The sequence below is a fragment of the Citrobacter sp. C1 genome (assembly GCF_014596895.2).
GTDB lineage: Bacteria > Pseudomonadota > Gammaproteobacteria > Enterobacterales > Enterobacteriaceae > Citrobacter > Citrobacter gillenii.
Genome location: NZ_CP115035.1, coordinates 286,573 through 344,243 on the forward strand (window position 1 = coordinate 286,573; position 57,671 = coordinate 344,243).

Annotated in this window: 45 protein-coding genes and 2 pseudogenes (2 of these 47 only partly in view); 27 read left to right on the plus strand and 20 right to left on the minus strand. The window is 54.1% G+C overall.

The features are described 5' to 3' along the window. The 5 genes in view from glgB to glgP are tightly spaced (at most 19 nt apart) and all read left to right on the plus strand, a layout consistent with a single transcriptional unit that may run on beyond the window. Positions 1-2,028: the 3' portion of a 1,4-alpha-glucan branching enzyme gene (gene glgB, locus IB214_RS01385; RefSeq protein WP_117342472.1), read on the plus strand. The gene continues 156 nt to the left of window position 1, outside the view; only the last 2,028 of its 2,184 coding nucleotides appear in the window; its start codon lies off the left edge, out of view; the stop codon is at positions 2,026-2,028. Continuing rightward, complete coding sequence (glgX, locus tag IB214_RS01390) at positions 2,028-4,001, plus strand: glycogen debranching protein GlgX (protein ID WP_117342471.1); 1,974 nt, start codon at positions 2,028-2,030, stop codon at positions 3,999-4,001. Before glgB ends, glgX begins: the two co-directional genes overlap by 1 nt. 17 nt (positions 4,002-4,018) lie before the next feature. Further along, positions 4,019-5,314, plus strand: coding sequence for a glucose-1-phosphate adenylyltransferase (gene glgC, locus IB214_RS01395; RefSeq protein ID WP_115257287.1), 1,296 nt, complete (start codon positions 4,019-4,021; stop codon positions 5,312-5,314). Continuing rightward, entirely contained in the window at positions 5,314-6,747 is a 1,434-nt protein-coding gene (glgA, locus tag IB214_RS01400) for a glycogen synthase GlgA (RefSeq protein WP_115257288.1), read from the plus strand. Before glgC ends, glgA begins: the two co-directional genes overlap by 1 nt. Positions 6,748-6,766: 19 nt before the next feature. Further along, positions 6,767-9,214, plus strand: coding sequence for a glycogen phosphorylase (glgP, locus tag IB214_RS01405; protein WP_115257289.1), 2,448 nt, complete (start codon positions 6,767-6,769; stop codon positions 9,212-9,214). A 182-nt stretch (positions 9,215-9,396) separates the two neighbouring features. Here glgP and glpD read toward each other — a convergent pair whose 3' ends face one another. Continuing rightward, positions 9,397-10,905 (minus strand): glycerol-3-phosphate dehydrogenase, encoded by a 1,509-nt coding sequence (gene glpD, locus IB214_RS01410; protein ID WP_117342470.1) that lies wholly within the window; start codon positions 10,903-10,905, stop codon positions 9,397-9,399. 191 nt (positions 10,906-11,096) lie between these two features. On the opposite strand from glpD, the gene glpE reads away from it, so the two are divergent. From glpE to IB214_RS01425, 3 genes are all read left to right on the plus strand, one after another. Next, the gene (gene glpE / locus IB214_RS01415; protein WP_096759255.1) at positions 11,097-11,423 is read left to right on the plus strand and encodes a thiosulfate sulfurtransferase GlpE; all 327 of its coding nucleotides are present in this window, start codon (positions 11,097-11,099) and stop codon (positions 11,421-11,423) included. A gap of 103 nt (positions 11,424-11,526) precedes the next feature. Beyond that, positions 11,527-12,357 carry a rhomboid family intramembrane serine protease GlpG gene (glpG, locus tag IB214_RS01420; RefSeq protein WP_115257290.1) on the plus strand — a complete coding sequence of 277 codons (831 nt, stop codon included), beginning with the start codon at positions 11,527-11,529 and terminating at the stop codon, positions 12,355-12,357. A 74-nt stretch (positions 12,358-12,431) separates the two neighbouring features. Beyond that, positions 12,432-13,190 carry a DeoR/GlpR family transcriptional regulator gene (locus IB214_RS01425; protein ID WP_096759257.1) on the plus strand — a complete coding sequence of 253 codons (759 nt, stop codon included), beginning with the start codon at positions 12,432-12,434 and terminating at the stop codon, positions 13,188-13,190. A 41-nt stretch (positions 13,191-13,231) separates the two neighbouring features. Here IB214_RS01425 and malT read toward each other — a convergent pair whose 3' ends face one another. Continuing rightward, complete coding sequence (gene malT / locus IB214_RS01430; RefSeq protein WP_115257291.1) at positions 13,232-15,937, minus strand: HTH-type transcriptional regulator MalT; 2,706 nt, start codon at positions 15,935-15,937, stop codon at positions 13,232-13,234. A gap of 630 nt (positions 15,938-16,567) precedes the next feature. On the opposite strand from malT, the gene malP reads away from it, so the two are divergent. Both malP and malQ read left to right on the plus strand, forming a co-directional pair. Beyond that, positions 16,568-18,961, plus strand: coding sequence for a maltodextrin phosphorylase (gene malP / locus IB214_RS01435; protein WP_117342469.1), 2,394 nt, complete (start codon positions 16,568-16,570; stop codon positions 18,959-18,961). A gap of 12 nt (positions 18,962-18,973) precedes the next feature. Then, on the plus strand, positions 18,974-21,061 hold the full coding sequence (gene malQ / locus IB214_RS01440; RefSeq protein ID WP_117342468.1) for a 4-alpha-glucanotransferase: 2,088 nt from the start codon (positions 18,974-18,976) through the stop codon (positions 21,059-21,061). Between the two features lie 32 nt (positions 21,062-21,093). On the opposite strand, the gene gntT is transcribed toward malQ, so the two are convergent. From gntT to gntX, 3 genes are all read right to left on the minus strand, one after another. Continuing rightward, positions 21,094-22,410 (minus strand): gluconate transporter, encoded by a 1,317-nt coding sequence (gene gntT / locus IB214_RS01445; RefSeq protein ID WP_045448464.1) that lies wholly within the window; start codon positions 22,408-22,410, stop codon positions 21,094-21,096. Positions 22,411-22,771: 361 nt separating this feature from the next. Then, positions 22,772-23,347 carry a Fe-S biogenesis protein NfuA gene (nfuA, locus tag IB214_RS01450; RefSeq protein ID WP_096759262.1) on the minus strand — a complete coding sequence of 192 codons (576 nt, stop codon included), beginning with the start codon at positions 23,345-23,347 and terminating at the stop codon, positions 22,772-22,774. Positions 23,348-23,405: 58 nt separating this feature from the next. Further along, positions 23,406-24,089, minus strand: coding sequence for a DNA utilization protein GntX (gene gntX / locus IB214_RS01455; RefSeq protein WP_115257293.1), 684 nt, complete (start codon positions 24,087-24,089; stop codon positions 23,406-23,408). Positions 24,090-24,126: 37 nt separating this feature from the next. On the opposite strand from gntX, the gene bioH reads away from it, so the two are divergent. Beyond that, positions 24,127-24,897 carry a pimeloyl-ACP methyl ester esterase BioH gene (gene bioH / locus IB214_RS01460; RefSeq protein ID WP_117342467.1) on the plus strand — a complete coding sequence of 257 codons (771 nt, stop codon included), beginning with the start codon at positions 24,127-24,129 and terminating at the stop codon, positions 24,895-24,897. Between the two features lie 75 nt (positions 24,898-24,972). Here the strand turns inward: bioH and feoC are convergent, their stop codons facing one another. The 5 genes from feoC to greB all read right to left on the minus strand — a co-directional run bounded on the left by feoC (position 24,973) and on the right by greB (position 31,118). Next, entirely contained in the window at positions 24,973-25,209 is a 237-nt protein-coding gene (gene feoC / locus IB214_RS01465) for a [Fe-S]-dependent transcriptional repressor FeoC (protein WP_096759504.1), read from the minus strand. A gap of 10 nt (positions 25,210-25,219) precedes the next feature. Further along, a complete protein-coding gene (gene feoB / locus IB214_RS01470; RefSeq protein WP_117342466.1) occupies positions 25,220-27,538 on the minus strand; it encodes a Fe(2+) transporter permease subunit FeoB in 2,319 nt (772 codons plus the stop codon). Positions 27,539-27,556: 18 nt separating this feature from the next. After that, positions 27,557-27,784: a ferrous iron transporter A gene (feoA, locus tag IB214_RS01475; protein WP_115257296.1), complete on the minus strand. Its 228-nt coding sequence runs from the start codon at positions 27,782-27,784 to the stop codon at positions 27,557-27,559. Between the two features lie 430 nt (positions 27,785-28,214). Then, positions 28,215-30,548, minus strand: coding sequence for a Tex family protein (locus tag IB214_RS01480; protein ID WP_117342465.1), 2,334 nt, complete (start codon positions 30,546-30,548; stop codon positions 28,215-28,217). Positions 30,549-30,644: 96 nt separating this feature from the next. Next, entirely contained in the window at positions 30,645-31,118 is a 474-nt protein-coding gene (gene greB / locus IB214_RS01485) for a transcription elongation factor GreB (protein WP_003023524.1), read from the minus strand. A gap of 226 nt (positions 31,119-31,344) precedes the next feature. Here greB and ompR point away from each other — a divergent pair, with 226 nt between their 5' ends. Both ompR and envZ read left to right on the plus strand, forming a co-directional pair. Further along, on the plus strand, positions 31,345-32,064 hold the full coding sequence (gene ompR, locus IB214_RS01490; RefSeq protein ID WP_001157751.1) for a two-component system response regulator OmpR: 720 nt from the start codon (positions 31,345-31,347) through the stop codon (positions 32,062-32,064). Next, a complete protein-coding gene (gene envZ, locus IB214_RS01495; protein ID WP_096759268.1) occupies positions 32,061-33,413 on the plus strand; it encodes a two-component system sensor histidine kinase EnvZ in 1,353 nt (450 codons plus the stop codon). The genes ompR and envZ overlap by 4 nt, the downstream gene beginning before the upstream one ends. Positions 33,414-33,468: 55 nt before the next feature. Here envZ and nadS read toward each other — a convergent pair whose 3' ends face one another. The 3 genes from nadS to pckA all read right to left on the minus strand — a co-directional run bounded on the left by nadS (position 33,469) and on the right by pckA (position 35,881). Continuing rightward, positions 33,469-33,765 (minus strand): NadS family protein, encoded by a 297-nt coding sequence (nadS, locus tag IB214_RS01500; RefSeq protein WP_003837894.1) that lies wholly within the window; start codon positions 33,763-33,765, stop codon positions 33,469-33,471. Positions 33,766-33,817: 52 nt separating this feature from the next. Further along, positions 33,818-34,135, minus strand: coding sequence for a type II toxin-antitoxin system RelE/ParE family toxin (locus IB214_RS01505; protein ID WP_117342464.1), 318 nt, complete (start codon positions 34,133-34,135; stop codon positions 33,818-33,820). A gap of 123 nt (positions 34,136-34,258) precedes the next feature. Then, positions 34,259-35,881 carry a phosphoenolpyruvate carboxykinase (ATP) gene (gene pckA / locus IB214_RS01510; protein WP_115257300.1) on the minus strand — a complete coding sequence of 541 codons (1,623 nt, stop codon included), beginning with the start codon at positions 35,879-35,881 and terminating at the stop codon, positions 34,259-34,261. A 378-nt stretch (positions 35,882-36,259) separates the two neighbouring features. Between pckA and IB214_RS01515 the strand changes: the two genes are divergently transcribed. Next, a complete protein-coding gene (locus IB214_RS01515) occupies positions 36,260-37,978 on the plus strand; it encodes a DUF4153 domain-containing protein (RefSeq protein WP_115257301.1) in 1,719 nt (572 codons plus the stop codon). Positions 37,979-38,028: 50 nt separating this feature from the next. On the opposite strand, the gene hslO is transcribed toward IB214_RS01515, so the two are convergent. From hslO to igaA, 4 genes are read right to left on the minus strand one after another with little or no spacing between them, the layout of a single operon-like run. Next, positions 38,029-38,907, minus strand: a complete 879-nt coding sequence (gene hslO, locus IB214_RS01520; protein ID WP_096759272.1) for an Hsp33 family molecular chaperone HslO — start codon at positions 38,905-38,907, stop codon at positions 38,029-38,031. A gap of 24 nt (positions 38,908-38,931) precedes the next feature. After that, positions 38,932-39,333 (minus strand): ribosome-associated heat shock protein Hsp15, encoded by a 402-nt coding sequence (gene hslR, locus IB214_RS01525; protein ID WP_115257302.1) that lies wholly within the window; start codon positions 39,331-39,333, stop codon positions 38,932-38,934. Positions 39,334-39,343: 10 nt separating this feature from the next. Next, positions 39,344-40,012: a GMP/IMP nucleotidase gene (gene yrfG / locus IB214_RS01530; RefSeq protein WP_117342463.1), complete on the minus strand. Its 669-nt coding sequence runs from the start codon at positions 40,010-40,012 to the stop codon at positions 39,344-39,346. A gap of 60 nt (positions 40,013-40,072) precedes the next feature. Continuing rightward, positions 40,073-42,208, minus strand: coding sequence for an intracellular growth attenuator protein IgaA (gene igaA, locus IB214_RS01535; protein ID WP_117342462.1), 2,136 nt, complete (start codon positions 42,206-42,208; stop codon positions 40,073-40,075). A gap of 323 nt (positions 42,209-42,531) precedes the next feature. Between igaA and nudE the strand changes: the two genes are divergently transcribed. After that, entirely contained in the window at positions 42,532-43,092 is a 561-nt protein-coding gene (nudE, locus tag IB214_RS01540) for an ADP compounds hydrolase NudE (RefSeq protein WP_161959015.1), read from the plus strand. Between the two features lie 95 nt (positions 43,093-43,187). On the opposite strand, the gene mrcA is transcribed toward nudE, so the two are convergent. After that, the gene (gene mrcA / locus IB214_RS01545) at positions 43,188-45,740 is read right to left on the minus strand and encodes a peptidoglycan glycosyltransferase/peptidoglycan DD-transpeptidase MrcA (RefSeq protein ID WP_161959014.1); all 2,553 of its coding nucleotides are present in this window, start codon (positions 45,738-45,740) and stop codon (positions 43,188-43,190) included. Between the two features lie 120 nt (positions 45,741-45,860). Here mrcA and IB214_RS01550 point away from each other — a divergent pair, with 120 nt between their 5' ends. The 12 genes and pseudogenes from IB214_RS01550 (at position 45,861) to trpS (ending at position 56,049) form a co-directional block, all read left to right on the plus strand. After that, entirely contained in the window at positions 45,861-46,640 is a 780-nt protein-coding gene (locus tag IB214_RS01550) for a DNA utilization protein HofM (RefSeq protein WP_115257306.1), read from the plus strand. Beyond that, positions 46,640-47,179 (plus strand): PilN domain-containing protein, encoded by a 540-nt coding sequence (locus IB214_RS01555; RefSeq protein WP_117342461.1) that lies wholly within the window; start codon positions 46,640-46,642, stop codon positions 47,177-47,179. The genes IB214_RS01550 and IB214_RS01555 overlap by 1 nt, the downstream gene beginning before the upstream one ends. Then, positions 47,163-47,633 (plus strand): hypothetical protein, encoded by a 471-nt coding sequence (locus IB214_RS01560; RefSeq protein WP_117342460.1) that lies wholly within the window; start codon positions 47,163-47,165, stop codon positions 47,631-47,633. Before IB214_RS01555 ends, IB214_RS01560 begins: the two co-directional genes overlap by 17 nt. 43 nt (positions 47,634-47,676) lie before the next feature. Continuing rightward, positions 47,677-47,958, plus strand: a pseudogene (locus IB214_RS01565) (HofP DNA utilization family protein); the annotation flags it as partial. Continuing rightward, positions 47,939-49,176: pseudogene (hofQ, locus tag IB214_RS01570) on the plus strand (DNA uptake porin HofQ). The pseudogenes IB214_RS01565 and hofQ, both read left to right, overlap by 20 nt. A gap of 403 nt (positions 49,177-49,579) precedes the next feature. Then, positions 49,580-50,101 (plus strand): shikimate kinase AroK, encoded by a 522-nt coding sequence (gene aroK / locus IB214_RS01575; RefSeq protein WP_003023552.1) that lies wholly within the window; start codon positions 49,580-49,582, stop codon positions 50,099-50,101. Between the two features lie 55 nt (positions 50,102-50,156). Then, on the plus strand, positions 50,157-51,245 hold the full coding sequence (gene aroB / locus IB214_RS01580; protein WP_115257310.1) for a 3-dehydroquinate synthase: 1,089 nt from the start codon (positions 50,157-50,159) through the stop codon (positions 51,243-51,245). A 96-nt stretch (positions 51,246-51,341) separates the two neighbouring features. Continuing rightward, on the plus strand, positions 51,342-52,652 hold the full coding sequence (gene damX / locus IB214_RS01585) for a cell division protein DamX (RefSeq protein ID WP_117342458.1): 1,311 nt from the start codon (positions 51,342-51,344) through the stop codon (positions 52,650-52,652). A gap of 117 nt (positions 52,653-52,769) precedes the next feature. Beyond that, entirely contained in the window at positions 52,770-53,606 is an 837-nt protein-coding gene (gene dam / locus IB214_RS01590; protein WP_115257312.1) for an adenine-specific DNA-methyltransferase, read from the plus strand. 17 nt (positions 53,607-53,623) lie between these two features. After that, entirely contained in the window at positions 53,624-54,301 is a 678-nt protein-coding gene (gene rpe / locus IB214_RS01595) for a ribulose-phosphate 3-epimerase (RefSeq protein ID WP_096759286.1), read from the plus strand. Continuing rightward, positions 54,294-55,052, plus strand: a complete 759-nt coding sequence (gene gph / locus IB214_RS01600) for a phosphoglycolate phosphatase (RefSeq protein ID WP_117342457.1) — start codon at positions 54,294-54,296, stop codon at positions 55,050-55,052. The genes rpe and gph overlap by 8 nt, the downstream gene beginning before the upstream one ends. After that, positions 55,045-56,049, plus strand: a complete 1,005-nt coding sequence (gene trpS / locus IB214_RS01605) for a tryptophan--tRNA ligase (RefSeq protein ID WP_096759288.1) — start codon at positions 55,045-55,047, stop codon at positions 56,047-56,049. The genes gph and trpS overlap by 8 nt, the downstream gene beginning before the upstream one ends. Positions 56,050-56,155: 106 nt before the next feature. Here trpS and IB214_RS01610 read toward each other — a convergent pair whose 3' ends face one another. Both IB214_RS01610 and cysG read right to left on the minus strand, forming a co-directional pair. Further along, complete coding sequence (locus IB214_RS01610) at positions 56,156-56,323, minus strand: DUF4223 family protein (RefSeq protein WP_096759289.1); 168 nt, start codon at positions 56,321-56,323, stop codon at positions 56,156-56,158. 240 nt (positions 56,324-56,563) lie between these two features. After that, positions 56,564-57,671 carry the 3' portion of a siroheme synthase CysG gene (gene cysG / locus IB214_RS01615; protein WP_096759290.1) on the minus strand. Its footprint extends 266 nt past the window's final position, so only the last 1,108 of its 1,374 coding nucleotides appear in the window; its start codon lies off the right edge, out of view; it ends in the stop codon at positions 56,564-56,566.

Genomic DNA, 57,671 nt, shown 5'->3' on the forward strand with positions numbered 1-57,671 from the left:
ACCGGACGCAAAGTCGGCAAGCTGGATTGCCTCGACCCTCGCGGTTTTTTCTGTGCTGTAATTCCCCGCCGTAAAAATTTCTTTCGCTATCAGCTGGCTGTTGTCTGGCATGGACAGCAGAATCTGATCGATGACCCTTACCGTTTTGGCCCGCTTATTCAGGATATGGACGCCTGGCTGTTGTCCGAAGGGACGCATCTGCGCCCGTACGAAACGCTGGGCGCACATGCGGATACCATGGACGGCGTGACCGGCACGCGTTTTTCCGTCTGGGCACCGAACGCACGACGCGTTTCGGTAGTAGGGCAGTTCAACTACTGGGACGGTCGCCGCCACCCTATGCGCCTGCGCAAAGAGAGCGGAATCTGGGAGCTGTTTATCCCCGGTGCACAGCAGGGGCAGCTGTACAAATACGAGATGATCGATGCCAACGGTCATTTGCGTGTTAAAGCCGACCCGTATGCCTTTGAAGCGCAAATGCGTCCGGAAACGGCGTCGGTGATCTGCGGTTTGCCCGAAAAAGTGGTGCAAACGGAGGAACGCAAAAAAGCCAACCAGTTTGATGCGCCGATCTCTATCTACGAAGTGCATTTGGGCTCGTGGCGTCGCCATACGGACAACAACTTCTGGCTGAGCTATCGCGAACTGGCGGATCAACTGATCCCCTATGTGAAGTGGATGGGCTTTACCCATATTGAGCTGTTGCCGATTAGCGAGCACCCGTTTGACGGCAGTTGGGGCTACCAACCGACCGGCATGTATGCGCCGACCCGACGCTTCGGCACGCGCGATGACTTCCGCTATTTTGTGAATGCCGCGCATCAGGCGGGGCTGAACGTGATCCTCGACTGGGTACCCGGTCACTTCCCATCGGATGACTTCGGCCTGGCTCAGTTTGACGGTACCAGCTTGTATGAGCACAGCGACCCGCGCGAAGGCTATCACCAGGACTGGAACACGCTGATCTACAACTACGGTCGCCGTGAAGTCAGTAATTATCTGGTAGGTAACGCCCTGTACTGGATTGAGCGCTTTGGTATTGACGCGCTGCGCGTGGATGCCGTGGCGTCGATGATTTACCGTGATTACAGCCGCAAAGACGGCGAGTGGATCCCGAACGAATTCGGCGGGCGTGAGAACCTCGAAGCCATCGAATTTTTGCGTAATACCAACCGTATTCTTGGCGAACAGGTACCGGGCGCGGTGAGTATGGCGGAAGAATCGACCGATTTTGCCGGTGTATCAAGACCGCAGGACATGGGCGGCTTAGGTTTCTGGTACAAGTGGAACCTCGGCTGGATGCACGACACGCTGGACTACATGAAGCTGGACCCGGTTTATCGCCAGCACCATCACGATAAGCTGACCTTCGGCATGCTGTACAACTACACCGAGAACTTTGTGCTGCCGCTGTCACACGATGAAGTGGTGCACGGTAAGAAATCGATCCTCGACCGCATGCCGGGCGATGCGTGGCAGAAGTTTGCCAACCTGCGCGCCTACTATGGCTGGATGTGGGCCTTCCCGGGTAAGAAGCTGCTGTTTATGGGTAATGAGTTTGCCCAGGGCCGTGAATGGAACCACGACGCCAGCCTCGACTGGCATCTGCTGGAGGGGGGGGATAACTGGCATCACGGCGTACAGCGTCTGGTGCGCGACCTGAACCACACTTATCGTCATCACAAAGCGCTGCATGAACTCGACTTTGACGGCTATGGTTTTGAATGGCTGGTGGTCGATGACAACGAACGGTCGGTGCTGATTTTTGTTCGTCGTGATAACGCCGGTAATGAAATCATTGTTGCCAGCAACTTTACGCCGGTACCTCGCCACGGCTACCGCTTTGGCATCAATCAACCGGGCAAATGGCGAGAAATCCTCAACACAGACTCGATGCATTACCACGGTAGCAATACCGGCAACGGCGGCGCAGTACAAAGCGATGAAATTGCCAGCCACGGTCGCCAGCATTCACTGAGCCTGACGTTGCCGCCGCTGGCCACGATTTGGCTGATGCGGGAGGGGTGATGACACAACTGGCAACCGGCAATGCCACCCCCCATGGTGCAACGTATGACGGCCATGGCGTTAATTTCACCCTTTTTTCGGCGCATGCCGAGCGCGTCGAACTGTGCATATTCGATGAGCAAGGCTGTGAGCATCGCTATGATTTGCCGGGGCGTAGCGGTGATGTCTGGCACGGCTATCTGGCCGATGCCCGGCCCGGTTTGCGCTACGGTTACCGCGTACATGGTCCGTGGCAGCCGCAGCAGGGACACCGTTTTAACCCGGCGAAACTGCTGATTGACCCCTGTGCGCGCCGGGTCGACGGCGAGTTAAAAGATAACCCGCTGCTGCACGGTGGAATGAACGAACCGGATCATCACGATAACGCGGCGATTGCCCTGAAAAGCGTGGTGGTGTCAGACCATTATGACTGGGAAGACGATGCCCCGCCGCGCACGCCGTGGGGCAATACCGTTATCTACGAAGCGCATGTTAAAGGGCTGACGTATCTGCACCCGGACATTCCGCAACAGATTCGCGGCACTTACAAAGCGCTCGGTCATCCGGTGATGATCGACTATTTCAAGCGTCTCGGCATTACTGCGCTGGAACTGCTGCCCGTGGTGCATTTCGCCAGCGAGCCGCGACTGCAGCGGCTGGGGCTGTCGAACTACTGGGGCTACAACCCGGTAGCCATGTTTGCACTGCATCCGGCCTATGCTTGCTCACCTGAACACGCGCTGGATGAGTTTCGCGATGCCGTCAAAGCGCTACACAAAGCGGGGATTGAGGTCATTCTCGATATCGTTTTGAACCACAGCGCTGAGCTGGATCTTGAAGGGCCAGTCTTCTCCCTGCGCGGAATTGATAACCGTAGCTATTATTGGATCAGGGACGATGGTGATTACTACAACTGGACCGGCTGTGGGAACACCCTCAACCTGAGCCATCCCGGTGTCGTGGAGTATGCGTGCGAATGCCTGCGCTATTGGGTGGAAACCTGCCATGTGGACGGTTTTCGTTTTGATTTAGCATCCGTCATGGGGCGTACGCCTGCGTTTCGTCAGGATGCGCCGCTGTTTACCGCAATCCAAAACTGCCCGCTGCTTTCAGGCGTTAAGCTGATTGCGGAGCCATGGGATATCGGTGAAGGCGGGTATCAGGTTGGGAATTTTCCCCCGCCGTTTGCTGAGTGGAATGACCATTTCCGCGATGCAAGTCGACGCTTCTGGCTCCAGCGTAATCTGCCCCTTGGGGAGTTTGCCGGACGTTTTGCGGCTTCCAGCGACATGTTTAAACACCCTGGTCGCAAACCCAGCGCATCGGTCAATCTGGTGACGGCGCACGATGGTTTTACGCTGCGTGACTGTGTGTGCTTCACAAATAAGCACAATGAAGCGAATGGTGAGGAAAATCGCGACGGCACTAGCAATAACTACAGCGACAATCATGGTAAAGAAGGATTAGGCGGCACGCTGGACCTGATTGAACGGCGACGCGACAGCATGCATGCCCTGTTGACGACGTTGCTGCTTTCTCAGGGTACACCGATGTTGCTGGCGGGAGATGAACATGGTCATAGCCAGCACGGTAACAATAACGCTTACTGCCAGGATAACGCCTTAACCTGGCTGGACTGGCAGCAGGCAAACAGCGGGCTAACCACATTCACCGCCGCGTTGATTCATCTTCGCCAGCAGATCCCTGCCTTAACAGACGATCGCTGGTGGGAAGAGGGCGACGGCAATGTGCGTTGGCTGAACCGATACGCACAACCCTTAAGTGCGGATGAGTGGCAAAACGGCCCGAGGCAGATGCAGATCCTGCTCTCAGACCGTTTTCTGATCGTGATAAACGCCACGCTTGAGGTGACAGATATCGTTTTACCTGAAGGGGAATGGCATGCCGTTCCTCCATTTGCCGGAGAGGATAATCCGGTTATTACGGCTGTCTGGCAGGGACCTGCGCACGGACTGTGTGTGTTCCAAAGATGATAAAAAAGGAGTTAGTCATGGTGAGTTTAGAGAAGAACGATCGTGTAATGTTGGCGCGCCAGCTGCCATTAAAATCTGTTGCCCTAATCCTGGCCGGTGGTCGTGGTACCCGCCTGAAAGATTTAACCAACAAACGTGCTAAGCCTGCCGTGCATTTTGGCGGTAAGTTCCGCATTATCGATTTTGCTTTATCCAACTGTATTAACTCCGGGATCCGCCGTATTGGCGTGATCACCCAGTACCAGTCCCACACGCTGGTGCAGCATATTCAGCGCGGCTGGTCGTTCTTCAGTGAAGAGATGAACGAGTTTGTCGATCTGCTGCCTGCCCAGCAAAGAATGCAGGGTGAAAATTGGTATCGCGGTACGGCAGATGCGGTCACCCAAAACCTGGACATCATTCGACGCTATAAAGCGGAATATGTGGTGATCCTCGCGGGCGATCATATCTACAAACAGGACTATTCGCGCATGCTGATCGACCACGTCGAAAAAGGCGCACGCTGCACCGTGGCCTGTATGCCGGTGCCGATTGAGGAAGCCAGCGCCTTTGGCGTCATGGACGTCGACGACAGCGACAAAATCATCGAATTCGTGGAAAAACCGGCGAATCCACCGGCTATGCCAAACGATCCGACCCGATCCCTTGCCAGTATGGGGATCTATGTTTTCAATGCCGATTATCTGTATGAATTACTTGAAGAAGATGATCTCGATGAAAACTCCAGCCACGACTTTGGCAAAGATATCATCCCGAAAATTACCGCAGCTGGCATGGCTTATGCACATCCATTCCCTAAATCCTGCGTACAGTCAGACCCGGAATCCGAGCCGTACTGGCGCGACGTTGGGACGCTGGAAGCCTACTGGAAGGCTAACCTCGATCTGGCGTCGGTTACCCCGGAACTGGATATGTACGATCAGGACTGGCCGATTCGCACACACATGGAATCACTGCCGCCGGCGAAGTTTGTGCAGGACCGCTCCGGTAGCCACGGCATGACGCTGAACTCGCTGGTCTCTGGCGGCTGTATTATTTCCGGTTCGGTGGTGGTGCAGTCTGTTCTGTTCCCGCGGGTGCGGGTGAATTCTTTCTGTAACATTGATTCGGCAGTGTTGTTACCTGAAGTGTGGGTCGGGCGTTCATGCCGCTTACGCCGCTGCATCGTTGACCGTGCCTGCGTCATCCCTGAAGGCATGGTGATTGGTGAAAACGCGGAAGAAGATGCACGTCGTTTCTATCGTTCAGAGGAAGGTATTGTGCTGGTCACGCGTGAAATGCTGCGCAAACTGCAGATCAAACAGGAGCGATAATGCAGGTTTTACACGTATGTTCAGAGATGTTCCCCCTGTTAAAAACCGGGGGACTGGCAGATGTTCTTGGCGCGTTGCCGGCCGCGCAAATTGCCGATGGCGTGGATGCCCGCGTCGTGCTCCCGGCGTTTCCGGATATCCGTCGCGGCATTCCTGATGCGCAGGTCGTGACGCGGCGCGATACCTTTGCCGGACGTATCACGCTGCTGTTCGGCCATTACAACGGCGTCGGTATTTACCTGATTGACGCGCCGCACCTCTACGACCGTCCCGGCAGCCCGTATCACGATACCAACCTGTTTGCTTACTCTGATAACGTCCTGCGCTTTGCGCTGCTCGGCTGGGTGGGATGCGAAATGGCCTGCGGGCTTGATCCATTCTGGCGCCCGGATGTGGTGCATGCGCACGACTGGCATGCAGGTCTGGCCCCGGCGTATCTGGCGGCACGCGGCCACCCGGCGAAATCGGTGTTCACCGTGCACAACCTGGCCTATCAAGGCATGTTTTATGCAAAGCATATGGATGACATCCAATTGCCATGGTCATTCTTTAATGTGCATGGACTGGAGTTCAACGGGCAGATTTCTTTCCTGAAGGCGGGGTTGTACTACGCCGACCATATTACGGCGGTTAGCCCGACCTACGCGCGGGAAATCACCGAGGCGCAATTTGCCTATGGGATGGAGGGATTGTTGCAGCAGCGTCATCGTGAAGGACGTCTTTCCGGCGTGCTGAACGGCGTTGATGAAAACATCTGGAGTCCGGAAACGGACCTGCTGCTGGCATCGCGCTACACGCGTGACTCGCTGGAAGACAAAGCCGAGAATAAGCGTGAACTGCAGATTGCGATGGGGCTTAAGGTTAACGACAAAGTGCCGCTTTTTGCAGTCGTGAGCCGCCTGACCAGCCAGAAAGGGCTGGATCTGGTGCTGGAAGCGCTGCCCGGTTTACTGGAGCAGGGCGGACAGTTAGCGTTACTGGGTGCGGGCGATCCGGTGTTGCAGGAAGGTTTCCTTGCGGCAGCGGCAGAGCATCCGGGCCAGGTGGGTGTACAGATTGGCTATCATGAGGCCTTCTCGCACCGCATTATGGGCGGGGCTGACGTTATTCTGGTGCCCAGTCGCTTTGAGCCGTGTGGCTTAACACAATTGTATGGACTGAAGTACGGTACGCTACCGCTGGTGCGGCGTACCGGTGGGCTGGCTGATACGGTGTCCGACAGTTCGCTGGAAAACCTGGCGGACGGTATCGCCAGTGGGTTTGTATTTGAAGATAGTAATGCCTGGTCGCTGTTGCGGGCAATCCGGCGTGCTTTCGTGTTGTGGTCGCGCCCTTCGCTCTGGCGGTTTGTACAACGTCAGGCAATGGCCATGGATTTTAGCTGGCAAGTCGCGGCGAAATCCTACCGTGAGCTTTACTATCGCTTGAAATAGATATCCAGGAATCACCTATATGAATGCTCCATTTAGTTATGCATCGCCCACACTCAGCGTAGAGGCTCTTAAGCATTCTATCGCCTACAAGCTGATGTTCACGATTGGCAAAGATCCGGTCATTGCCAACAAACATGAGTGGCTGAACGCCACGTTGTTCGCGGTGCGCGATCGCCTCGTGGAGCGCTGGCTGCGTTCTAATCGTGCGCAATTATCTCAGGAAACTCGCCAGGTCTATTACCTGTCAATGGAGTTTCTGATTGGCCGCACGCTTTCCAATGCACTGTTATCGTTGGGAATTTATGACGATGTCAAAAATGCGCTGGAAGGCATGGGGTTGGATCTCGAAGATCTGATCGACGAAGAAAATGACCCCGGCCTCGGTAACGGCGGCCTCGGGCGTCTGGCAGCCTGCTTCCTCGACTCGCTGGCGACGTTAGGCCTGCCGGGCCGCGGCTACGGTATTCGCTACGACTACGGCATGTTCAAGCAGAATATTGTTGATGGCCGACAGAAAGAGTCGCCGGACTACTGGCTGGAATACGGTAACCCGTGGGAGTTCAAACGCCACAATACGCGCTACAAAGTGCGCTTTGGTGGCCGTGTTCAGATGGAAGGCAAGAAGATGCGCTGGGTCGAGACCGAAGAGATCCTCGCGGTAGCATACGACCAGATTATCCCGGGCTACGACACTGACGCGACCAATACGCTGCGCCTGTGGAATGCTCAGGCCAGTAGCGCAATCAACCTCGGTAAATTTAACCAGGGCGACTACTTTGCGGCGGTGGAAGATAAAAACCACTCTGAGAACGTCTCCCGCGTACTGTATCCGGATGACTCCACCTATTCCGGGCGCGAGCTGCGTCTGCGCCAGGAGTACTTCCTGGTCTCCTCGACGATCCAGGATATTTTGAGCCGCCATTATCAGCTGCACAAAACCTACGACAACCTGGCGGATAAAATCGCCATTCACCTCAACGATACCCACCCGGTGTTGTCGATCCCTGAGCTGATGCGCCTGCTGATTGATGAGCACAAGTTTAGCTGGGACGATGCGTTTGAGGTCTGCTGCCAGGTGTTCTCGTACACCAACCACACGCTGATGAGCGAAGCACTGGAAACCTGGCCGGTGGATATGCTGGGCAAGATCCTGCCGCGCCATCTGCAAATCATCTTTGAGATTAACGACTACTTCCTGAAGACGTTGCAGGAGCAGTATCCGAACGATACCGGCCTGCTGGGACGTACCTCGATCATTGATGAGTCCAACGGCCGCCGCGTGCGTATGGCGTGGCTGGCGGTGGTGGTCAGCCATAAAGTAAACGGCGTGTCTGAGCTGCACTCCAACCTGATGGTGCAGTCGCTGTTTGCTGATTTTGCGAAAATCTTCCCGACGCGTTTTTGCAACGTCACCAACGGCGTGACGCCGCGCCGCTGGCTGGCGCTGGCCAACCCGCCGCTTTCTGAGGTGCTGGACGAGAACATTGGCCGTACCTGGCGAACCGATCTCAGCCAACTCAGCGAGCTGGAACAGCATTGTGATTACCCTCTGGTGAACCAGGCCATACGCCGTGCGAAGCTGGAGAATAAAAAGCGTCTGGCGACGCTTATCGCCCAGCAGCTTAACGTGGTGGTGAACCCGAAATCGCTGTTTGATGTGCAGATCAAGCGTATTCATGAGTACAAACGCCAGCTGATGAACGTGCTGCATGTGATCACCCGCTACAACCGCATCAAGGCCGATCCTGACGCCGAGTGGGTGCCGCGCGTGAATATCTTCGCCGGTAAGGCCGCGTCGGCCTATTACATGGCGAAGCACATCATCCATCTGATCAACGATGTGGCGAAAGTGATCAACAACGATCCGCAGATTGGCGACAAGCTGAAGGTGGTGTTCATCCCGAACTACAGCGTCAGTCTGGCGCAGGTGATCATTCCTGCCGCCGACCTGTCTGAGCAGATTTCACTGGCCGGGACCGAAGCCTCCGGGACCAGTAACATGAAATTTGCGCTGAACGGTGCGTTGACCATCGGTACGCTGGACGGAGCCAACGTCGAGATGCTGGAGCATGTGGGTGCGGAGAATATCTTTATCTTCGGGAATACCGCAGAAGAGGTGGAGGCCTTGCGTAGCAAAGGTTACAAGCCGCGCGAGTATTACGAGAAAGATGAGGAACTGCATCAGGTGCTGACGCAAATTGGCAGCGGGGTCTTCAGTCCTGAAGAGCCGGGACGCTATCGCGACCTGGTGGATTCGCTGATCAACTTCGGTGACCACTATCAGGTGCTGGCGGATTATCGTAGCTATGTCGATTGTCAGGACAAGGTTGATGAACTGTACCGCGAGCCGGAGCAGTGGACCACCAAGGCAATGATTAACATCGCCAACATGGGCTACTTCTCATCGGACAGAACCATCAAAGAGTACGCCGAGAACATCTGGCATATTGATTCAGTACGGTTGTAACAAGAGATAGGGCTACCTGTAGGCCGGATAAGGCGTTAGCCGCCATCCGGCAAAATGCCCGGTGGCGTTGACGCTTACCGGGTCTACAGGGCGCTCGTTGCCGGGGGCGCTTCGCTTGCCCGGCCTACGTTAATGCACTCTTGTAGGCCGGATAAGGCGTCAGCCGGCATCCGGCATTTTTATCAGGACGCCAGCGACAGCTGGTGTTTTTCAACATACGCCGCCAGCCACTGGGTCATGCGTGCCTGCTGCTCAGCGTTCAGCCACATGCCTTCTTTCGTGCGGCGCCACAGCGCATCGTCGGCGCGGCGTACCCATTCGTGATCGACCAGATACTTCAGCTCTGCCTCATAGAACTCGTGCCCGAAGTCTTCGCCTAACTCAGCAAGCGAGGTCGCTTCGCCGATGATCCACTCGGTGTTGCTGCCGTAGGTGCGCGAATAGTGGCGCGCCAGTGATTCGGTCAGGAACGGATAGCGACGGCGCAGTTTTGCCGCGTAATCTTCGCGATCGCCGCCGATGTCACCGCCAGGCAGGATGCACTCTTTGGTCCATGCCGGACCGATGCCCTGATAGTACGACGACAGTTTTTCCATCGCGTGCTCGGCCAGTTTACGGTAGGTGGTTAACTTGCCGCCGAAGACTGACAGCAGCGGTGCTTTGCCGTTTTCGTCGTGGATATCCAGCGTATAATCGCGGGTAATAGCCTGCGGCGAGTCGGACTCGTCATCGCACAGCGGGCGTACGCCCGAGTAGGTCCAGACGATATCCTCGCGGCCCAGCTGTTTCTTAAAGTGTGCGTTGTAGACCTGCAGCAGATAATTGATTTCGCTGTCGTCAATTTTCACTGCTTTAGGATCGCCTTTGTATTCGACGTCGGTGGTGCCGATAATTGAGAACTCATCCATCCACGGAATGACAAACACAATACGTTTATCTTCGTTTTGCAGGATGTATGCCTGTTTCTGGGTGTGTACGCGCGGCACCACAATGTGGCTGCCTTTAATCAGGCGGATACCGTAAGGTGAAGGCAGGTGCATACCGTCGTCGAAGAACTCTTTCACCCACGGACCGGTGGCGTTAACCAGGCCGCGAGCCTGCCAGGTGTGTTTCTTGCCGGTATCGATATCTTCCGCTTCGACAATCCACAGACCGTTTTCACGACGAGCGGAGGTGGCGCGAGTACGGGTTAATACTTCCCCGCCTTTACGCACAACCATTTGGGCATTTGCCAAAACCAGTCGCGCATCGTCTACCCAACAGTCAGAATATTCGAAACCGCGCACAATCTCGGGTTTCATCACAGAATCTGCGCCAAAACGCAAACCAGTGGAACTCGGTAAACTGGTGCGTTTGCCCAGATGATCGTACATAAACAGACCAATACGGATCATCCAGGCCGGACGCAGGTGTGGGCGATGGGGCAGACGAAAGCGCATCGGGAAGGCGATATGCGGTGCCATCTTCAACAGGACTTCACGTTCAGCCAGCGCTTCGCTGACCAGACGAAATTCGTAGTGTTCCAGGTAGCGCAGGCCACCGTGGATGAGTTTGGAGCTGGCGGAGGAGGTTGCACAGGCTAAATCCTGCGCTTCCAGCATCAGCACGGATAAACCGCGTCCAGCGGCATCTGCCGCGATACCGGCACCGTTGATGCCTCCACCTATCACAATCAGATCTTTGGTTTCCATGCTGGCCTCTCGCACTTTCGTTATAGCTCATTAATGTTCGTTATCGAGCATAATAGCAAAGAATCGCGCCATTGGTAACATCGGATAAACAATTTACAGTGATACATATAACATTATGGCGTTTACCTGTGCAGGCGACGTACACTGCCAGGTAATATTGGTTACCTGCACAGAAATAATAAGAGAACATCATGGATCAGTTTGAATGTATCAATGTCGAAGAAGCCCATCAGAAGCTGCTGCACGGAACGGCGGTGCTGGTGGATATCCGCGATCCGCAAAGCTATGCCATGGGCCATGCGCCACAGGCGTTTCACCTGACTAACGACACGCTGGGTTCCTTTATGCGTGACCATGATTTTGATACCGTTGTGCTGGTGATGTGTTACCACGGCAACAGCAGTAAAGGTGCGGCACAATATCTGCTTCAGCAGGGGTACGATGCGGTGTACAGCATCGACGGTGGATTCGATGCCTGGCATCGACATTTTCCTGCGGAAGTGACGTTTGGTGCGTAAGCCCGACGCTACAGTGAAGTATGGCGGATATAACAAAGATGCAGCCTGAAACGGGTAGTGTCGATATACTGTCCTCTTTTGTGTGGAATAAGCGACAGCAACGATGTTGATGATTACCTCTTTTGCTAACCCCCGCGTGGCGCAGGCCTTTGTTGATTATATGGCGACACAGGGCGTTATCCTGACGATTCAGCAACATAGTCAAACGGATGTCTGGCTGGCGGATGAGTCCCAGGCTGAACGCGTGCGCGCTGAGCTGGCGCGTTTTCTGGAAAACCCAGGCGACCCGCGTTACCTGGCGGCCAGCTGGCAGTCCGGCCAAACCGACAGTGGCCTGCACTATCAACGTTTTCCGTTTCTTGCCACGCTGCGCGAACGCGCCGGACCGGTCACCTGGGTGGTGATGGCCGCGTGTGTGCTGGTGTTTATCGCCATGAATGTGGTGGGCGATCAAACGGTGATGCTGTGGTTAGCGTGGCCGTTCGATCCCTCGCTGAAATTTGAATTCTGGCGTTATTTCACCCACGCTTTTATGCACTTCTCGCTGATGCACATCCTCTTCAACCTGCTGTGGTGGTGGTATCTCGGCGGGGCGGTAGAAAAGCGGTTGGGCAGCGGAAAACTGATCGTTATTACCGTTATCAGCGCCCTGCTGAGCGGCTATGTGCAGCAGAAATTCAGCGGCCCGTGGTTTGGTGGGTTGTCTGGCGTGGTGTATGCGTTGATGGGCTATGTGTGGCTACGCGGCGAACGCGATCCGCAAAGCGGTATTTTCCTGCAGCGTGGTTTGATTCTCTTTGCCTTGATTTGGATTATTGCCGGTTGGTTCGATCTGTTTGGTATGTCGATGGCGAACGGCGCACATATGGCTGGCCTGGCCGTTGGTCTGGCTATGGCATTGGCAGACACGCTCAATGTGCGAAAACGAACTTGAATGAGAGTGTTGTGATAGCAAACTGTAGGCCGGATAAGCGTTAGCGCCATCCGGCAAAATTCCAGGGAACAATAATGAAACAAACACAACGACATGACGCGATCATTGAACTGGTAAAAAAACAGGGATACGTCAGCACTGAGGAGTTGGTGGAGCATTTCTCCGTCAGCCCACAAACGATTCGCCGGGACCTTAACGACCTGGCCGATCAGAACATGATTTTGCGCCACCACGGCGGCGCGGCGTTGCCCTCCAGCTCGGTGAATACCCCCTGGCATGATCGTAAGGCCACGCAGACGGCAGAAAAAGAGCGCATTGCCCGTAAGGTCGCCACGCAGATCCCGAACGGCTCCACGTTGTTTATTGACATTGGTACCACGCCGGAAGCCGTCGCTCACGCGCTGCTGAACCATAGCAACTTGCGTATTGTGACCAACAACCTCAACGTGGCCAATACGCTGATGGTGAAAGAAGATTTCCGCATTATTCTGGCCGGGGGCGAACTGCGTAGCCGCGATGGCGGCATTATGGGCGAAGCCACCCTCGACTTTATTTCACAATTTCGTCTGGATTTCGGTATTTTGGGGATCAGCGGTATCGACAGCGATGGTTCATTGCTGGAATTTGATTACCACGAAGTCCGCACCAAACGCGCCATTATTGAGAATTCACGGCATGTAATGCTGGTGGTGGATCATTCGAAGTTTGGTCGAAATGCAATGGTGAATATGGGCAGCATCAGCATGGTGGACGCCGTGTATACCGACACTCTGCCGCCTGCGGGCGTGATGCAGGTGATTGCCGACCACCATATTCAGCTGGAGTTGTGCTAAGCCAGCGACAGGCCCGGTAAGCGTTAACGCCTCCGGGCTAATTACACCCCGTACCCCATCATCTTCAACAGTTTTTGCGCATGCTGTACCGCGTCCTGGCGGTGAGCCACGCCGAGTTTTTGGTACAAATTGCGGATGTGCGTTTTGATGGTCGTCGCGGCAACGGCCAGCTCACCGGCGATTTGCTCGTTGCTGTAGCCGGAATAAATCAGTCCTAACACCTGCCATTCGCGCTGGGTCAGCGGACTGGTGCGGATAAGCTCCGGGACTTCGGGATGGGTCAGCAGACGCTCCACGAACCCTTCATCAAAGTGGGCGAATTTGTGGCGGTGATGTTGGTTAATTTCACGCAGAATGCGCTGGGCGCGATGCTGATCGAGTTCCGGTAACGTATTAAGCTGGATTAGCTGGCGTAACTGCTGCGCCATCGCTTCGCCTTCAATCACAAAATGGCTGATAAACCCGGTACGATTCGCCAGCTGCAGTGCATCAAGTAACACGCGCTGTGCATCATTTTTGCGTCCAGCCTGCCAGTACAGCTGATTCAGCAACAACAGGTTGCGGTTGAGATCGCTCATCAGGCGCAGGTTGCGCGCATTTTCATTGAGTTCTTCCAGCACAATTTCTGCCGGTTCAAATTCACCGAGCAGGATCTGCGCGCGGGCAATGTTACGCCACTGACCTTGCAGGAAGTGGTTGTTGGCAAACTCCGGTTTCGGCGTATGACGCAGCCAGTTGGCGGCCGAATTTTTGTCACCGACCATTTGCCAGTAAATCACGCGGACCTTATCGGCATTGGAGATCCAGTCGCTGTGATAATGTCCGTTGCCCAGCAGGTTTTCCAGACGGTTGAGCAAGCTGCGGGCATTGTCCAGATCGCCTCGCGCCAGCGAACACTGTACCAGCAGTGCCAGACACTGTAGCTGCTGCTGCGGCTGAAAGGTGGAAAGCAGTTCAATGCCGCTGCGGGCAGACGCTTCGGATTCGTCCAGCCGCGCCCAGGCCCACAGGAGCTGCGCGCGGATGCGTACCAGGAATTCATGCATAGGCAGCTGTTCCAGATGTTGCTCTTTCACCAACTGGAAGGCTTTTTCCTGGGTTTCCCAGGCGGCTTGCAAAAAGCCCTGGGCAAATAAAATTTCGCTTTGTTGGATCAAACTCCACAACGCGTAATGCCAGACGTCATGATGACGCGCCATTTGCTCCGTTTGCTGCATTAATGACAGCGAGCGCGTCAGGTCGCCCTTACAGTGCAGGACTTCGCCGTGCACCGAGGTGGCGACGATACGGCTGTAGAACCAGGCGATCGGTAACTCATCCAGCGCCAGTTTTGCCAGACGCTCAGCTTCGTCAGGATTACCGTCGTTAATCGCTACCTGAGCACGCAGTGCATTAAATTCGGCATGCAGCGTTGGCTCCATATCACCTTTCATTTCCTGCTCAGCGCGCGCCAGTAGGGTGTTCACTTCACTGTAGCGGTGCTGGCTCTGCATCAGCCAGGCCTGTAGCAGCACCAGACGTGGATTTTCCAGCAGGCTTTCCCACGGCAGCGCTTTTAATGACTCTTCCAGCAGCGCCAGCTCGCTGTGGTTAAACAACCCCCACGCATGATTGAGCAGGATATCGCGCAGCATATGGGCGTCGCCTGCCGCCAGCGCATGGTGAATGGCTTCGCTGGGGAAACCTTGCTCCATCCAGCTTTCTGCAGCGGCGCGATGGATCTCGGGGAGTTCGGCCGCCAGTTCCCACTGACAGCGCTGGCGTAAGAAGTTACCAAACAGCGGGTGATAGCTAAACCATTCGCCGATGTCGTCCATCCGCTGCAGGAATAGTCCCTGACGCTCAATCTCTTCCAGTCGCATTTGGCCGTTCTCTTCCCCGGTCACCCGGACAATCAGCGCATCGTTCATGGAGCGTAATATGGCGCTTTTCAACAGGAAGTGGCGGGTACTGAGATCCACGCTGTCCAGCACTTCATCGACCAGATAATCTGATAAATGGCTGGCGTTGATCCCGGCCAGGCGTCGTGCCGACTGGTGCGCGGAATGATTGTTCTGGCGTGCGGAAAGGGCGATCAGCTGTAATGCGGTAGCCCACCCGGCGACGTCATCGCACATGCGGCTGCTTTCCGCCGCTTCAATGGGGGAGGATAAACGTCGATCGAAGAACTGTTTCGCTTCCTGATGGTTGAAGGCCAGCTGTTGGCTGCCGATTTCCAATAGCTGATCGCGCACCCGCAGGTTGGCAATACCCAGCTGCGGTAGGTTACGTGACAGCACCACCAGCGTGAGATTCTCAGGTTGGTGGCGCAGGAAAAAACGCATGGCTTCGTGGATGGCCGGATTAGAGATTAAGTGATAATCATCCACCACCAGGTACAGCGGACGATGCCATTCTGCCAGTTCAATGAAGAGCTGAGCAAACAGTGAGGTCAGGCTGGCGTACTGGCGTTTTTGTACCATGGCTTCACTGGTCGTACAGTGTCCACCGGTCGCCTGTTGAATAGCGGCAATCAAATAGCTGGCAAAGCGTTCCTGCTGGTTATCACCCTCATCCAGTGAGAACCAGCCCAGTTCATTTTTCCCCGCCGCCCACTGTGAAACCAGCGTCGTTTTTCCATAACCAGCAGGACTTGTTACCAGGGCGAGCCTGAAATTGTTCGCGCCGGAAAGTTTAGCCAACAGGCGCTCACGAACCACCGTATGGTCGAGACGAACCGGACGACTTAATTTAGACGGAATCAACATATGTTAGTCACTTCACTGTGTGAAAATGGGGAAAATGATTTTTTTTGCGCTTCGTAATTAATAGCTATAAGGTCGGCCAGAAAGTCATTTTATGCAAGCTAAGCGGGTTTTTTGTGTGTCTGAATTTGCACTATGTCACAATTCTATACATCTATTGCAATAATTGCTCTTAGGGGCCACAAAGGCCGTGGCGACTGGGTTTGGCGTTATTCTGATGGTCGCGAAAATACCCACTCGTTTTTTATGACTCGTGTATTGTCCGGAGTGTTGTCATGGGTATTCGCGATCGACTTAAAACTTTCGTGTGAAATATCTTAATCACTATATGTATTTCAGGTTAGAAACTGTTTCTCTGTTTACATATTTTTTCTCAACCGTATCCCGCTATTTGATATTGTCTGCTGAGTCCCGTTTGGTTAATGCGAAAAACCTGTCGCATTGGCAGGTATTTTATGTGGGTATTCTGCGTAACGACGGGCAATACCCTCTCCTTTAAGTGGCGGCGATCACATTTTTATGCTCATCCCCGCACCTCCTCCCTCCCTAATCCTCACCAGGATGAGGAAGGTCAACATTGAGCCTGGCAAACTAGCGATAACGTTGTTTATTACCTAAGGATCTGGAACCCCTATGTCACAGCCAACCTTCAACAAAGATCTCTTTCAAGCGGCCCTGACTCGTCAGTGGCAGCGCTTTGGTTTACTGTCGGCTCACGAAATGACGTCACGTCAGTGGTGGCAGGCCGTGAGTGGGGCGTTGGCTGAATTGCTCAGCGCCCAGCCTGCGGTGAAACCCGCTAAAAACCAGCGCCATGTTAACTACATTTCGATGGAGTTTTTGATCGGTCGCCTGACGGGCAACAACCTGCTAAACCTGGGCTGGTATCAGGGAGTGAGCGATGAGCTGAAAGCGCACGACATCAATCTGACCGACCTGCTGGAGGAAGAAACCGACCCGGCGCTGGGTAACGGTGGGCTGGGGCGCCTGGCGGCCTGCTTCCTCGACTCAATGGCAACGGTCGGCCAGTCCGCGACGGGCTACGGCCTGAATTACCAGTACGGCCTGTTCCGTCAGTCGTTTGCTGATGGCCAACAGATGGAAGCGCCGGACGACTGGCATCGCGGAAGCTATCCGTGGTTCCGTCATAACGAGGCGCTGGATGTGCAGGTCGGTATTGGCGGCAAAGTTAGCAAAGAAGGTCACTGGACGCCCGGGTTTACCATCACCGGCCAGGCCTGGGATCTGCCGGTGCTCGGTTATCGTAACGGCGTGGCGCAACCGCTGCGTCTGTGGCAGGCCAGCCACGCGCATCCGTTTAACCTGACCAAATTCAACGACGGCGATTTCCTGCGTGCAGAGCAGCAAGGTATCGACGCTGAAAAACTGACTAAAGTGCTCTACCCGAACGATAACCACACGGCGGGCAAGAAGCTGCGCCTGATGCAGCAGTACTTCCAGTGTGCTTGTTCGGTAGCCGATATTCTGCGCCGCCATCACCTGGCAGGGCGTAAGCTGCATCAACTGGCTGATTTCGAAGTCATTCAGCTGAACGACACCCACCCGACCATCGCCATTCCTGAGCTGCTGCGCGTGCTGATTGACGAGCATCAGATGAGCTGGGAAGACGCGTGGGCGATTACCAGCAAAACGTTCGCGTATACCAACCATACGCTGATGCCGGAAGCGCTGGAGTGCTGGGATGAGAAACTGATAAAAGCGCTGCTGCCGCGCCATATGCAAATCATCAAAGAGATTAACGACCGCTTTAAGACGTTGGTGGATAAAACCTGGCCTGGCGACGATGCGGTGTGGGCGAAGCTGGCAGTCGTGCACAACAAGCAGGTACGCATGGCGAACCTGTGCGTGGTTAGCGGCTTTGCTGTTAACGGCGTAGCGGCGCTGCACTCTGATCTGGTCGTGAAAGACTTGTTCCCGGAATATCACCAGCTGTGGCCGAACAAATTCCATAACGTGACTAACGGTATTACGCCGCGCCGCTGGATTAAACAGTGCAACCCGGCACTTGCTGCGTTGTTGGATAAATCGCTGAAGAAAGAGTGGGCCAACGATCTTGACCAGTTGATCAACCTGGAAAAATACGCCGACGACGCTAAGTTTCGTCAGCAGTATCGCGACATCAAGCTGGCGAACAAACAGCGCCTGGTGGCGTTTATTAAAGCGCGTACCGGTATTGAGATAACCACCGACGCCATCTTTGATATTCAGATCAAACGTCTGCATGAGTACAAACGCCAACACCTGAATCTGCTGCATATTCTGGCGTTGTACAAAGAAATTCGTGAGAACCCGCAGGCAGATCGCGTCCCGCGCGTATTCCTGTTTGGCGCGAAAGCGGCACCGGGTTACTACCTGGCGAAGAACATCATCTTTGCTATCAACAAAGTGGCGGAAACCATTAATAACGATCCGCACGTCGGCGACAAGTTGAAGGTGGTATTCCTGCCGGATTACTGTGTCTCAGCGGCGGAAATGCTGATCCCGGCGGCGGATATCTCTGAGCAGATCTCGACGGCGGGCAAAGAAGCGTCTGGTACCGGCAACATGAAGCTGGCGCTGAACGGAGCGTTAACGGTGGGCACGCTGGACGGGGCTAACGTCGAAATCGCCGAGAAAGTGGGTGATGAAAACATCTTTATCTTTGGCCACACCGTGGAAGAGGTGAAGGCGCTGAAGGCGAAAGGCTATGACCCGGTGAAATGGCGCAAGAAAGACAAAGTGCTGGATGCGGTACTGAAAGAGCTGGAAAGCGGCAAATACAGCAACGGTGATAAACACGCCTTTGATCAGATGTTGCACAGCATCGGTAAGCAGGGCGGTGACCCGTATCTGGTGATGGCCGACTTCGCCGCCTACGTTGAAGCCCAGAAGCAGGTTGATGTGTTGTACCGTGACCAGGAGGCCTGGACCCGGGCGGCGATCCTGAATACCGCACGCTGTGGCATGTTCAGCTCGGATCGCTCCATCCGCGATTATCAGGCTCGTATCTGGCAGGCAAAACGCTAATAAGGAACCGCGATGGAAGGCAAACGTCTGGATAATGCCGCGCTGGCGGCGGGGATCAGCCCCAATTACATTAATGCCCACGGTAAACCGCAGTCTATTGGCGCCGATACCAAACGGCGTTTGCTTGACGCCATGCATCGTACTACCGCCGCCACGAAAGTGGCGGTGACTCCGGTGCCAAACGTGATGGTGTATACCGTCGGCAAAAAAATGCCGCTGGCGGTTGAAGGGAGTGGTGAATTTAGCTGGCTGCTGACCACCGAAGACGGTGTGCAGCACAAAGGGCATGTCACTGGCGGTAAATCTTTTCACCTTCCGGCGAAGTTGCCGGAGGGGTATCACACGCTCACCCTGACTCAGGACGAAGCGCGCAGCCATTGCCGCATCATCGTCGCGCCAAAACGTTGCTATGAGCCGCAGGCGCTGCTGGCCGGGCAAAAGCTGTGGGGTGCCTGCGTCCAGCTTTATACCCTGCGTTCAGAGAACAATTGGGGGATTGGTGATTTTGGCGATCTGAAGGCGATGCTGCCGGAAGTGGCTAAACGCGGCGGGGCGTTTATTGGCCTCAACCCGATCCACGCGCTGTATCCGGCGAACCCGGAGAGCGCCAGCCCGTATAGCCCGTCTTCGCGCCGTTGGCTGAACGTGATCTACATTGATGTGAATGCGGTAGAGGACTTCCGTCTGAGCAAAGCGGCGCAGAGCTGGTGGCAGAAGCCAGCCACGCAGCAAGCTCTGCAACAGGCCCGCGATGCCGAGTGGGTGGATTACACCACAGTGACCACGCTGAAGATGACCGCGCTACGTCTGGCATGGAAAGGGTTCTCCGTGCGTGATGATGAGCAGATGGCGGCATTCCGTCGTTTTGTGGCTCAGGAAGGTGAAAGTCTTTACTGGCAGGCGGCGTTCGACGCGCTGCATGCATATCAGGTGAAAGAAGATGAGTCGCGCTGGGGTTGGCCTGCGTGGCCGGAAGACTTCCGGACGGTGGACTCACCGGCGGTGAAACAGTTCTGCGCAGAGCACCGCGATGAAGTGGATTTCTACCTCTGGCTACAGTGGCTGGCGTATACCCAGTTTGCTGCCTGTTGGGAAACCAGTCAGGGCTTTGCAATGCCTATCGGGTTGTACCGCGATCTGGCGGTCGGCGTAGCAGAAGGTGGGGCGGAAACCTGGTGTGACCGTGAGCTGTACTGCCTGAAAGCGTCCGTTGGTGCACCGCCGGATATTCTTGGTCCGCTCGGTCAGAACTGGGGCCTGCCGCCGATGGATCCGCATATCATCACCGCGCGCGCCTACGAGCCGTTTATCGAGCTGCTGCGTGCCAATATGCAGAACTGCGGGGCGCTGCGTATTGACCATGTAATGTCGATGCTGCGTTTGTGGTGGATCCCCTACGGCGAAACTGCCGATCACGGCGCCTACGTGCATTACCCGGTCGACGACCTGCTTTCTATTCTGGCGCTGGAAAGTCAACGTCATCACTGTATGGTGATTGGTGAAGACCTGGGTACTGTACCGGTAGAAATTGTCAGCAAGCTGCGTGACAGCGGCGTGTATTCCTACAAAGTGCTCTATTTTGAGAATGACCATGAGAAGAACTTCCGCGCGCCGCAGGCGTACCCGGAACAATCAATGGCAGTCGCGGCGACGCATGACCTTCCTACGCTTAAAGGCTATTGGGACAGCGGTGATCTGACGCTCGGTAAAACGCTGGGGCTGTACCCGGATGAAGTTGTGCTGCGCGGGTTGTATCAGGACCGTGAACTGGCGAAGCAGGGCCTGTTGGATGCGCTGCACAAATACGGCTGTCTGCCAAAACGCGCCGGACACAAGGCGTCGTTGATGTCGATGACGCCGATCCTCAACCGGGGTATGCAGCGCTATATCGCCGACAGCAACAGCGCCCTACTGGGCCTGCAGCCGGAGGACTGGCTGGATATGGCGGAGCCGGTCAATATTCCGGGGACCAGCGACCAGTACAAAAACTGGCGGCGTAAGCTGACGACGACGCTTGAGGCGATGTTTGCCGATGGCGGGGTGAACAAGCTGATTAAGGATTTGGACAAACGGCGAAAAGCTGCCGCGAAGAAGAAGTAAAAAAAAGCCGGGAAAATCCCGGCTTTTTTACATCAGATAGCCATATTTAGCAGCAGGCATCCTACCAGACCGCATACCGAAATAATGGTTTCCAGCATTGACCATGACTTGATGGTCTCGCCGATGGTCAGGTTGAAGTATTCCTTGAACAGCCAGAAGCCCGGATCGTTCACGTGGGAGAAGATGACGGAGCCGGAGCCGACTGCAATAACCATCAGCTCAGGGCTCACGCCGGTCGTTGCAATCAGCGGTGCCACAATCCCACCTGCGGTGATGGCTGCCACGGTAGCAGAACCCAGTGCGATACGCAGTACAGCGGCAATTGACCATGCCATCAGCAGCGGAGAGACGTTGGTTTCATGCATCATAGAGGCGATGTATTTGTCGACGCCACTGTCCACCAGTACCTGTTTGAATGCACCGCCACCACCGATAATCAGCAGCATCATTGCGATGATCTTGATGGAGGACACCAGCGTGTCGTTAATCTGATCCATCGAACGTCCACGGTTCAGACCAAAGGTGAACATCGCGATCAGAACGGCAATCAGCGTTGCCATGACCGGGTCACCGAGGAACTCTGCAACCGGCAGGAAGGCATGGCCTTTCGGCAGGATCATCTCCGCGATAGCACGCATCGCCATCAGCACGACCGGAACCAGAGAGGTCCAGACGCTGACGCCAAAGCCTGGCATTTCTTCTTCAGTGAAGGTTTTTGCACTGTACAGACCTTCCGGGATTGGCTTATCAATGCCCTTCAGGAAACGCGCATACACCGGACCCGCCAGAATAACGGTCGGGATCGCCAGAATCGTACCAAACAGCAGGGTTTTACCCATATCGGCGTGGAAAATGGTGGCAATTGCGGTCGGACCCGGGTGTGGCGGCAAGAAGCCGTGGGTCACAGACAGCGCAGCGGCCATTGGCACACCGACATACAGCAGCGGGATGTTCGCGGCGGCAGCGATGGTGAATACCAGCGGTAGCATCAGCACGAAGCCCACTTCGTAGAACAGCGCAAAGCCCACGGTGAAGCCGGTTAATACCACGGCCCACTGGATGTGCTTTTTGCCGAATTTAGCAATCAGCGTGGTGGCAATACGTTGCGCACCGCCGCAGTCTGCCAGCATTTTGCCCAACATGGCGCCAAAACCCATAATCAGGGCGAGGCTACCAAGGGTTCCGCCGACGCCGGCTTTAATTGAACCGATGACTTTATCCAGTGGCATCCCTTGCATCAATCCGACAGCAAGCGCCACCAGGACGAGAGCGATGAAGCCGTTCATTTTGAAACGGATCATCAGGAGGAGTAACAAGATTACACCGATAGCAACGATGACTAATGGCATGATTTACCTGGCCTTTACTTTGTTATGGGTAACGTCAGTGTTTAGATGACAAATTCTGATTGTCCCGACCGGGAACAGAGTTATTACGGCACCAATGCTGATTGCCTTCAAAACTACGTAGTTTAGCTGGCTGTTATGAGTGTTCCAGGTGCGTGCGATAATGATACGGGTAACATGTAGTGATTGAAAATCACCTGGGCAGGCAAAATTTAAATTATGAGAGGCAGGTCAAATTATAGGGGGATTGTTGCAGAACATATGCGGAGAAATGCAGGGGTGTAGGCCGGATAACGCGTTTACGCTGCCATCCGGCATCAATGCCCGATGACGACGCTGATGCGTCTTATCGGGCCTACGGATACTAGTAGTAAGAGTGTTCGCCGCGCTGGTGTTCGGTCAAATCGCGAACGCCTTTCAGCTCCGGGAATTCAGCCAGCAGCTGCTTCTCGATGCCTTCTTTCAGTGTGACATCGACCATTGAACAGCCGTTACAGCCGCCACCGAATTGCAGAATTGCGTAGCCTTCGTCGGTGATTTCCATCAAGGAGACACGGCCACCGTGGCCAGCCAGCTGTGGGTTAATCTGTGACTGCAGCATGTACTCCACGCGTTCCATCAGCGGTGCGTCATCAGACACTTTACGCATTTTCGCATTAGGTGCTTTCAGGGTCAGCTGGGAGCCTAACTGGTCGGTAACAAAATCAATTTCTGCCTCTTCCAGGTACGGTGCGCTCAGTTCATCAACGTAAGCGGTCAGCAGGTCAAATTTAATGGCGGTGTCGGTTGCTTCCACGGCGTCCGGCGGGCAATAAGAAACGCCGCATTCAGCGTTAGGCGTGCCGGGATTAATCACAAATACGCGAATTTGTGTCCCTTCTTCCTGATTTGCCAACAGTTTGGCAAAGTGCGCTTGTGCAGCATCGGAAATATGGATCATAGTAATGGCCTAATAGTTGACTATTTTACTTGGTTATAATACGCCCATCATCGAGGCTCTACAAGGTTCGACACAGGCACCATACCTGGACAGTCGCCGCGCCGTTGCGTAAAAGCAGCTGCGCGATCTCCGCGACGGTACTTCCGGTAGTGACGACATCATCCACAACAACCATATGGAGTCCCTGCACCGGCAATTCAAGGCGAAACGCATTTTTCAGGTTGCGTTTGCGTAATCGGGCGCTGAGATGGTGCTGTGTGGCGGTGGGGCGAGTTCGTGTGATGGCCTGACCGTCCCAGTCGCAGCCCAGCCAGCGTGCCAGTGAGCGACACAGTAAGTCACTTTGATTAAATCCCCTGCGCCAATGGCGGCGTTGCCAGAGTGGAACGCTAATCAGCCGATCCGGCAGGGGAAGGCCACGGGTACGGCGAGCCTGCAATACCTCCAGCAACATCAAGCGCGACAGTGCGGGGGCGATGTCACTACGCCGGGAAAACTTCAGCTGGTGGATAAGCCCGCTCAGCGGCGGCACGTAGTCACTGACCGCGATCAGTCGCTGCCACGGCGGCGGCTTTTGCAGGCAGCGTCCGCAGGGAATATCGGGGTGGGCGGCGGGCAGCCCGCACTGTGGGCACAGGCAGACATGTTGACACGTTGCACGCGTGCAAACGGAACACATTCCCCAGTGCCCGAGCATTAACGGCATTCGGCATAGCCAGCACAATCCTGGTACTGTTAGCATAGGTTCATCCTTGTTGGTCAAAAGAGAACAGTAACTGATGAATGACATCTGGTGGCAGACCCGGGGTTCGGGAAATTGCCATCTTGTGCTGCTGCACGGATGGGGACTGAATGCGGAAGTCTGGCATTGCATAAGTGAGGAATTAAGCTCGCATTTTACGCTGCACCTGGTTGATTTACCGGGATTTGGGCGCAGTCAGGGTTTTGGTGCGATGCCGCTGGAAGAAATGGCGGAGTGCGTTTTGCAACAGGCTCCGGAGAAAGCCATCTGGCTGGGCTGGAGTCTGGGCGGATTGGTGGCGAGTCAGGTGGCGTTGACCCATCCTGAGCGCGTGCAGGCGCTGGTTACCGTCGCCTCTTCGCCATGCTTTAGCGCACGCGATGAGTGGCCTGGCATTAAGCCCGAAGTGCTGGCGGGCTTCCAGCAGCAGCTTAGCGAAGACTTCCAGCGGACGGTGGAGCGTTTCCTGGCACTGCAAACGATGGGGACGGAGACGGCGCGTCAGGATGCGCGAGCGCTGAAGAAAACGGTGCTGGCGTTACCGATGCCGGATGTGGCGGTGCTGAATGGTGGGCTGGAGATCCTGAAAATGGTCGATCTGCGTGAGCCGCTCTGCGCCCTGGGCATGCCATTCCTGCGTTTGTACGGCTATCTCGATGGTCTGGTGCCGCGTAAAGTCGTGCCGATGCTGGATGCACTGTGGCCGCAGAGTGAGTCGTTGATATTTGCCAAAGCGGCACATGCGCCGTTTATTTCGCATCCTGCTGAGTTCTGTGCCGCGCTGGTGGCGTTGAAGCAGCAGATCTAGCGCTGTATCCCGCTCGGGGATTGGGGCTATTTGTAGGCCGGATAAGCGTAGCGCCATCCGGCCTATTGCAACAGGTTAGCGCAATGCCCACCACTCGCGCAGACAGGCTTTCCCTTCAGGGCAACTCTTGCAGCTTCCAGAAAGACACCCGTCGGCATCTTCCTGAATACGTACTGCTTTACCCATCTGTTCTAACTGATTCAGCATGGCGTCAATCATCGGCTGCGGGGTGTGCAGCGTATGGCTGATTTGTGTTGCCTCCATACGCCCCCGCAGAGCCAGTAAATCACGTACCTGAATAAGCGATGCCATCATTCACCGCCTAGTGGCAATCGCCGGTGGTGCTGGCACAGCAGGAACCTGGCGTCTTATTGGTCGCCAGCAGTTCGATATCTACCCGACTGCGTGCGCGGCGCAGCATTCCCAGCAGCACGATGTTAAACAGAATGACGGTTAAAATGCACACCAGACTGTAGGTCGGATGCTCTTTGTAGCTGACCGTCTGGTAAAACAGCGTCGACAGAGAGTAGGCGATGTTCAGTCCCCACAGAATGGAGAAGCCCATCCAGCCACGGCTGGATTCACGAGCAATAGCGCCCATTACCGAAATGCACGGGACATACAGCAGCACGAAAATCAGGTAACTGTACGCGGCGGCGGCGCTGCCGAACTTCGCACCCATCACGCCCATTGCGCCGGTTGCCATCTCACCGTCGCCTTTGCTGGCTTCGATAGGGTTAGCCAGCACGCTCAGGCTGAAGGTATCTTTCAGACTTTGCCAGGTTTCACCCAGCGCACCTGCTAACTCGTCACCGAGGTTGAACTCGGCCGGGTTGAACTCTTCTTCCTGAATATTTTCAGCGGTATAGAGCGTATTCAGCGTACCGACAACCACTTCTTTTGCCATGGCTCCGGTGAACAGACCCACGGTGGCCTGCCAGTTATCTTCGTGTACGCCAATCGGTTTGAAGATAGGGGTGATTACGCGACTGACGGACGCCAGCGCCGAGTCGTTGATGTTATCGACGATTTTTCCGCTCAGGGAGAAACTGTTAAACGCGCTGAGGAAAATACTGACGATGATGATGACTTTACCGGCGCGCAGGACAAAGCCTTTCAGGCGCTGCCAGGTCTGAATGACCAGGCTTTTCACGTGCGGTATGTGGTAAACCGGCAGTTCCATCACGAACGGTGTGGCTTCGCCACGCATAATGGTGTGCTTGAGCATCAGGCCGGTCAGTACCGCCATGACGATACCCAGTACGTACAGTGAGAAGACGGCCAGCGCGCCGTTCTGGCCAAAGAACGCCGCAGCAAACACGGCGAAAATCGCCAGACGCGCACCGCAGGACATAAACGGCGCCATCATGATGGTCATCAGACGTTCACGCGGTGCATCCAGCGTGCGTGCGCCCATCACGGAAGGGACGTTACAGCCGAAGCCGACAATTAGCGGGACAAACGATTTACCCGGTAATCCCAGAGCCTGCATCAAACGATCCATCACAAACGCAGCACGCGCCATATAGCCGGAGTCTTCGAGGAATGAGAGGAACAGGTACATCATGCCGATTTGCGGCACCAGCGGCAGCACGGTGTTAATCCCGCCGCCAAGACCCTGCGCCAGGAAGATGGTTAACCAGTCCGGGAAGTGCAGGGTGTAGCCAATCCACTGAATACCATGGATAAAGAGTGCCACGGAACCGACGTCAAACAGCGGCTGCAGCGCGCCACCGATGTTAATGGCGAGCAGGAACATCAGGTACATTACGAACAGAAATACTGGCAGGCCGAGGAAGCGATTAAGTACGACCTTATCGACCGCGGTGGTGAAGCGGCTTGGCTCTGCGGTCAGGGTGTTGCTGACGGTATCGCAGATGGCGGCAATGCACTGGTAACGTGCATCAGCAATATGCAGCGCCGGATCGTCCATTGTTTCACTCAGGCGAGTCAGCGCGGCATCCAGATTTTGTGCCGCATCACCCGCGTAGGCGCGGCTGTAGATATCGCCTTCCAGCATCTGCAGACCGAGCCAGCGACGTTGTTGCTGCGGCATCTCTTTGGCCATCGCGTCAGCCAGAGACTCGGCTTCACGCAGCAGCGGTTGGGCATAATGTACCAGCTCGACGGTGTCGTTTTCTTTGTAGCGATCGATAGCCAGCTTCAGTGCTTCAATCCCGCGACCACGGGTTGAGACCAGCGGCACCACCGGGCAGCCCAGACGGGCGGAAAGGGCATCGATATCAATCCGGATTTGCTGCTTCTCAGCAATGTCCAGCATGTTCAGCGCGACGATGCAGGGGATCCCCAGTTCAAGCAGTTGCAGCGTCAGGTAGAGGTTACGCTCGAGGTTTGAGGCATCAACCACGTTGATCAGCAGGTCAGCGTCGCCGCTTAAGATATAGTGACAGGCAATTTGCTCATCGAGGGAGGTCTGCGATGAGATTGTCGTCAAAGAATAGGTGCCGGGTAAATCCACCAGCGTAACCTGATGGTCAGTTGTCGAGAAATGACCTTCTTTGCGCTCAACGGTAACGCCAGCCCAGTTACCCACACGCTGACGCGCGCCGGTAAGCTGATTGAATAATGTTGTCTTGCCGGAATTAGGATTACCAATTAAACCAATGGTTAGTTTTTTCATTTTTATAGACTCACTGTATTAACAGGAAACCGCTTCCACTTCTAATAACGCCAGATCTTTTTTCCGCAACACCAGGCTGACTCGGCGTGTTTCAATATGGATAGGATCGCCTAATGGGGCGACGCGAACCACATTGAACGATGAGCCTGGCAGCATGCCGAGCGACAAGAGCTTTTGCCGGTACGCCGGGCTGATATCACGAGAAAAACCGGTAATTTTCCAAGCAGTGTCTGGAGTGAATTGCATAGGGACCTACTTATATCTCGCTAACTGGATGATTACCTCATGGGGCGAAAGGCGGCATGAGACCAGATGATTAGCCAACGAAGGAAAGAGTAAATAATCAACAAAACAATGATAATGAGAATGGTTTCTATCATCAATAGAATAAATGTGACGGAATGTTGGATTGGCGAATAATTTGAGTCAATTTTGATATGGCTCAACATTTATTCAGGTCTGACACGAATGATTCGCGGGAGAAACTATTGGAATTTATTAATGTTTAATTAAGGTTTCAGCTGTTAATAAAGTGATAAATATATTGTGACGGAAAGCGATAAATATATTAAATAGGCCGGATGGCAACGCTCGCGCGTCTTATCCGGCCTACAAATTAATAACGACAAGTTGGCCGGCTAAGGTGTTTACACCGCCATCCGGCACACGCGTCACACTAGCGCTTTTTACCCATTGCCGCCGCCAGTGCATCCATCATCGCACTGTTACCGGCTGACTGCGCCTCACGAGCACGGGGTTTTGCGGCTTTAGGCGCCGGGCGGTTACCCTGTGCGCGCTCGTTGTTGCCGCCGCCGCGACGGGCATTGGTTTCACCCGGCTGTTCGTCCAGACGCATGGTCAGGGCGATACGCTTACGCGGTAGATCAACCTCCAGCACTTTCACCTTCACAATGTCGCCGGCTTTTACCACGGTGTGCGGGTCTTCAACGAATTTGTTCGATAACGAGGAGATATGCACCAGACCGTCCTGATGAACGCCGATATCGACAAACGCACCAAAGTTGGTGACGTTGGTGACTGCGCCTTCCAGAATCATGCCCGGCAGCAGATCGTTCATGGTTTCTACGCCGTCAGCAAACTGTGCGGTTTTGAACTCAGGACGCGGGTCACGACCCGGTTTTTCCAGCTCTTTGATGATGTCGGTTACGGTCGGCACCCCGAAGCGCTCGTCGGTAAAGTCGGCTGCTTTCAGGTTACGCAATTCGGTGCTGTTGCCCATCAGGTCGCGCAGCGACTGCTCGGTGGCGGCCAGAATGCGTTCCACTATCGGATAGGCTTCCGGGTGAACGGTTGAGGCATCCAGCGGGTTATCGCCGTGGTTAATGCGCAGGAAGCCCGCGCACTGCTCAAAGGCTTTAGGCCCCAGACGGCTGACTTTTAGCAACTGTTGACGGTTCTGGAACTGACCGTTCTCATCACGCCAGGCAACAATGTTCTGCGCCATCATGCGGGTTAAACCGGCTACGCGAGTCAACAGCGGAACGGAGGCGGTATTCAGATCAACGCCGACGGCGTTTACGCAGTCCTCGACTACCGCATCCAATTTACGGGCAAGCTGGGTCTGGCTAACGTCGTGCTGGTACTGGCCGACACCGATCGATTTCGGGTCGATTTTCACCAGCTCGGCCAGCGGATCCTGCAGACGGCGGGCAATAGACACCGCACCGCGCAGGGAAACGTCGAGATCCGGGAACTCCAGCGCCGCCAGTTCAGAAGCAGAGTACACCGAGGCCCCGGCTTCGCTGACGATCACTTTTTGCGCGGTCACTTTCGGGAACTGTTTCTGCACGTCGAGGAAGAAGCGTTCGGTCTCACGCGATGCGGTACCGTTGCCAATCGCCACCAGCTCAACGTTGTATTTTTCGCACAGCGCGGCCACCGCAACGGCGGCTTTGGCTGCCTGTCCGGTATGCGGATAAATGGTGTCGGTCGCCACCAGCTTGCCGGTCCCGTCAACAACCGCGACCTTCACGCCGGTACGCAGACCAGGATCGAGACCCATAGTGGCACGCAACCCGGCCGGAGCGGCCATCAGCAGGTCGTGCAGGTTGCGGGCAAAGACGTTAATGGCCTCATCTTCCGCACGTTCGCGCACGGTGCCCATCAGTTCGGTTTCGAGGTGCATCAGCACTTTGATGCGCCATGTCCAGCTGACAACGCCTTTACGCCAGCTGTCCGCCGGCGCGTTGTTCAGGCGCAGACCCAGATGATCGCGGATAATCTGCTCGCCGTGGCTCTCTTTTGGCGGCTCATCGAACTGCGGGTCAGCATTCAGAGAAAGCTGCAGCACGCCTTCGTTACGCCCGCGGAACATCGCCAGTGCTCGGTGAGAAGGAACGGTGGAAATAGGTTCGTGGTGATCGAAGTAGTCGCGGAATTTGGCGCCTTCCTCTTCTTTCCCGCTCACTACGATGGAAACCAGATGGGCGTTCTTCCACAGGTAATCACGGACTTTTGCCAGCAGCGCGGCGTCTTCGGCAAAACGCTCCATCAGAATGTAGCGCGCGCCGTCGAGAGCCGCTTTGGTATCCGCCACGCCGTTTTCGGCATTGATGTATTTGGCTGCTTCGGTTTCTGGGTCGTGAGAGGGATCGTTCCACAGCAGGTCGGCCAGCGGCTCAAGACCCGCTTCAATGGCGATTTGCCCACGGGTGCGGCGTTTAGGTTTGTATGGCAGGTAGAGGTCTTCGAGTTCGGTCTTACTTAACGTGCCGTTGATCGCTTTCGCCAGATCGTCGGTCAGTTTGCCTTGCTCGCCGATAGATTTGAGGATCGCCTGACGGCGGTCTTCCAGTTCCCGCAGATATCCCAGACGGGTCTCCAGATTACGCAGCTGCGTGTCATCCAGACCGCCGGTGATTTCCTTACGATAACGTGCGATAAACGGCACGGTGTTCCCTTCATCAAGCAGGCGAACGGCAGCTTCTACCTGTTCAGCACGAGCCTGAATTTCACCTGCGATAATGCGGCAGAAAGAATCATTCATCATGGATAGCTTCGTCTTTAGGATAAAAATCAGGGGATAGTTATACGGATTGACTGGCAAAAATGCCAGCCATCAGCAGGGGCTTCGGATTGTTCCGTCTTATTTAACGTACTCAATCTCATTCACGTACCAGCTTGCTTCTCCGCCAGGGGTGTTCACTACCGCGAGATCGCCGACCTCTTTTTTGAGCAGGGCGCGCGCCATCGGTGAGTCGATAGAGATGTAATCCTTACGGCCAAAGATTTCATCGTAGCCGACAATGCGAAATTTGCGGATGTCGCCGTCATCATTTTCAATCTCAACCCATGCGCCAAAGAACACTTTTCCTTCCTGCTGAGGGGAGTAATCGACAATTTTTAGATTCTCCATGCACTTGGTCAAATAACGGACGCGTCTGTCGATCTCGCGCAGGCGCTTTTTATTATACTGGTAGTCAGCGTTTTCGCTGCGGTCACCCAGACTGGCGGCCCAGGTCACTTTCTTGGTGACTTCCGGGCGCTCTTCACGCCAGAGGTAATTCAGCTCTTGTTTGAGTTTTTCATACCCTTCACGGGTTATCAGGGGCGTTTTCATCTTATTGTTTTACCTTGATTCTGTGATGATGCGCACAATTGGTATTACGTGAGCATATCAACAGAATAAATAATGTATTACGAGAAACATTGTATACTTAAGCTGCTGTTTAATATGCTTTGTAACAATTTAGCCTGGAATTCATACCAGAATTTGCTGGTTACTCAGGTGAGCTTTCTTAAGAATACACACTTACAATTGTTGCGAACCTTTGGGAGTAATAACAATGCAAGAGAACTATAAGATTCTGGTGGTCGATGACGACATGCGCCTGCGCGCGCTACTGGAACGTTATCTGACCGAGCAGGGCTTCCAGGTTCGAAGCGTCGCAAACGCTGAGCAGATGGATCGTCTGCTGACCCGTGAATCCTTCCACCTTATGGTACTGGATTTGATGCTGCCAGGTGAAGATGGTCTGTCGATTTGCCGCCGCCTGCGTAGCCAGAGCAACCCAATGCCGATCATTATGGTGACGGCGAAGGGGGAAGAGGTTGACCGTATCGTTGGGCTGGAAATCGGCGCTGACGACTATATCCCGAAACCGTTTAACCCGCGTGAACTGTTGGCGCGTATTCGTGCCGTACTGCGTCGTCAGGCAAATGAACTGCCGGGCGCGCCGTCTCAGGAAGAAGCGGTTATCGCTTTTGGTAAGTTCAAACTGAACCTCGGCACCCGTGAGATGTTCCGTGAAGATGAACCTATGCCGCTGACCAGCGGTGAATTTGCCGTGCTGAAAGCGTTGGTCAGTCACCCGCGTGAGCCGTTGTCCCGTGATAAGCTGATGAACCTGGCCCGTGGTCGCGAGTACTCCGCGATGGAACGTTCTATTGACGTGCAGATTTCCCGTCTGCGTCGTATGGTGGAAGAAGATCCGGCACATCCACGTTATATTCAGACCGTATGGGGTCTGGGCTACGTCTTTGTCCCGGACGGTTCTAAAGCATGAGGCGAATGCGCTTCTCGCCACGAAGTTCGTTTGCTCGCACGTTATTGCTCATCGTCACCTTGCTGTTCGCCAGCCTGGTGACGACTTATCTGGTGGTGCTGAACTTCGCGATCCTGCCGAGCCTCCAGCAGTTTAATAAGGTCCTGGCTTACGAAGTCCGTATGCTGATGACCGATAAACTGCAGCTGGAAGACGGCACGCAACTGGTCGTGCCTCCCGCATTCCGCCGGGAAATTTACCGTGAGCTGGGGATTTCCCTCTATTCCAACGAAGCCGCTGAAGAAGCGGGGTTGCGTTGGGCGCAGCACTATGAATTCTTAAGTCATCAGATGGCGCAGCAGCTGGGTGGTCCGACGGAAGTTCGCGTTGAGGTCAACAAAAGCTCGCCGGTCGTGTGGCTGAAAACCTGGCTGTCTCCGAATATCTGGGTTCGCGTTCCTCTCACTGAAATTCATCAGGGCGATTTCTCGCCGCTGTTCCGCTATACGCTGGCGATCATGCTGCTGGCAATCGGTGGTGCATGGCTGTTTATTCGTATCCAGAACCGGCCGTTGGTGGATCTGGAACATGCGGCGTTGCAGGTGGGTAAAGGTATTATTCCGCCGCCACTGCGAGAATATGGTGCCTCTGAGGTGCGCTCGGTGACCCGAGCCTTCAACCATATGGCGGCGGGCGTGAAGCAGCTGGCCGATGACCGAACGCTGCTGATGGCCGGGGTAAGCCACGATTTACGTACGCCGCTGACGCGTATCCGCCTGGCGACCGAGATGATGGGGGAAGAAGACGGCTACCTTGCGGAGTCCATCAATAAGGACATCGAAGAGTGTAACGCCATTATCGAACAGTTTATCGACTATCTGCGCACCGGGCAGGAGATGCCGATGGAGATGGCGGATCTGAACGCGGTGTTAGGAGAAGTCGTTGCGGCAGAAAGCGGTTATGAACGTGAGATTGATACCGCGCTGCAGCCTGGCCTCATTCAGGTGAAGATGCATCCGCTGTCGATCAAACGCGCGGTCGCCAATATGGTGGTCAATGCTGCCCGCTATGGTAATGGCTGGATTAAGGTTAGCAGTGGCACAGAGCCACATCGCGCCTGGTTCCAGGTCGAGGATGATGGTCCGGGCATCAAGCCGGAGCAGCGTAAGCATCTGTTCCAGCCGTTTGTACGCGGCGACAGTGCCCGCAGTACCAGCGGTACCGGTCTGGGCCTGGCGATCGTGCAGCGCATCATCGATAACCATAACGGCATGCTGGAAATCGGCACCAGCGAACGCGGTGGGCTGTCGATTCGCGCCTGGCTTCCTGTTCCTGTCTCCCGTGTGCCGGGAACAACCAAAGACGCGTAAAAAAGGGAGGCGAAAGCCTCCCTCTGTTTATAGGGTAAACAGTAAAACCTCTGGCTTAAATTGCTTTTAATTGATTAATTATAAATGGGTTTTTTTGAATTAATAAAAGCAGTTTTCTTGGTGCTCCAGTGGGTTGGCGTCGTTTCGTTTCCCAGCTTTTAACCAGGTCATAACTCACACCAACCGCTATGGCAAAATCCTGTTGGCGTAACCCTGTTGCTTCGCGGATGGCTTTAACATCAATTTCGCTAAAAGTATGCACATGTTCAGGTTTAGGTGTTTCTTCACCTTTCTCTATACGTACCATTTCTTCTGCACTGGCCAGCAAATCGGCAAATAATTCGTCTTTCATTTTGGCCTCACCACACCGGATCGCGGTGTCCTGATGATTAAAATTCTCATAATTAAATCAGCATATCGGATAAGTGCATTAAAACTCTTTTTTGCTCTTCGGTTAAATCATCCTGTTCATTCTTAGGATAGAGCAAAGCCAGATAGATTCGACCTTTACGCGTCACGTTGTAATAGATAACCCGAATACCGCTGCGCTTACCCATACCAGAGCGACTCCAGCGAATTTTTCTGAATCCCCCCGTACCAGCGATAGTATCCCCTGCCTCAGGGTTTTCAATAAGCGCCTCTTGAAAGGCACGAAACTCATCGTCAGGTAAAAGTAACGGACGGCGTTTACTAAATCCCTGTAGCTCAATAAATGTGAACATGGCGCTTCCTGCGCATGGGGCTAATAGTACAAATTATAGGTGTACAGAGTACATTTTAAAAGAGTAAATACAATAAAAAGCCCCTTATCCTTTCAGATAAGGGGCTATATAACGAATCAAAAATTACAGCTTCGGACCGGCGCTGACTAACGCGGCGCCCGCTGGGGTATCGGTATACTTCTCGAAGTTTTCGATAAACAGTTTCGCCAGCGCATTGGCTTTTTCCTGCCACTGTTCTGGTGACGCGTAGGTATTACGCGGATCGAGAATACGTGTGTCTACGCCCGGCAGTTCGGTTGGGATCGCCAGGTCAAACATCGGCAGACGGAACGTTTCTGCGTCATCCAGAGAACCGTTCAGGATGGCATCGATAATGGCGCGGGTATCTTTAATCGAGATACGTTTGCCGGTACCGTTCCAGCCGGTGTTAACCAGATAGGCCTGTGCGCCAGCAGCCTGCATGCGTTTCACCAGCACTTCTGCGTACTGCGTCGGGTGCAGTGACAGGAAGGCCGCACCGAAACAGGCAGAGAATGTTGGGGTCGGTTCAGTCACGCCGCGCTCGGTTCCAGCCAGTTTGGCGGTGAAGCCAGACAGGAAGTGGTACTGGGTTTGATCTGCGGTCAGACGGGATACCGGTGGCAGAACGCCAAACGCATCGGCGGTCAGGAAGATAACCTTGGTGGCATGGCCCGCTTTTGACACTGGCTTAACGATATTATCGATGTGATAAATCGGGTAGGAAACGCGGGTATTCTCGGTTTTAGAACCGTCATCGAAGTCGATAGAGCCATCTTCACGTACGGTGACGTTTTCCAGCAGCGCATCGCGGCGAATCGCATTGTAGATTTCTGGTTCTGCATCTTTAGACAGCTTGATGGTCTTCGCGTAGCAGCCGCCCTCGAAGTTGAACACACCGTCGTCGTCCCAGCCGTGCTCATCATCGCCAATCAGGCGACGTTTCGGGTCGGTAGACAGCGTGGTTTTACCGGTACCGGACAGGCCAAAGAACACCGCCACATCACCTTTTTCACCGACGTTTGCCGAGCAGTGCATGGAGGCAATGCCTTTCAGCGGCAGCAGGTAATTCATCACGGAGAACATGCCTTTTTTCATCTCTCCGCCGTACCAGGTCCCGCCAATTAACTGAATACGTTCAGTCAGGTTGAAAGCCACGAAGTTCTCAGAGTTGAGCCCCTGTTCTTTCCACTGCGGGTTGGTGCATTTCGCACCGTTCATCACGATAAAATCAGGTTTAAAATCAAGCAGTTCTTCATCGCTTGGGCGGATAAACATGTTTTTAACGAAATGTGCCTGCCAGGCGACTTCGGTAATAAAGCGCACTGAAAGGCGGGTATCGGCGTTCGCGCCGCAGAATGCATCAACGATAAACAGGCGTTTGCCTGAGAGTTGCTGGGTGACTAATCCTTTCAGGTGCTGCCAGGTTTCCTGGGAAAGCGGTTTGTTGTCGTTCTTACCTTTACCCTTGTCGGACCACCAGAGCGTATCTCGCGTGGTGTCGTCACGGACAATGTACTTATCCTTTGGTGAACGCCCGGTAAAGATACCGGTATCAACAGCAACGGCGCCCAGATTAGTTAACACTCCGCGCTCGTAGCCTTCCAGATTTGGATCAAGCTCTTCCTGGTACAGCAGGTCGTAGCTGGGATTGTAAACGATATCCTGAACGTCATTGATACCATAAGCCTCGAGATCTTGCGGGGTTAAACTGTTGTTCACACGCATTTCACTGCTCCTTAGCCAATATGTATTACCTGGAATAGTAAGGTTTTTTAGGGATTGTTAACCGCGACAAGGCTCATAGATTTACGCATCCGGCAAAATCACAGATAACTGAATACGCTGCGACTCCTGTCGCAAATAGGCGGATATTATGGCAGGAAACCCTTTTTTGTTGTGGAAAATGTTCCTAAAACGTTAATGGAGAGTATATTTGGCGGGAATCTTGTGAGTGTAATCGCATTCATGTAGGAAAATAACGTAACTCAAACATATGAAATATCGATTCACGTCGCGTTGTGAGGGGCTGAAAGACACCGGTAAGTGCCAATAATTGTGATGTTGATGCGATAATGATCTTTTCCCTTCATTCTGGATTACGACATGGACAGTGTTGAGCTTTCACGTACGACCCGCTGGGGCATGATGTTTATTGGTCTGCTGCAAGGCGTAGTGTGTTACCTGCTGATGACTTACCTCATCCCCCATAACAGTAGCTGGCTGTTCTATGGAATGCCTGTAACGATAGCGCTGACGTCGGCGATTCTGCTTTCTGTGGTCTCGTTTAAACAGCGCGCGCTGTGGTGCTGGATGGCGGTGATCTTCTGCGTCGTACTGGCGATGAGCATCTGGTTGAAGGGGCACGTTGCAGGAGGGAACCGGTGGAATGAGAATGAGATTTTCTTTGTCTACGGTTGGCGCCTCTTTCTCATGGCTATGCTGGCGTTACCCTGGATCCAGTACCAACTCCATACGCGTACCGACCAGGCGCGCTATCCGCAGTTTTACAGCCAGATATGGCTGAATGTTCTGACATTGCTGATCGTCTTTGTCGCCAACGGCCTGTTCTGGATGGTCCTTCTGCTGTGGAGCGAGATGTTTAAGCTGGTCGGTATTCCCTTTTTTAACACGCTATTCTTTGAGACCGACTGGTTTGGTTATGTAACGTTTGGCCTTATTACCGCGCTGGCGGTGATTCTGGCACGTACGCAGTCACGCCTGGTGACGGCGGTACAAAAGCTTCTGACGTTGATCGCCACGGGTCTGCTGCCTCTGGTCGCGTTGTTAGCGCTGATGTTTATGCTGACATTACCCTTTACCGGTCTGGAGGCGATTTCGCAACGGGTGTCTGCGGCGGGGCTGATGTCGACGCTGACGTTGCTGCTCCTGCTATTGATGGTCGTTGTGCGCGAGCCGCAAAAACGCGACTTACCCTATCCAGGGGCATTACGTTATCTGATTAACACCTCACTTCTCGTCGCCCCGGTTTATATGTTGATAGCCAGCTGGGCGCTCTGGGTCCGCGTCAATCAGTATGGCTGGACGCCTGAGCGTCTGCATGGTGCGCTGATCATCGCAGTGCTGCTGGTTTGGTCATTCGGCTACATGGCGAGCATTATGCGCCGCGGACACAATCCACTGGAAATTCAGAGCAAAGTCATCCTCGGTGTTTCGTTACTGTCTCTGGGACTGTTGATTTTGCTGACGTCGCCGGTCATTGATGTCTGGCGTATTAGCGTCAACAGCCATATGGCCCGTTATCATAGTGGCCAAATTTCACCGGATCAGGTCAGCCTGTACATGTTGCGTAATAGCGGAAAACCGGGGCGTGCTGCGTTGGAGGCGTTACAAAAGGATGACGCTTTCACTAAGGACAGTAAGCGCAGACGTGATTTAAACGCCATTCTACGCGGGAACCTCGATCCCATGCGGGAACTGACCACAACGCAACTGGCACCGATGGTGATGATTGCGCCGGGTAGCAAAAAACCCGATGACGCATTCTGGCGGTTTGTAAAACAGCAAAGCTACCGTATTAGCTCCTGTGTTGAGCAGGATGCATGCGTGTTAGTGAATCAGGATCTTAACGCAGATGGTCAGCCGGAGCAGGTGCTTTATGCTTTTGGCGAGGGAGAAAGTCTGATCTTTGGCATGAAGGAAAAGCAATGGTCTTTGCTCGGCGCAGCCCAGTTACCTGAAGGATTCACGAAAGCGACGCTTTTGCAGGCGGTGGAAAATCACAGGCTGACTACAGCCCCCAGAATCTGGCGGGATATCACTCTCGATGGGAAACGGTTAGAGATTAACTACTACGCTGAGTAAACGCTGGAACAAGTAGCCCGGCAGAATGGACTGTCTGCCGGGCTATGAACTTAATGCACTTGTGGGTCAGCAGGGGATGCGTTGTTGCGGATCTCAGCAATATCCATCGCGTTAAACAGATAGTGGCTCGCGCAGTAATCGCAATTCATATCGATCTCGCCTTCTTCAGCCAGAATGCTGTCCACTTCTTCGTCCGGCAGGGTTCTTAGCGCATCTGCACAACGCTCACGTGAACAGGTGCATTTGAACACCACGTCCTGCGGATCGTACAGAGTCACCTCTTCTTCGTGATACAAACGCCACAGCACATCATTCGCTGGCAGCGTCAGCAGCTCTTCGGCTTTAATGGTTTCCGTCAGCGTGGCGAGGTGGGTAAAATCATCGGCCTGCGCGTCTTGTGCTGGCATCACCTGCAACAGCATACCGCCTGCTGCTGGCTTGCCATCGACGTCGCCAGTGCGGATAAACAGACGCGTTGGCAGTTGTTCTGAACGCAGGAAGTAATCTTCCAGACAGGCGGCCAGCGTGTCACCTTCCAGACCCACCACGCCCTGATAGCGTTCACCTTCTTCCGGTGTAATGGTGATCACCAGATAGCCGTTACCGACCAGCGTTTTCAGATCTGCATCTTCAGGGATATCGCCCTGAATGCGCGCGACACCGCGCATCTGCTGCTTGTTGTTACCGTTAATCACCGCCAGGCTCAGCGGGCCATCGCCCTGGAGCTGTACGGTGATATCACCGGCAAACTTTAGCGTAGCGGTCAGCAGGCTGGTGGCGACCAGCAGCTCGGCCAGCACGGTTTTAACCGGCTGTGGGTAAGTATGGTTTTCGAGGATCTGTTGCAGGGTTTGTGAAACGGTTACCAGCTCGCCGCGCACGGCAAAGTTTTCAAACAGATAACGATGTAATTGGTCATGTTGCGGCATAATCATCTCTCTTGCGGGTGACAGTCATTCACTGTCGCCGTGTTTAAATCGTAACAGGTCGCGGCGCTCTTTTTTGTCCGGTCGCCTGTCCGGGTGCGGCATGGTCAACGCGTTAAGTTTACGCGCCAGCGCTATTTTTTCGCGCTTTTCCACGCTTTGCGCGGTTTCTTCGTACAGCGTAACGGCTTCCGTTGCCGGGCGACGCTGTTCGGTAATGGCCTTAATAATCACCGTCCGCTCGTCATTTCCCTGGCGCAAGGTGAGGGTGGCATTTAGCTCGACAATCTTGCTCGGCTTACTGCGCTGCCCGTTGTAATGCACCTTACCGCCTTCAACCATTTCGCGAGCTATCGCACGCGTTTTATAAAAACGCGCAGCCCACAGCCATTTATCCAGCCTGACGTCAACAGGGGGCTTCTCTTTCATGGCATCTCCTTCACATCAGTGAGGGGATCAGTCGGCGGTAGTCATTCAGTGACGGATGGCGTGCATACTGTTTTTCCGCAATACCTGAATCGGGATTGGTCACGCCGAGGCAGTAACGAATGCCGAATTGAGCAGCGGCGTCGAGAATGGCTTCGCTGTCGTCAATAAACAGCGTTTTCTCAGCACGCATTCCCGTTTCTTCAGCTACAGCGTGCCATAACCGCTGATCCTCTTTGGGATAACCAAATGTATGGGTGGAAAGTAATAAATCAAGGTGTGAGGCCAGACCGGTATGCTCCAGCTTCACCGCCAGGTTATGTGGATGCGCGTTGGTCAGCAAAATACGGCGCTTGCCGCAGGCCTTTAAGGCATCAAGAAAGGGGACAGTATCTTCGCGCAGCACGGCGCGTGGCCCTTGGGCTGTCGTCATGGCACAAATATCCAGACTCAGGCGTTCGCTCCAGTAATCCAGGCAGTACCAGTTTAGCGTATGTTGCACGGCGTGATATTGCTGGCGAATATAGTTCTGGGCTTCCTCGGGAGAGATCCCCTGCTGCGCGCCATACGTTTCCGGCACCAGTTTTTGCCAGAAATAGTTATCGAACGCCAGATCGAGCAGTGTGCCGTCCATATCCAGCAGCACGGTGTCGACGTCCTGCCAGGCGATATCAATATGCATAGGAACTCCCAAAGGAAAACAGATGCGCGACAGGGTAGCATATCCTGTCGCGCGGGCGTGTTATCGAATGAGGCTTTCCGGATCGTCAATCAGCGTGGGATTCAGGCAACTTTCGTAGTATCCCTGAATTTCTGCGATGCGTGAGCGGTGGCGCTGGTAGCGTCTGAACGCCTGAATGCCGTTATAGAGCGCACAACCCAGCATGGAAAACATCAGCAAGGTGGTGCCGAGGTAACGCCACAGGCCAGAACGATCCGGGATACGGTGCAGCCCGATGTGCTGGGTTCCATTGGCATCGGTCGTGACATTGGTGACGATCCCTTCCGCGCGGAAGGGTGTCTGCATGAGCATCTGCGCCAGACGCTGGAAGGCGTTCCACTGCTCCTGAGGCGGATAGTCATACAACGATGTGGCAGGCCAGGGCTGATCGACCAGATCGCTGCCTTCGTCACTGATAATCAGGAAGCCGCCAGGCGCAGGGCTGTTCAGTGCCTGAGCGGCGCGGGCGGTCTCGCGTGCAATAAACGGCGCAGTGGAGGTATTGACCAGGTTATCCAGCGACTCGGCGCTGACCGGGCGCAGCAACACGTTTACACCATCCAGCTTACCTGCGTTGGCCCGCTTCACCAGCGCGGTCCAGTCTTTACTGTTACCCAGATTGACCAGCGCATTTTTCAGGCGCACACATTCATCTTCGGCGGCGCACAGGTCGGCAGTCTTCAGGACAATCTCACCAAAGTCATCCAGTAATACCATGCCGGATTTCTGAATGGCCGATCGTAACGATGCGCTGACACGGGAATCATCATCGGGTTTGGGGTGTAGTTGGCGGCTGACGGCCTGCGTGAGTGCCGTCGCTTTATTCACCAAATCGGACTCGGGCAGCGGCAGCGCGCGTGCATCATTCCAGATAATCTGTGAGCAATCGAAAGGTAGAAAAGGCGTGGTGGGCTGTGCGTTCCAGCTTCCGGATGTGTGAATATTGCACATTCCCGTACCGCTCAGATGCAGGGTATCGCCGACGCGAACCCCGGCGTTTTCGAGCTGCTTAACGCTGGTGGCCTCGATAGTTTGCGCACCTTTCATCCAGGACAGCGTGAATTTTATCGGCATATCCAGCGGGATCCAGAACAGCAGCATCAGCAGGACCAGCAACGATCCCCCTGCGATAACAGCGCTGCGTAGCCAGTGCTGCAAGGGGAAGTTTTTCACTTCGTCATGCAAGGATAAAAAACGCCCCTGGCGGACAACATGGCGATCGAGATAAATATCGATATCCGTTTGTTGCCCGAGATCTTGCGCAATGTAGGGCTGCCAGTGAGGCGGATAAATCAGATCGATAATACCCAGTGAGATATTATTAATATGTTCCTGGTCGTTTTCGCCAAACAGCCCCCAACGACGCGGGGTTCCGCGCAGGCAATGGATCTCCCGCAGGGCAGTTTTAGACGGCGGGGCGAACAGTCCCCACAGGCCCGCAGCCAGCAGCAATACGGCACCACCGGCCAGCCACGGTACAAAACCATCCGGCACGATTAAGCAAAAGAAGAACAACAGGAAAGATGCGGCAATCAGCAACGCCTCGCGGAGTCCTGCCGGGCGGCTCAGCGCATACTCTTCATGTGTTTCCTGGCGAATATTTAGCAGCTCAATTTGCTCGCTTTCTTCACCACGAATAGAGGCCTGCGTCGATGCAGTATGCTGTAGCGCATAGCCACGCGCTTCCTGCATGTACTCTTGCAGCGTATGACCGTTTAACGAGATCACCAGCGGTAGCGTATTTGTGTGGATCAGCTCAACGCTATTTTCGTCATTGATGTATTGTTCCCAGAAGGGAGGCAAATGCACTTCGACGGAATCCAGATAATAACGCCACTTATTGGGATCGTCCGTGGTGATACCGTAGCGCGTAATCGAATGGGTCAGCACGATGACGCTATTACTTTGGGCATTCAGTGTGAGCGATACTGGGGCGGCGCTGGCGCCTGTTGGGCCAGGTATCTGCTGATTTTGACTCAGGTTTTCCAGGTAGTTTTCGACTGCGCTGCGCTCTTCGGGCGTCAGTTTACGCTTATTGGCGTCTGAGAAAACGTTACTCCAGGGCAGTTTTTGCCGCCTGGATTTTGATCTGAGTCGCCACCCTGCAAGTAACGAGCAGGCCAGCAAAGCAGCTAAAAAAATCAGAATGGTGCTCATGCTTTCCCCATCTTACTTAGTCTGTCAGGCGTGGTCAGTCGCACCCTGGAAAATAATCGTGATTCTGTCGTTGGCTATCGGCAAGCGTGGAGTTGAACTTGAGCATCTTTAAAGTACAGCCCAGTAAATGCGAATCATAGCAAAATCACCAAAAACGGCATATCAGCAAATTCCTGGAGTTATTTCAACCTATTGACTTTTAATTTGAAATGGGAATTAACTTTTAGTACGTTACATAAATGTAAATAAACGGCAATTCACATTGCCGAAACCGTGCGGTATATCGCACAATGACCCCAGATTTCACGGCAAAGACTCTCACGATGAGCAAATCATTACAAAAACCCACGATTCTGAAAGTGGAAACCGTCGCACAATCCCGGCTGTTTAAAGTCGAAAGTGTTGACCTTGAGTTCAGCAACGGCGTACGCCGCGTCTACGAACGTATGCGTCCGTCCACGCGCGAAGCGGTAATGATTGTGCCGATTGTTGATGACCATCTGATTCTCATCCGCGAATACGCGGTCGGGACCGAATCTTATGAGCTTGGTTTTTCCAAAGGGTTAATCGATCCCGGTGAAAGCGTGTTTGAAGCGGCGAATCGGGAGCTGAAAGAAGAGGTCGGGTTTGGGGCAAATGACCTGACGTTTTTGAAAAAACTCAGCATGGCACCGTCCTATTTCTCCAGCAAGATGAACATCGTCGTGGCCGAGGACCTGTATCCTGAATCGCTGGAAGGTGATGAACCCGAGCCGTTGCCGCAGGTGCGCTGGCCGCTGGCACATTTGATGGATTTGTTAGAAGACCCGGACTTTCACGAAGCGCGTAATGTAAGCGCGCTGTTTCTGGTGCGTGAATGGCTGAAAGGGCAGGGACGACTGTAGCGTATAGCGCCGGAAGGTGACGCCAGAGGCGTCTTATCCGGCCTACTATGTTGCGTTAAGTAGGCCGGATAAGCGAAGCGCCATCCGGCAATAGATCAGAACAGTTCGTGAGCCTCACCATTATCAATAATGGTGGTCCCCACTTCATGTACCGCCTGCTGTGTGGGCTGAGTCCCTTCAATAAAATACTCTTCGCGACTGTTGCCGCCGCTCGCCAGTTGACCGGTGCTGCGATCGATATTGACCGTTACGATACCTGGCGGTGGCGTCAGCGGCTGCTCTGGTACGCCCTCTAACACACTCTTCATATAGGCATCCCACGCTGGCTGGGCACTCTTCGCCCCCCCTTCATAGCCGGAGATCTGATCTTTGATCGCACCCGAGGCCGTAGAGTGTCCAAGGTTACGGCGATGGTCATCAAAACCAATCCATACCGAGGTCACGACCCCTGGGCCGTAGCCGGAGAACCAGGCATCTTTCGAGCTGTTGGTGGTCCCGGTTTTACCGCCGATATCTCGACGCTGTAAATCACGACCTGCACGCCAGCCGGTACCCATCCAGCCTGGCTCACCAAAGATATTGGTGTTCAGCGCGCTTTTAATCAGGAACGCCAGCGGCGTGTTGATCACATGCGGGGCGTATTCCTGGGTCCCGCTTTGCGCGACCAGCGCCTGATTCGCCTGCTCAAGTTGCGGCATTGGCACCGCGGCATTCTGCTGTTCCTGAGAAATGGCAACGTCTTCAACGTTACTGTTTTCCAGCACGTTAGATTTCTGGGTGTCGCCATAAATCACCGGAATATCACACTCCGGACAGGCAATTTTGGGCTTCGCTTCGAAGATAACACCGCCCTGATCGGTTTCAATCTTGCTGATGAAGTACGGATCAACCAGGAAACCACCGTTGGCCATCACCGCGTAGCCGCGGGCAACCTGCAGCGGGGTGAACGAGGCGGAACCCAGCGCCAGCGACTCGGTATGAACAATATTTTGCGCCGGGAAGCCAAAACGTTGCAGATACTCTGCTGCGTAATCTACGCCCATCGCGCGCATGGCGCGGACCATCACCACGTTCTTCGACTGACCCAGCCCCTGACGTAAGCGGATAGGGCCGGCATATTGCGGCGGTGAGTTTTTCGGCTGCCAGTCAGAACCTGCGCCCGCATCCCAGCGGGAAATCGGGACGTCATTCAGCATACTGGCCAGCGTCAGGCCTTTATCCATTGCCGCGGTATAGAGGAACGGTTTGATATTCGAACCGACCTGACGTAACGCCTGGGTAGCACGGTTAAACTTGCTCTGGTTGAAATCAAAGCCACCAACCAGCGCCATTACCGCGCCGTTTTGCGGATTGATGGAGACCAACGCGGAGTTGACGTCAGGAACCTGTGCCAGCCACCAGGCGTCACCGACCTGGCGGACCCAGATTTGCTGACCCGTCTGGACAACATCGGTCACTTTTCGCGGCGTCGGGCCCTGTTGGGTATCGGAGCGGTAAGGACGCGCCCAGCGCATGCCTTCCATACGCAGCGCCACCGATGTGCCGTCCGCCAGCGTGGCGGTCGCTTCCTGTGGATTTGCGTTGGTGACCACCGCCGGCAGCAGCGGTCCGTAGGTCGGAAGCGCTTTTAGTGAGTCGGTGATTTTCTTGGTGTCCCAGGCGCTTTCGCCCACTTTCCATAGCACGTTTGACGGGCCACGGTAGCCGTGGCGCATGTCGTAATCCATGACGTTATTACGGACCGCCTGCTGAGCCGCCTGTTGGACTTTACGCGTAATGGTGGTGGTGATGCGATACCCGTCTTCATAGGCTTTTTCACCATAACGGCTATACATTTCCTGGCGCACCATTTCAGACAGATACGGCGCAGAGAAGGCAATTTCCGGCGCGTGATAGTTGGCGTCAATAGCTTCGCTGCGTGCCTGATCGTACTGGGCCTGCGTGATGTAGTTTTCGCTCAACATACGCGACAGCACAACGTTACGTCGCGCGGTAGCCCGGTCCATTGAATAGAGCGGGTTGAAGGTTGACGGTGCTTTTGGCAGACCGGCGATGACTGCCATCTCGCTTAAGCTGAGCTGGTCGACCGTCTTACCGAAATAGACTTGTGCTGCGGCACCAACGCCATAGGCGCGATACCCCAGGTAGATCTTATTCAGATAAAGCTCGAGGATCTCATCTTTACTCAGCAGTTGCTCGATGCGGATCGCGAGGAAGACCTCTTTGATCTTACGCATCAGCGTGCGTTCCGGGCTGAGGAAGAAGTTTCTCGCCAACTGTTGGGTGATGGTACTCGCCCCTTGCGACGCGTGCCCGGAGAACAGCGCAACGCTGGCCGCACGGAAGATCCCCACCGGGTCAACGCCGTGGTGCTCATAAAAGCGGCTGTCTTCGGTAGCGATAAAGGCTTTGACCATTTCCGGCGGCATCTGATCCAGCGTGACCGGAATACGACGTTTCTCGCCATATTGCGCGATCAGTTCGCCGTCAGCGCTGTAAACCTGCATCGGGATCTGCAAACGCACATCTTTTAACGTCGCGACGTCAGGTAATTGCGGCTCAATATAGCGATAGAGGCCATAAATCGAGCCTGCTCCCAGCAGGATGCAACATACTGCAAGGATTAATAAATACTTTACGAACTTCACTGGAGATTTCCCATTTAGTGGCATTTGGGCAGTTTATAAACAAACGCGCGGTAGTATAAAGGCAAGCCAGACGCATTGATATACCCGTTAAAGCAACGGGTGATAAGGAGATCATCAGCAATGGCTTTCAATATCTGGCAAATTGGTCTGCATATTCAGCAACATGAAGTGCTGGCTGTGGCCGTCGTTCGCGACGCCTCCGGTTGGTTTCTACAGCGCTGGTGGCGGTTGCCGCTGGCGAACCAGACGATTGTCGACGGGCACATTCGCGCACCTGAACAGCTCAGCAAGGTGTTATTACCGTGGAGTCGTGAACTCCCTCGCAGACACCACATTCATCTGTCTTTTCCCGCCCACAGGACGTTACAAAAAAAGATCCCCCGCCCAGTCATGACGCTGCGTGAGCCAGAACAAACGGCATGGTTGTCTGGGTCGATGGCGCGTGAGCTGGATATGGACCCAGATGCGCTGCAATTCGATTATAGCGAAGACACCTTAAGTCCGGCCTTTAACGTGACCGCCGCGCAAAGCAAAGAGGTGTCGACCCTCCTGACGCTGATGCAAACGCTGAAAGTACAGATAACCGCCATTACGCCGGATGCCAGCGCGTTACAGCGCTTTATACCGTACTTATCGGCGCATCAGCAGTGTCTGGCCTGGCGCGATGACGCGCAGTGGTTGTGGGCGACTCGTTATGCATGGGGGCGTAAACCGGTGGGCGACAGTCACGCTATCGACGATCTTGCTGCAACATTATCGCTTTCCCCGGAAGAGATTGCGTTGTGCGGGCCAGGCCGTTTTGACCCCTTAAGCGTGGTGTCTGTTCGTCAGCCGCCCATTCCGCCTGAAAGTCATATCTTTACTATTGCGCTTGGGCTGGCAATGGGGGGAACAGACTGATGATAGCGACCATCAACCTTCTCCCCTGGCGTCAGTCACAGCGGCGTGCCTGCCTGCGGTTTTGGGCTGTTTTATTTAGCGGATCGCTGCTGTTGATCGTTGGCTGTGCACTGAGCTATTACGCTGTCGTCATCGAAGACAACCGGGCAAAAACGGTGAAGATAGCTGCGGAGAAAATGCGGGGCGAGACGCTTGTGGCCCAAAAACCGCATTTACTCCTGCGCCAGCAACAATGGCAACAGCGACAGCTGCGTAAAACGCAGCGAGATCAGACGCGAAGCTGGCAACCGATGCTCGAAGGACTGGCAAATTTACTGCCCGAACAGGTGTGGCTGACAACCCTGACCTGGCAACATGAAGTGCTGGAACTGAGCGGAATGGCGCAGAACTTTAGCGCCCTCAATGCGCTGGAAACGCAATTACGCAAACAGTCCTTTTTTCGCTTAGGCGACCCCGGCGAAACTCAGAAGGATGCGTTGGGACGTTGGCAATTTCACTATCGTCTGACGCGGAGCGTAATGCATGAACGTACTCTGTGATCGTTGGCTGGCCTTGTCGCCGCGTTGTCGAATCGTCTGCTGGGGCGGCTGGAGTGTCACCATGGCGCTGATGGTCATGTTGTGCCTGCTTTATCCGCTACGGCAAGAATGGAACGTACAACGGGAGGAACTGCGGCAGCAACATGCGGCGAACCAGGCGCAATGGCGGAATCTGTACCAACTGGTTACACCGGCTGACCCCACACTTTGGGCTAATGACGAGAATACGATGCCTTTTTCCGCTCTGGATTTTCAGACTCCGCTTTCACGCCTGACTCACTGGCAGCCTTCTGCACAGGGCGGGGAGATGACGCTGAAGCCCGCCTGGGATGCTGTTCCAGCATTGTTTGTCCGGCTGGCGGAACGGGGGATGCAGGTCAACAGTTTTTCTCTTCGCCTGGAGGATGCCGAGCTGATGCTTACACTGCAGCTGGAGCGCCTGAATGACGGTTAAGCGTGGACTGTTGGTAGGGATTAGCCTGCTGATACTGACCGGGATGCGCGATCCTTTCCTGCCGCCGGAGGATCGTTGCCATACCACTGAGCTGTCGACGTGGCGTTATCAAGGTGCGGTAAGCCGGGGAACGCGCCTGATTGGCCTGGTTCAGGATGGTAAAAATACATGGCGGCGGATCGAACTGCATGAGGCGCTGAAGGGGGGATGGACGGTTTCTCATATCTCGGCACAAAGCATAACTATTGAGATGGGTAAAGACTGTGAGCCGTCACGCTGGCAGTGGCAACGACAAGGAGAAGGGCATGAAGCGATGGATAGCCGTGGTGCTGATGGTCGTCATCCCCAGTGTGCTGGCGGGAAAAGCGCCAAACGTGACGCTGGTGTGGATGATGTTCCCGTGGTTCAGGTATTACAGGCGATGGCTGAGCAGGAAGGAAAAAATCTGGTGATTTCGCCCGATGTCAGCGGCGTGATGTCGTTGCATCTGACGGATGTCCCGTGGAAGCAGGCATTCCAGACGGTGGTGAAAAGCGCCGGACTGGTGTTGCGCCAGGAGGGGAGCATCCTGCATGTGCATTCGGTAGGCTGGCAGAATGAAAATGTGGCACGCCTGGAGAGCGAGCAGGCGCGGCGGCAGGCCAGTCTCCCGCTGGAACATCGCAGCATTGTTTTGCAGTACGCTGACGCCGCCGATCTGGCAAAAGCGGGTGAGAAACTGCTGAGCGCCAAAGGCAGTATGACGGTAGATAAACGCACGAACCGACTGCTGCTTCGTGATAACAAACCTGCGCTGATGGCGCTGGAAACGTGGGTGGCGCAGATGGACTTGCCGGTTGAACAGGTCGAACTGGCGGCACACATTGTGACGATTAACGAAAAAAGCCTACACGAGTTGGGTGTGAAATGGTCGCTCGCCGATGCCACGCAAGCGGGGACGGTGGGCAGCGTCACTACAATGACCAGCGATCTCTCTGTGCCCGCAGCGACGTCGCGTGTGGGGTTTAACATTGGTCGTATCAATGGTCGTCTACTGGAACTGGAGCTGTCTGCACTGGAGCAAAAACAGCAGCTTGATATCATCGCCAGCCCACGATTACTGGCTTCTCACCTGCAACCTGCCAGTATTAAGCAGGGCAGCGAGATCCCTTATCAGGTCTCCAGCGGGGAAAGTGGAGCCACGTCCGTTGAGTTCAAAGAAGCCGTACTGGGAATGGAGGTGACGCCAACCGTGCTGCAAAAAGGGCGAATTAGACTAAAGTTGCATATCAGCCAGAATGTCCCCGGGCAGGTGTTACAGCAGGCGGATGGCGAAGTACTGGCTATCGATAAGCAGGAAATTGAAACGCAGGTCGAGGTAAAAAGCGGAGAGACAATCGCGCTGGGTGGGATTTTTTCGCATAAAAATAAATCTGCGGCGGACAGCGTGCCGTTGTTAGGCGATATCCCCTGGCTTGGATATTTATTTCGCCATGACGGTAAAGAGGATGAGCGGCGCGAGTTAGTGGTTTTTATCACGCCCAGACTGGTCTCGAGCGAATAATTTATGCATGAAAAGCCGTTGTTTTTGCACTGGACATGTTTCAGAAATTTGACGTGCGGGTGTATTTAGCATACAAGGAGTACCGATTTGAGCGTCGGTCGTTTTCTTTACTTGTGCACCGGTAATACGCTTTGCCTTTCTGGTGGTGTGTCATGGGTTGATTTGGCGTCATTTGGCCGTGCGATTCGTTGCCAGGCCTGATGTTTGCAGGGCAATACGCCTGCCACGACCAGAAATGCGAAAGGTTTGGTGATTTATTCAGTTGCCAAACCCGCTTGAGTATTGAGATAATTTTCAGTCTGACTCTCGCAATATCTTATGAGGTTTCAGTTCATGTCCTGCTGCGCTGAGTGTCTGCGAAGCGGGTTTATCATTAACGAATAGTCTTAGTAGTACCGAAAAAATGGCAGAGAAACGCAATATCTTTCTGGTTGGGCCTATGGGTGCCGGAAAAAGCACTATTGGGCGCCAGTTAGCTCAACAACTCAATATGGAATTTTACGATTCTGATCAAGAGATTGAGAAACGAACCGGAGCTGATGTGGGCTGGGTCTTCGATGTAGAAGGTGAAGACGGCTTCCGCGATCGCGAAGAAAAAGTCATCAACGAGTTGACGGAAAAACAGGGTATTGTGCTGGCAACTGGCGGTGGCTCTGTTAAATCACGTGAAACACGTAACCGTCTTTCCGCGCGTGGCGTCGTGGTCTATCTTGAAACGACAATTGAAAAACAACTTGCGCGAACTCAACGCGACAAGAAACGCCCACTGCTGCAGGTAGAATCACCGCCTCGCGAAGTTCTGGAAGCGTTGGCTGACGAACGCAATCCTCTGTATGAAGAGATTGCTGACGTGACCATTCGCACCGATGATCAGAGCGCTAAAGTCGTGGCAAACCAGATTATTCATATGTTGGAAAGCAACTGATTCTGGCTTAATACACTCGTCTGCGGGTACAAGTAACTAAGGTGGATGTCGCGTCATGGAGAGGATTACAGTCACTCTCGGGGAACGTAGTTACCCTATCACCATCGCGGCTGGTTTGTTTAATGAGCCGGCTTCATTCTTACCGCTGAAATCGGGCGATCAGGTTATGTTGGTGACCAACGAAACCCTGGCTCCCCTTTATCTCGATAAGATTCGCGGCGTACTTGAACAGGCGGGTGTTAATGTTGATAGCGTCATCCTTCCCGACGGCGAGCAGTATAAAAGCCTGACGGTGCTGGATACGGTATTCACAGCATTACTGCAAAAACCGCACGGTCGCGATACCACGCTGGTTGCTCTTGGCGGCGGCGTGATTGGCGATCTTACCGGTTTTGCAGCCGCCAGCTATCAGCGCGGCGTACGTTTTATTCAAGTTCCGACAACGCTGTTGTCGCAGGTTGATTCCTCCGTTGGCGGCAAAACCGCCGTAAACCATCCCCTCGGCAAGAACATGATTGGTGCTTTTTACCAACCCGCTTCCGTGGTGGTGGACCTCGACTGTCTGAAAACGCTTCCTGCGCGTGAACTGGCGTCGGGTCTGGCGGAAGTGATCAAATACGGCATCATCCTTGACGGTGAATTTTTCAGCTGGCTGGAAGACAATCTGGACGCATTACTGCATCTGGACGGTCCGGCAATGGCGTACTGTATCCGCCGTTGTTGTGAGCTGAAGGCAGAAGTTGTCGCAGCAGACGAGCGCGAAATGGGCTTACGTGCTTTACTGAATCTGGGACATACGTTTGGCCATGCAATCGAAGCTGAAATGGGTTATGGCAATTGGTTACATGGTGAAGCGGTGGCCGCAGGTATGGTAATGGCTGCTCGTACGTCAGAACGTCTGGGTCAGTTTTGCTCCGCGGACACGCAGCGCATCATTACGCTGCTGAAGCGGGCAGGCTTACCGGTTGATGGACCACGTGAGATGTCCACTCAGGCCTATTTACCGCACATGCTGCGAGATAAAAAAGTGTTGGCGGGGGAGATGCGTTTAGTGCTTCCGTTGGCAATAGGGAAGAGTGAAGTGCGCGGCGGAGTGTCGCACGAGGTGGTTCTTAACGCTATTGCTGATTGCCAGCAGGCGTAACAACAAGAAAGGTCCGGCTTGCGTTGTAAGGCGTAAGTCTTTTAGCTTCAGGTTATGTGCAACGTCGTAAGCATTAACCTTTGAGTGGGGTGTTAAATGGATGAATTCAAACCAGAAGACGAGCTGAAACCCGATCCCAGCGATCGTCGTACTGGTCGTTCTCGTCAATCGTCTGAACGCGATAATGAGCCGCAAATCAATTTTGATGATGTTGATCTGGATACTGACGATCGTCGTCCAGCGCGCGCGCGTAAAGAACGTGACGAAGAGCAAGACATTGAAGAAGACTATGAATCTGATGACGATACCGTGGATGAAGAGCGTGTAGAACGCCGTCCGCGTAAGCGTAAGAAGGCCGCCAGCAAACCTGCCTCTCGTCAATATATGATGATGGGTGTGGGGGTTCTGGTGCTGCTGCTGTTGATAGTCGGCATCGGTTCAGCGTTGAAAGCCCCCTCATCTCCCTCTTCCAGCGATCAGACGACGTCTAGTGAGAAGAGTATCGATCTTTCTGGCAATAGCGCGACCGATCAGGCGAGCACCACTCAGCCTGCAACGACTGCTGAGCAACCGGCTGGCAATGCGCAGCAGGATGTTTCTCTGCCGCCAATTTCTTCTACGCCAACTCAGGGGCAAGCACCTGTTGCCGCTGAAGGTCAACAGCGTGTTGAAGTTCAGGGCGATCTGAATAATGCCCTGACGCAACCGCAAGGTCAGGAACAGGTGAACAACGTGGTTGTGAACTCCACGCTGCCAACCGAACCTGCTACCGTTGCACCTGTTCGTAATGGTACTACGGCGCGTCCTGCAACAACGGAGCCTGCTGAGCGTCACGCGACTGCGCGTCCGGAACGCAAACAGGCCGTTATTGAGCCGAAGAGCAAACCGCAGACGACTGTGAAAGCAGCGCCGACAGAGCCAAAACCTGTTGCCCAGGCGAAGCGCACTGAACCGACTGCGCCAGTGACTGCACCGGTTACTACGACCAAAGCACCTGCGGCAACGACTGCGCCAAAAGCGACAGCTGAGCCTAAAGCAACCGTCAGTACCACCACACCTGCGCAGACTGCTACTCCTGCGCCAACTACGGCAACGCCTGTAGCGGGCGGAGCAAAAACGGCAGGTAATGTTGGGGCGTTAAAATCAGCGCCGTCCAGTCATTACACTCTGCAGCTCAGCAGTTCTTCTAACTACGACAACCTGAACGGTTGGGCGAAGAAAGAGAACCTGAAGAACTACGTGGTGTATCAGACGACGCGTAACGGTCAACCGTGGTATGTTCTGGTGACGGGTGTATATGCATCTAAAGACGATGCTAAACGTGCGGTGTCTACGTTGCCAGCCGACATTCAGGCGAAAAACCCGTGGGCGAAACCGCTGCATCAGGTTCAGGCCGATCTGAAGTAAGATAGGATATGTTCTGCAATGGTTTGATGTTTCGCCCAATTGCGGGACAAAGACTAAAGCGCAGGATGCTGTCGGAGCTTTCTCCACAGCCGGAGAAGGTGTAATTAGTTAGTCAGCATGAAAAAAAATCGCGCTTTTCTGAAGTGGGCAGGGGGAAAATACCCCCTGCTTGATGATATCAAACGGCATTTGCCTCAGGGCGAATGTCTTGTCGAACCCTTCGTGGGTGCAGGGTCGGTGTTCCTCAACACCGACTTTTCTCGTTATATTCTTGCCGATATCAACAGCGACCTCATCAGTCTCTATAACATCGTGAAGTCGCGTACCGATGAGTATGTGCAGGCTTCGCGCGAGCTGTTTGTCCCTGAGACCAATCAGTCTGAGGTGTACTATCAGTTCCGGACAGAATTTAACGCCAGCCAGGATCCATTCCGACGTGCGGTACTGTTCTTATACCTCAACCGTTTTGGTTACAACGGCCTGTGTCGGTACAACCTGCGTGGCGAATTTAACGTGCCGTTTGGCCGTTATAAAAAACCCTACTTCCCGGAAGCAGAGTTGTATCATTTTGCCGAAAAAGCGCAGAATGCAGAGTTTCATTGCCTCTCCTATGAAGAGTGCATGGAGCGTGCTGATATCAACTCTGTGGTTTATTGCGACCCGCCTTATGCGCCGTTGTCGGCGACGGCGAATTTCACCGCGTATCACACCAATAGCTTTAGCCCGAAAGAGCAGGCGCATCTGGCCGAAATGGCAGAAAAGCTGGTCAGTAAGCAGATCCCGGTGTTAATTTCGAACCATGACACGCCCGATACGCGCGAGTGGTACCGAGCGGCGAAGCATTTTCAGGTAAAAGTGCGGCGCAGTATAAGCAGCAACGGCGGCACACGTAAAAAGGTGAATGAACTGCTGGCTCTGTACAAACCAGGAGTCGTAACGCCTGCGAAAAAATAATTCTCAAGGAGAAGCGGATGAAACAGTATTTGATTGCCCCCTCAATTCTGTCGGCTGATTTTGCCCGCCTGGGTGAGGACACCGCGAGCGTTCTGGCCGCCGGTGCCGATGTCGTGCACTTCGACGTCATGGACAACCATTATGTACCTAACCTGACTATCGGGCCGATGGTACTGAAATCGCTACGCAAATATGGGATTACCGCCCCTATTGATGTGCATCTGATGGTGAAGCCGGTTGACCGTATTATCCCGGACTTCGCTGCCGCTGGCGCCAGCATCATTACTTTTCACCCGGAAGCCTCCGAACACGTCGATCGCACCTTACAGCTGATCAAAGAGAATGGCTGTAAAGCGGGCCTGGTGTTCAACCCGGCCACGCCGCTGAGCTACCTGGACTACGTTATGGATAAGCTGGATGTGATCCTGCTGATGTCCGTTAACCCCGGTTTTGGCGGCCAATCTTTCATTCCGCAAACGCTGGAAAAACTGCGTGAAGTCCGCCGTCGTATTGATGAGTCTGGCTATGACATTCGCCTGGAAGTTGATGGCGGCGTTAAGGTGAACAATATCGGCGAAATCGCCGCAGCGGGTGCGGATATGTTTGTCGCAGGTTCCGCGATTTTCGACCAACCTGACTACAAAAAAGTCATTGATGAAATGCGCCATGAACTGGCGAAGGTAAGTCATGGATAAATTTCAGGATATTCGGGGCGTAGCTTTTGACCTCGACGGTACGCTGGTTGATAGCGCGCCGGGATTAGCCGCCGCAGTGGATATGGCGCTGTACGCGCTGGAATTACCCACTGCAGGCGAAGAACGTGTGATTACCTGGATTGGTAATGGCGCAGATGTATTGATGGAGCGTGCACTCACCTGGGCTCGCCTTGAGCGCGCTACGCTGCGTAAAACGACGGGCAAACCGCCCATCGATGACGACATTCCTGCCGTTGAGCAGGTGCGTATTTTACGTAAGCTGTTTGACCGCTATTACGGTGATGTTGCCGAAGAAGGGACGTTCTTATTTCCCCACGTTGCCGATACGCTGGGCGCGCTGCATGCGAAAGGCCTGCCGTTAGGTCTGGTAACCAACAAGCCGACACCGTTTGTGGCACCGCTGCTTAACGCACTGGACATCGCCAAGTATTTTAGTGTGGTCATCGGCGGTGACGACGTGAAAAATAAAAAACCGCATCCCGATCCGCTGCTGCTAGTGGCCTCACGTATGGGGATTGCGCCTGAAAAATTGCTCTTTGTGGGTGATTCGCGCAATGATATTCAGGCGGCAAAAGCCGCTGGCTGTCCTTCGGTTGGTCTTACGTATGGGTATAACTACGGTGAAGGGATCGACCTCAGCCAGCCGGATGTAATATATGACAGCATTAATGACCTTCTGCCCGCACTCGGGCTTCCGAATAGCGAAAATCAGGAATTGAAAAATGACTAAGCCCATCGTTTTTAGTGGCGCACAGCCCTCAGGTGAATTGACCATTGGCAACTATATGGGTGCGCTGCGTCAATGGGTAAACATGCAGGATGATTACCACTGCATCTACTGTATCGTGGACCAGCATGCTATCACCGTCCGCCAGGACGCGCAGAAGCTGCGTAATGCTACGCTGAATACGCTGGCGCTGTATCTGGCGTGTGGTATCGATCCTGAGAAAAGCACCATTTTCGTTCAGTCCCACGTGCCGGAACATGCACAGTTAGGCTGGGCGCTGAACTGCTACACCTATTTTGGTGAACTGAGCCGCATGACCCAGTTCAAAGATAAATCTTCCCGTTACGCTGAAAACATCAATGCCGGTCTGTTCGACTACCCGGTACTGATGGCAGCCGATATTCTGCTGTACCAGACCAATCTGGTACCGGTAGGGGAAGATCAGAAACAGCACCTGGAACTGAGTCGTGACGTCGCCCAGCGTTTTAACGCACTGTATGGTGACATCTTCAAAGTGCCTGAGCCGTTTATTCCGAAGTCCGGTGCGCGCGTGATGTCCCTGCTGGAACCGACGAAGAAAATGTCTAAGTCGGATGACAACCGCAATAACGTGATCGGCCTGTTGGAAGATCCGAAATCTGTGGTGAAGAAAATCAAACGCGCCATGACGGATTCCGATGAGCCGCCTGTTGTTCGTTACGATGTGCAGAATAAAGCGGGTGTTGCCAACTTGCTGGATATTCTCTCTGCCGTAACGGGTAAGAGCATCCCGGAACTGGAGCAGCACTTTGAAGGCAAGATGTATGGCCACCTGAAGGGTGAAGTTGCCGATGCCGTTTCCGGTATGTTGACTGAGCTTCAGGAACGTTACCACCGTTTCCGTAACGATGAAGCCTTCTTGCAGCAAGTGATGAAAGATGGTGCAGAAAAAGCCAGTGCGCGCGCAGCAGAAACACTGAAAGCGGTGTATGAAGCAATTGGATTTGTTGCGAAGCCGTAATATAACGTGCGGCTAAAATAAAAGCCGGGTTATCTCCCATACTGTTTAATATTATAACGGTATGAGGGATAACCCGGCTTTATATATTTATACGGAATATAAATAATTACAGCGCAGTGTCACCGCAGCCGCCAATGATTTTAGAAATAGAAATGGCTGGGTGCAGAAAATAATCGTAATCACAGGTCTTGTTTTTGTTCTGAACGCTACCGGTGCAGGCAGTCAATGTGGAGAGAGCCAGCAGTACTGCAGCAGCTTTAAGCATGTTTTTCATTTAATAATCCCTATCAATCAATAAAATATCAGTATGCCAATTCCATATGCTTCGAAAAACACGTAGTGAATTAAGCTTGCTATATATAACGTGACCAGGAAGTTATTACTTGTTCTTTTAACTTAATAGTAGATTTAAGAATTTTTAAAAAATAATAATTGATGATGATTAAAGATGAAGGATAATGACTGGAAGGGTAATCAAAAGACGGCGCTATGCAGAAAACATAGCGCCTGAATATTAATGGTTTGAGAACCAGTTCAGCTTATCGCGCAGGCCAACCACGCGACCAACAATGATCAGCGCCGGGCTTTCCACCTGTTGCGCCAGTTCACCGAGTTGCGTCAGTACACCATTGACAACGCGCTGTTTCACGGAGGTCCCGTTTTCGACCAGCGCAACCGGCATGTCTGCTGGCATCCCAAATGCGATCAATTTTTCCTGGATAGTGGCCGCCTGATTCAGCCCCATATAGAACACCAGCGTCTGTTTTTCTGCTGCCAGGTTTTCCCAGTCCAGCTCGCCGCCGGTCTTCAGGTGTCCGGTGACCAGGCGTACGCTCTGGGCGTAATCACGATGCGTCAGCGGAATGCCGGAATAGGCAGAACAGCCGGACGCCGCGGTAATACCGGGAACAACAGAGAACGGGATACCTTCGTGGCACAGGGTTTCCAGCTCTTCGCCACCGCGACCAAAGATGAACGGGTCGCCGCCTTTCAGGCGCACTACGCGTTTGCCCTGTTTCGCCTGGTTCAGCAGGATCTGGTTGATCTCTTCCTGCGGTACGCAGTGATAACCCGCACGCTTGCCGACGAAAATACGATCGGCATCGCGACGAACAAGGTTCATGATGTCATCGGAAACCAGGCGGTCATACACCACGACATCAGCCTGCTGGATCTGTTGTAGCCCTTTCAGCGTTAGCAGTCCGGCATCGCCTGGACCGGCACCAACCAGCACTACTTCGCCACGATGGTCCAGCGGTTCGCTGAGCATCTGCTCGGTCGTTTCTTCTATTGCCTGCCGATCGTCGTTTGCCAGAGACTGCGCCAGCCTGTCGTTAACAAACAGCTTTTCCCAGAAGCGGCGACGTTCACCCATACTGGCGAACTGCTTTTTCACCCGGGAACGCAGCTGTCCTGCATACTGCGCGACCTGGCCCAGATGCTGTGGCAACACGGATTCGAGCCTTTCACGCAGCAGTCGTGCCAGAACAGGAGAGGTGCCGCCAGAGGAGACCGCCACCATCAGTGGTGAACGGTCAATAATGGAGGGCATGATGAAACTGGCCGCTTTTGGGGCGTCGACCACGTTACAGAAGATGCGACGTGATTCAGCGGCGTTGCTG

What these genes read in the sequence shown, in the direction of transcription:
- glgX (WP_117342471.1), top strand. Translation starts at nt 2,028, where the DNA reads ATGACACAACTGGCAACCGGCAATGCCACCCCCCATGGTGCAACGTAT.
- glgC (WP_115257287.1), top strand. Translation starts at nt 4,019, where the DNA reads ATGGTGAGTTTAGAGAAGAACGATCGTGTAATGTTGGCGCGCCAGCTG.
- glgA (WP_115257288.1), top strand. Translation starts at nt 5,314, where the DNA reads ATGCAGGTTTTACACGTATGTTCAGAGATGTTCCCCCTGTTAAAAACC.
- glgP (WP_115257289.1), top strand. Translation starts at nt 6,767, where the DNA reads ATGAATGCTCCATTTAGTTATGCATCGCCCACACTCAGCGTAGAGGCT.
- glpD (WP_117342470.1), bottom strand. Translation starts at nt 10,905, where the DNA reads ATGGAAACCAAAGATCTGATTGTGATAGGTGGAGGCATCAACGGTGCC.
- glpE (WP_096759255.1), top strand. Translation starts at nt 11,097, where the DNA reads ATGGATCAGTTTGAATGTATCAATGTCGAAGAAGCCCATCAGAAGCTG.
- glpG (WP_115257290.1), top strand. Translation starts at nt 11,527, where the DNA reads ATGTTGATGATTACCTCTTTTGCTAACCCCCGCGTGGCGCAGGCCTTT.
- IB214_RS01425 (WP_096759257.1), top strand. Translation starts at nt 12,432, where the DNA reads ATGAAACAAACACAACGACATGACGCGATCATTGAACTGGTAAAAAAA.
- malT (WP_115257291.1), bottom strand. Translation starts at nt 15,937, where the DNA reads ATGTTGATTCCGTCTAAATTAAGTCGTCCGGTTCGTCTCGACCATACG.
- malP (WP_117342469.1), top strand. Translation starts at nt 16,568, where the DNA reads ATGTCACAGCCAACCTTCAACAAAGATCTCTTTCAAGCGGCCCTGACT.
- malQ (WP_117342468.1), top strand. Translation starts at nt 18,974, where the DNA reads ATGGAAGGCAAACGTCTGGATAATGCCGCGCTGGCGGCGGGGATCAGC.
- gntT (WP_045448464.1), bottom strand. Translation starts at nt 22,410, where the DNA reads ATGCCATTAGTCATCGTTGCTATCGGTGTAATCTTGTTACTCCTCCTG.
- nfuA (WP_096759262.1), bottom strand. Translation starts at nt 23,347, where the DNA reads ATGATCCATATTTCCGATGCTGCACAAGCGCACTTTGCCAAACTGTTG.
- gntX (WP_115257293.1), bottom strand. Translation starts at nt 24,089, where the DNA reads ATGCTAACAGTACCAGGATTGTGCTGGCTATGCCGAATGCCGTTAATG.
- bioH (WP_117342467.1), top strand. Translation starts at nt 24,127, where the DNA reads ATGAATGACATCTGGTGGCAGACCCGGGGTTCGGGAAATTGCCATCTT.
- feoC (WP_096759504.1), bottom strand. Translation starts at nt 25,209, where the DNA reads ATGGCATCGCTTATTCAGGTACGTGATTTACTGGCTCTGCGGGGGCGT.
- feoB (WP_117342466.1), bottom strand. Translation starts at nt 27,538, where the DNA reads ATGAAAAAACTAACCATTGGTTTAATTGGTAATCCTAATTCCGGCAAG.
- feoA (WP_115257296.1), bottom strand. Translation starts at nt 27,784, where the DNA reads ATGCAATTCACTCCAGACACTGCTTGGAAAATTACCGGTTTTTCTCGT.
- IB214_RS01480 (WP_117342465.1), bottom strand. Translation starts at nt 30,548, where the DNA reads ATGATGAATGATTCTTTCTGCCGCATTATCGCAGGTGAAATTCAGGCT.
- greB (WP_003023524.1), bottom strand. Translation starts at nt 31,118, where the DNA reads ATGAAAACGCCCCTGATAACCCGTGAAGGGTATGAAAAACTCAAACAA.
- ompR (WP_001157751.1), top strand. Translation starts at nt 31,345, where the DNA reads ATGCAAGAGAACTATAAGATTCTGGTGGTCGATGACGACATGCGCCTG.
- envZ (WP_096759268.1), top strand. Translation starts at nt 32,061, where the DNA reads ATGAGGCGAATGCGCTTCTCGCCACGAAGTTCGTTTGCTCGCACGTTA.
- nadS (WP_003837894.1), bottom strand. Translation starts at nt 33,765, where the DNA reads ATGAAAGACGAATTATTTGCCGATTTGCTGGCCAGTGCAGAAGAAATG.
- IB214_RS01505 (WP_117342464.1), bottom strand. Translation starts at nt 34,135, where the DNA reads ATGTTCACATTTATTGAGCTACAGGGATTTAGTAAACGCCGTCCGTTA.
- pckA (WP_115257300.1), bottom strand. Translation starts at nt 35,881, where the DNA reads ATGCGTGTGAACAACAGTTTAACCCCGCAAGATCTCGAGGCTTATGGT.
- IB214_RS01515 (WP_115257301.1), top strand. Translation starts at nt 36,260, where the DNA reads ATGGACAGTGTTGAGCTTTCACGTACGACCCGCTGGGGCATGATGTTT.
- hslO (WP_096759272.1), bottom strand. Translation starts at nt 38,907, where the DNA reads ATGCCGCAACATGACCAATTACATCGTTATCTGTTTGAAAACTTTGCC.
- hslR (WP_115257302.1), bottom strand. Translation starts at nt 39,333, where the DNA reads ATGAAAGAGAAGCCCCCTGTTGACGTCAGGCTGGATAAATGGCTGTGG.
- yrfG (WP_117342463.1), bottom strand. Translation starts at nt 40,012, where the DNA reads ATGCATATTGATATCGCCTGGCAGGACGTCGACACCGTGCTGCTGGAT.
- igaA (WP_117342462.1), bottom strand. Translation starts at nt 42,208, where the DNA reads ATGAGCACCATTCTGATTTTTTTAGCTGCTTTGCTGGCCTGCTCGTTA.
- nudE (WP_161959015.1), top strand. Translation starts at nt 42,532, where the DNA reads ATGAGCAAATCATTACAAAAACCCACGATTCTGAAAGTGGAAACCGTC.
- IB214_RS01550 (WP_115257306.1), top strand. Translation starts at nt 45,861, where the DNA reads ATGGCTTTCAATATCTGGCAAATTGGTCTGCATATTCAGCAACATGAA.
- IB214_RS01555 (WP_117342461.1), top strand. Translation starts at nt 46,640, where the DNA reads ATGATAGCGACCATCAACCTTCTCCCCTGGCGTCAGTCACAGCGGCGT.
- IB214_RS01560 (WP_117342460.1), top strand. Translation starts at nt 47,163, where the DNA reads ATGAACGTACTCTGTGATCGTTGGCTGGCCTTGTCGCCGCGTTGTCGA.
- aroK (WP_003023552.1), top strand. Translation starts at nt 49,580, where the DNA reads ATGGCAGAGAAACGCAATATCTTTCTGGTTGGGCCTATGGGTGCCGGA.
- aroB (WP_115257310.1), top strand. Translation starts at nt 50,157, where the DNA reads ATGGAGAGGATTACAGTCACTCTCGGGGAACGTAGTTACCCTATCACC.
- damX (WP_117342458.1), top strand. Translation starts at nt 51,342, where the DNA reads ATGGATGAATTCAAACCAGAAGACGAGCTGAAACCCGATCCCAGCGAT.
- dam (WP_115257312.1), top strand. Translation starts at nt 52,770, where the DNA reads ATGAAAAAAAATCGCGCTTTTCTGAAGTGGGCAGGGGGAAAATACCCC.
- rpe (WP_096759286.1), top strand. Translation starts at nt 53,624, where the DNA reads ATGAAACAGTATTTGATTGCCCCCTCAATTCTGTCGGCTGATTTTGCC.
- gph (WP_117342457.1), top strand. Translation starts at nt 54,294, where the DNA reads ATGGATAAATTTCAGGATATTCGGGGCGTAGCTTTTGACCTCGACGGT.
- trpS (WP_096759288.1), top strand. Translation starts at nt 55,045, where the DNA reads ATGACTAAGCCCATCGTTTTTAGTGGCGCACAGCCCTCAGGTGAATTG.
- IB214_RS01610 (WP_096759289.1), bottom strand. Translation starts at nt 56,323, where the DNA reads ATGAAAAACATGCTTAAAGCTGCTGCAGTACTGCTGGCTCTCTCCACA.